Raw genomic sequence first — 54,098 nt, forward strand, 5'->3', positions numbered from 1 at the left:
TGGGTGATCCAGCTCCCCGGGGTGCTGCCCCCCACCGCCGATCCGCGCCTGTCCCCCAACCCGAGCGACTGGCGGGTGCAGCTGATCGCCGGCCGGGAGGTGGAGGCCGACTGCAACCAGCGGGCCTTCCGGGGCCGCTTCCGCGCCAGCAAGGTGAAGGGCCTGGGCGTCAGCGTCTACACGGTGAGCGATGTGGGGCCGATGGTGTCGACCCTGATGGCCTGCCCCCCCGGCCAGGCCAAACGCAAGGTGTTCGTGCCGATGGGCAGCAAGCCCTTCGTGGTGCCCTACGACGCCAGCCGACCGATCGTCGTCTACACCCCGAAGGATCTGCAGCTGCGCTGGCGTCTCTGGAAGGCGGAGAAGGTGCAGCAGCCGGCCCAGGCCCTCTGAGGCCCCGGCGCTGGGGCCTCAGCGCACCCCCAGCCACTTGTGGCTCTGCAGGCTGAGCCGCCAGGCGGGGTGGGCGCGCACGTAGGCCACCGCCAGCTCCTTGGCGGCCGGCTCGTCCCAGGCGGGCTGGAGCAGGAGCCCGGGGCCGGGGGCGGCGGGCGGACGCAGGCGAACGGCCTCGGCGGCCATGGCTTCGGCGAAGGACAGGTCGGCCGGGGAGGTCACCACCACCTTGAGCTCGTCGCAGCGGGCCAGGAGGGTGGCGGCCGGGGGGCGGTGGGGCTTGGGCGAGAGGGTGATCCAGTCGAAGCGGCCGCTGGGCTGCCCCACGCCGCTGGTTTCCAGGTGCAGCGGCAGGCCCGCCGCCGCCAGGGCCGCGCACAGGGCGTCGAGGGGCTGCTGCAGGGGCTCGCCGCCGGTGATCACCACGAAGGCGGCACCGGCCGCAGCGGCGGCGCTGGCCTCGGCCGTCAGTTCGCCCAGGGGGCGCTGGGGATGGGCCGCCTGCGGCCAGGAGTGCTTGGTGTCGCACCAGGGGCAGCCCACGTCGCAGCCCGCCAGGCGGATGAAGAAGGCGCTGCGGCCGGCATGGAGCCCCTCCCCCTGCAGGGAGTGGAAGGTTTCCACCACCGCCGGGCCGTCAGCCGTAGATGGGGCTGGCGACACGGTCCACGGCCTCGCTGGGGGAGCCGGGCAGCCGCTGCTGGGCCGCCTCGATCAGCCCCCGGAACAGGGGATGGGGCTTGCCGGGGCGGGAGAGAAACTCCGGGTGGTACTGGCAGGCGGTGAAGAAGGGGTGGTCCTTCAGCTCGATCAGCTCCACCAGGCGGCCGTCGGGGGAGGTGCCGCTGATCTCGTAGCCCGATTCCAGGAACAGGGAGCGGTAGGCGTTGTTGAACTCGTAGCGGTGGCGGTGGCGCTCGTAGACCACCTCCTCGCCGTAGAGGCGCTGGGCCATGGTGCCCGCCGTGAGCCGACAGGGGTAGACGCCCAGGCGCATGGTGCCGCCCAGATCCACCACGTCTTGCTGTTCGGGCAGCAGGTGGATGACGGGATGCGGCGAGGCCGGATCCAGCTCGGCACTGGTAGCCCCCTCGAGGCCGGCCTGGTGGCGGGCCCACTCGATCACGGCGCACTGCATGCCCAGGCAGAGCCCCAGGAACGGCACCCGCTGCTCGCGGGCCCAGCGGATCGCCGCCACCTTCCCGTCGACGCCGCGGTTGCCGAAGCCCCCCGGCACCACCACCGCATCCATGCCCCGCAGCAGGGCATCGGCCCCCTGGCTCTCGATCTGCTCGGCGCAGATCCAGTGGAGGTCGAGGGAGGCGTCCTGCTCCAGGCAGGCATGGCGCAGCGCCTCCACCACCGAGAGGTAGGCATCGTTGAGCTGCACGTACTTGCCCACCAGGGCCACCTTCACGGCGGGTCCGGGGTGGCGCAGCTTCTCCACCAGGTCCGCCCAGCGGGCCATGTCGCTGTCGTGGTCGACCAGGGAGAGAACGTCGAGCACCTGGCGGCAGAGGCCCTCGCTCTCCATCGCCAGGGGCACCGCGTAGATGCTGTCGGCATCGAGGGCCTGGATCACGGCGCTCGCCGGCACGCCGCAGAAGCCGCCGATCTTGGCCTTGAGGTCAGTGCTGATCGGCCGGTCGCTGCGGCAGACGAGCACGTCGGGCTGGATGCCGATCGAGCGCAGCTCCTTGACCGAGTGCTGGGTGGGCTTGGTCTTGAGTTCGCCGGAGGTGCCGATGTAGGGCAGCAGGGTGACGTGGACGTAGGCCAGGTCCTGGCGGCCGACATCGCCACGGAACTCGCGGATCGCCTCCAGGAACGGCAGCGACTCGATGTCGCCCACCGTGCCGCCGATCTCGGTGATCACCACGTCGGCGCCGCTGTTGGCCGCCACCCGGTGGATGCGCTCGCGGATCTCGCCGGTGATGTGGGGAATCACCTGGACGGTGCCGCCGTTGTAGTCGCCGCGGCGCTCCTTGTTGATCACCGCCTGGTAGATCGAGCCGGTGGTCACGCTGTTGAGGCGCGACATGGCGGTGTCGGTGAAGCGCTCGTAGTGGCCCAGGTCCAGGTCGGTCTCGGCGCCGTCCTCGGTGACGAACACCTCACCGTGCTGGTAGGGGCTCATCGTGCCCGGATCCACGTTGAGGTAGGGATCCAGCTTCAGGATCGAGACGCTGTAGCCGCGGGATTTCAGCAGCCGCCCGAGGCTCGCCGCCACGATCCCCTTGCCGATGCTGGACACCACCCCGCCGGTGACGAAGACGAACTTCGCGGCATGGCCCCGCGTGGCGGACGGTGCGGACATCGGGCGCTGCGCTGATCCCCCAATCTACCGACCCCTTCCAGTCCGCCCGCGCCCAGAGGCCTCCCCACCCAGCACCCCCCCTTCCCCCACACCCGGCCTCCTGGGGTGTGCGTCAGCGGCGCAGCCGAAGCCGGCCCGTTGCCCGCAAAGCGGGCTCGGACCGGCGCAGGCCGCGCCCGCTGACACTCACCCCTCCAGGAGACTCCGGAGCATCCAGGCGGTCTTCTCGTGGATCTGCAACCTCTGGGTCAGCAGGTCGGCGGTGGGCTGGTCGCTGGCCTCATCGGCGGTGGTGAACACCGAGCGGATCGTGCGGGCCACGGCCTCATGGCCCTCCACCAGCTCCCGCACCATGGCCAGGGCAGCGGGGACGCCTTCGGCCTCGGGGATCGAGGAGAGGCCGGCATAGAGGGTGCCGCCGTAGGGGGCGGGGAAACCGAGGGCCCGGATGCGCTCGGCGATCAGGTCGAGGGCGGTCCAGAGCTCGGTGTACTGGTCCATGAACATCAGGTGGAGCGTGTTGAACATCGGTCCGGTCACGTTCCAGTGGAAGCCGTGGGTCTTGGCGTAGAGCACGGTGCTGTCGGCCAGCACGCGGCCGAGACCCTCGGCGATCTGCTGGCGCTGGTCCGCCGGGATGCCGATGTCGATGGGGGGAGCGGTGATGGCCATGGCGGAGGAGCGGGAGGCACCAGTCTAAGGCGAAGTGACTCCGCTTTATGGCGGCGCCATGGCGGCAATGGCGCGGCAGCGGCGGCCCCTCAGCCCTCCTCCTCCATCCAGGTACTGGCCACGTGCAGCTCCTCCAGCTGCTTGGGCGCCACATCGGCCGGGGCCTGGGTCATCAGGCAGCGGGCCTGCTGGGTCTTGGGGAAGGCGATCGTGTCGCGGATCGACTCCTCGCCGGCCAGCAGCATCACCAGCCGGTCCATGCCGAAGGCGATGCCGCCGTGGGGCGGGGCGCCCATGTCGAGGGCCTCCATCAGGAAGCCGAACTGGCGCTCGGCCTCCTCGAGCGGCAGGCCGATGGTCTGCAGCACCTGGCGCTGCAGGGCGGAATCGTGGATGCGCAGCGAGCCGCCGCCCAGCTCCAGGCCGTTGAGCACCAGGTCGTAGGCCTGGGCGCGGGCCGTGGGGAGGGTGGCCGTCCAGGCGGTGGGGTCGCCGCCCAGATCCTCGGCGTTGGGGGCGCAGAAGGGGTGGTGCAGGGCTTCGAGGCGGTTCTCGCCGGCGTTGAACTCGAACATCGGGAAGTCCACCACCCAGAGGAAGTTCCACTGGTCGTTGTCCCGCTCGGCCGGCACCAGGCCGAGTTCGCGGGCCAGGTACTGGCGCACCCGGTCGAGGGCCTTGTTGACGGTGGCGGTGTCGCCGGCACCGAACAGCAGCAGGGTGCCTTCCGTAGCGCCGGTGCGCTCCAGCAGTTCCGCCTTCATCTCGGCCGTGAGGTTGTCCTTGATGGCGCCGATCGTGTCGATCTCGCCGCCGGCCCGCACCCGGATGAAGGCCAGGCCGCCGGCCCCCGCCTTCTGGGCCTCGCTGAACACATCACCGCCGGGCTTGATGCGCACGTTGCTGACGGCCTCGTTGCCGCCGGCCACGGCGATACACTTCACCGAGCCCCCGGCCGCCACGGCGCCGGAGAACACCTTGAAGCCCATGTCCCGGACGATGTCCGAGGCGTCGGTGAGCTCCATGCCGTAGCGGGTGTCGGGCCGGTCGGTGCCGTAGCGCGCCATCGCCTCGTGCCAGGTGAGGCGGGGGAACGGCCGCGGCAGCTCGATGCCCTTCACCTGTTTCCAGATGGCGGCGATCAGGCCCTCGTTGAGCGCCAGGATCTCCTCCTGGTCCATGAAGCTCATCTCCATGTCCAGCTGGGTGAACTCCGGCTGGCGGTCGGCCCGCAGGTCCTCGTCGCGGAAGCAGCGGGCCACCTGGTAGTAGCGCTCGATGCCCCCCACCATCAGCAGCTGCTTGAACAGCTGGGGCGACTGGGGCAGGGCGAACCACTCACCGCCGCAGACCCGCGACGGCACCAGGTAGTCGCGGGCGCCCTCGGGGGTGGAGCGGGTGAGCACCGGGGTCTCCACCTCGATGAAGCCCTCCCCCTCCAGATAGCCGCGGGCGGCCTTCACGGTGGCGTGGCGCAGCCGCAGGTTGCGGCCCATGCGCTCGCGGCGCAGGTCGAGGTAGCGGTGGCGCAGGCGCAGCTCCTCGCGGGTGTTCTCCTCGTCATGCACCGACACCGGGAAGGGGAGGTTGCCGCGCACGTCGTTGAGCACCGTGATGCCGCTCGCCAGCACCTCGATGGCGCCGGTGGCCAGGCGTTCGTTGAGGGACTCGGCCGGCCGGGCCCGCACCTTGCCCTCCACCCGCAGGACGGTCTCGTTGCGCAGCCGCTCGGCCACGGCGAAGGCGGCGGGGGCCAGGTCGGGATCCACCGTGATCTGCACGGTGCCGCTGCGGTCGCGCAGGTCGATGAAGATCACCCCGCCGTGGTCGCGGCGCCGGTCGACCCAGCCGCACAGCTGGGCCTGCTGGCCGATGGCGTCGTTGCGCAGGTCGCCGCACCCGTGGCTGCGCATGGTGGCAAGCAGAACGAATCCGCGAGTTTCCCACAGGGCGCCTGCGGGCAGTTCTGGAGGGGCCGGACCAGCGCAGAAAGGATGCTCAGCCGCGCCGGTAGAACGGCCGTCTGACCACCACGGCCGGCTCGGCCCGCCCGCGGATCTCCACCGCCAGCTCCGTTCCGGGCTTCGCCGCCGCCGCCGGCACGTAGGCCAGGGCCACCGCTTCCCCCAGGGTGGGGGACCAGGTGCCGCTGGTGACCTCGCCCACCGGCTCCCCATCGAGGAGCACCGGGTAGCCATGGCGGGCGATGGCGCGGCCCTGCAGCTTCAGTCCCACCAGCTTGCGGCCCACCCCTTCGGCGGTCTGGCGGTCCAGGGCGGCGCGGCCGATGAAGTCCGCCGGCATTTCCAGGTGCACCAGCCAGCCCAGGCCCGCCTCCAGCGGCGTGGTGGCCGCGTCCATCTCGTTGCCGTAGAGGTGCATCGCCGCCTCCAGCCGCAGGGTGTCGCGGGCGCCGAGACCGCAGGGGGTGACGCCGTCGGCCAGCAGCCGCTGCCACAGCGCCACGCCGGCCTCGCGGGCCAGCAGCAGCTCGAAGCCGTCTTCACCGGTGTAGCCCGTGCGACCCACGAACACCGGCGCGCCGTCGATGGCCAGCTCCCGGTGGCCGAAGCGGGGCAGGCCCGCCAGGCTCGTGCCCACCAGGGCCTCGAGGCGGGCGGGGGCCTCCGGGCCCTGCAGGGCCAGCAGCACCCCGTCGCCCTTGCGGTCGGTGATGGTGATCCCCTCGGGTTCCAGCTGGCTGGCGATCCAGGCGGTGTCGGCCTCGGCACAGGCGGCATTGATCACCAGCACCACTTCATCGCGCTCCCCCTCGGGCCCAGCGACGCGGCCGCGGTCGTAGACGATCAGGTCGTCAAGGATGCCGCCGGCCTCGTTGAGCAGCACCGTGTAGCAGGCCTCGCCGGGGCCGATCCGGAACAGGTCGGTGGGCACCAGCCGCTGCAGGGCGTCCTTGGTGCCCTGGCCCCGCAGGGTGAGCACCCCCATGTGGGAGATGTCGAAGACGCCGCAGTGCTGGCGCACGGCGTTGTGCTCCTGCACCAGGCCGGCGAACTGGATCGCCATCTGCCAGCCGGCGAAGGGCACCATGCGGGCCCCGGCGGCGGTGGCGGCGGCGTCCAGGGGTGTGCGGCGCAGGGAGGTGGAATCCATCGGAGGCGACCGGCCGGCCAGGGGGACGCCGGAGCAGGGTGGCGCGATCCTATGGACTGAGCGCCGCCAGTACTGGAGGTGGGGCCTCCAATACCGAAGAAAGCCTGTGATTCGGCTTCCACCCCTATCACACCGGCAAGGAAATGCGTACCTTGAATGGCCCAATGGGTCAAGAGGATGGGCAACCGTCCCAACTGCCGCAGCTGCCGCCACTGCACCCCTCCCGCCGGGGTGGAGATGGGATGGTGCCAGCTGCGTCAGCTCCCCATCCACCCCGAGCTGGTGGCCGAGCTGTGGTGCCACCACTGGACGGCCCGTCCGCCGCGGCTGCCGGTGGTGTCCCCCGAGGCCCTGCTCAAGCAAGCCCGCCATCCGGTGGCCAGCCAGCAGCTGAGCCTGGCCACCGGCCTCTCCTGACGTCAGGCGGACGAAAACATGTGTCGGTTGATGCCTTTTTGGCATTCTTCCGCCGTTTCACCCCGGCTTCTCCTAGCGGAACGCCCCGTTCCGCCCTAGGAAGGCTCAATACGTCCACCCCGACCACGGAGGTCCCCTGCATTGATCAGAACCGCCACATCCCCATCACCCCTTGAGCTGATGGCCGTTCATGTGGATTGTGAGACCTTCACCCTCCCGACCGGCGCCCACGTCTTCTCCCGTGGCGCCACTGCCAACGCCATCTATGCCGTGCGTCGCGGCATCGTCGAGCTGGTGGGCGAGCAGGGCGAAAAAACCTGCTACCGCCCCGGTGAGCTGTTCAGCTACCAGGACATCACCTGGCGCGAATTGAGCCACCGCAGCGACGCCTTCGCCCGCACCCCCGTGGAGGTGCTGCGCCTCGACCGGCTCCGCTTCCTCAACCTGCTGCACAACCACCCCACCCTGGCCGTGCAGCTGATCGGGCAGCAGCACACCCGCCTGCGGGAGCAGCGCGCCAGCGGCACCTGCTGCTACTGAGCCGGGGCGCCTGAGGGCACCGGCCGCCCGAGCAGCAGCAGCAGGCTGCGGGTCACCTTGGCGGCCAGCACGGCGCTGACGCCGCTGGGGTCGAGCTGGGGGGCCAGCTCCACCACGTCGGCGGCCACGAGCCGGTGCTGGCGCAGCTCCTCCACCAGCTCAGCGAACTGGGGCCAGTGGAAGCCTCCGGGTTCGGGCGTGCCCGTGCCCGGCAGCACCGCCGGATCGAACCAGTCCAGGTCAACGGTGAGATACAGGGGCCGGCCCCGCAGGGGTGCCAGCGCCGCCGCCATGGCGTCGATCGGCACCAGGCGGCCGGTGACGCGCAGCTCCTGGAACTCCTCGCGGGTGCCGCTGCGGATGGCGATCTGGCGCAGCTCGCCGCTGGGCAGCACCTCCAGGCAGCGGCGCATGGCGCAGGCGTGGCTGTGGTGGGCCCCGAGCCACTCCTGGCGCAGGTCGGCGTGGGCATCGAGCTGCACCAGCACCAGATCGGGATGGCGCCGCGCCACCGCCGCCACCGCCCCGCTGCTGATCGAGTGCTCACCGCCCAGCATCAACGGCGCCAGGCCCAGATCCAGCACCGCCTCAGTCGCCCGGCCCACGGCCTCCACCACCGGCTCGGGGGCGCCGAAGGGGATCGCCACGGCCCCGAGGTCGGCGAAGGCCAGGTCCTCGAGGTCGCGGTCGAGCTGGGGGTCGTAGCTCTCCAGGCCGCTGCTCACATCCCGGATCGCCGCCGGGCCGAAGCGGGCGCCGGGACGGAAGGAGGTGGTGCCGTCGTAGGGAACGCCGAACAGGCCCACGGCGCAGCCGAGGGGGTCGCGGCGGGCGCCCATGTAGATCGCCCCTTCGGTGTCGAACAGCTCCTGGCTCATGACTGGCTCGCCGCGTCGACCAGGGCGCGCTCCACGAAGGCCGGCACCGCCTCGAAGGCCCCCCGCTGCCAGCGGGGCGACCAGATGCTGCAGCCCGGCGCCACCGCCGCGGCCCGCTCCGGCAGCGGCTCGCGGTAGCGGGGGCCGTCGGGGCAGGCGAAGGTCCAGCTCCACCAGCCGCTCGGGTACATCGGCACCCAGCCGTACATCGGATCGGCGTGGCCGAACACCTCCCGCAGCAGCCGCACGGTATCGATGTGGACCTGGCGGAAGGCCTCGGGGGATTCGCTCTGGGTGGCGAACACGCCGCCGGGGCGCAGCAGGCGGCGGCAGTTCTCGAAGAACGTGCGGTTGAACAGGCCCTCGGCCGGCCCGGCGGGATCGGAGCCGTCCACCAGCACCACGTCGTAGCTGGCGTCAGGGGCGTTGGCCGCCCAGGCGATGCCGTCGCCGACGGTGAGGTGGAAGCGGGGGTCGCTCCAGGCGGCGCCGCCCAGGCTGGGCAGGTGCTTGCGGGAGAGCTCCACCACCAGCCCGTCGATCTCCACCATGTCGAGGTGGGCGACACCGGGGTGGCGCAGGCACTCGCGGGCGGTGCCGCCGTCACCGCCGCCGATCACCAGCACCCGCTCGATGGAGGCGGCGGCGCAGAGAGCCGGATGGACCAGGGGTTCGTGGTAATGCCGTTCCTGCCGTTCCGCTGTCATCCAGCAGCCGTCGAGCAGCAGCCCCTTGCCGTAGGTGTGGCTGTCGATGATGGTGATGCGCTGGTAGGGGCTGGTGTGCTCCTCCACCACGGTGGCGGCCAGGCCGTAGCGCACCCCGCCCAGTTCCTCGTCCACCCAGGCGCCCGGGGGGCAGGCGTCGGCCGGTGGCTGTTGCGGTCCCATGCGGTTGGCTCGTGGCTTTCCAGCTAAACCTTCGGCAGGACCCCTTGTCACGGCGCCATGGCACATTCCAGACGCCACCTGCTGAGGCTCCTCGCCCTGGCGGGCGCCAGCGTGGCCCTGGAGACCCTGGCGCCCCGGCCGGCGGCGGCCGCGGCGGCGGACGGCACCCTGACGGAACGGCTCTCGGTGTGCCGCCCCGGCGGCGATCCGCTCCAGGAGCTGCTGCGCCGCAACCGTGACTTCTGCAAGGCCTGGCAGGGCGCCGAGCGCAGCGCCGATCCCCTGTCGCGGGCCACCCTGCTGCACGAGACCTGGCCCATGCACTGCCAGGTGCGCCCCGATGCCCTGGCCGCCGGCCAGCGGCCCTGGGCCTCGGTGCTCTGCTGCGCCGATTCGCGGGTGGCGCCGGAGTGGATCTTCGCCTGCGGGGCCGGGGAACTGTTCGAGGTGCGCAGCGCCGGCAACACGGCCTTCGATGCGGGGGTGGCCTCGCTGGAGTACGCCGTGGCGGAGCTGGCGGTGCCCCTGATCCTGGTGATGGGCCACAGCGGCTGCGGCGCGGTGACCGCCGCGATGGCCAGCAACCCGCTCACGCCCCTGCTGGAGGAGCTGGTGGCGCCGATCCGGGCCAGCCTCAAGCCGGGCGCCGACCTGGCCCAGGCGGTGCGCCACAACGCCGCCGCCGCCGCCAGCGCCCTGCCCCGGCGCAGTGCCCTGCTCCGCCAGGCGGTGACGGAGGGGCGCCTGACCATCCAGGCCGCCTACTTCGACATTGGCAGCGGCGAAGTGAGCCTGGTGTGAGCGGCGATCTGCCCCTGGGGAACGGCCGGGTGATCCCGGCTGCCGAGCTGGGCTGGCGCTTCTCGCGCGCCTCCGGTCCCGGCGGCCAGGGGGTGAACACCACCGACTCCCGGGTGGAGCTGGTGTACGACCTGGCCACCAGCGATGCCCTGCCCCCCGCCCTGCGGGAGCGGGCCCTGCGGCGGCTGGCCGGCCGGCTCACCCCGGCGGGCCTGGTGGTCGTGGCGGCGGAGCACCGCTCCCAGTGGCAGAACCGTCAGGCGGCCCAGAAGCGCCTGGTGGAGCTGATCCAGGCGGCGATCGCGCCGCCGCCGCCGCCCCGCCGGCCGACCAAGCCCAGCCGGGGCTCGGTGGAGCGGCGGCTGAAGGCCAAACGCCAGCGGGGATCGATCAAGAACCACCGCCGGCAGGGTCCGCCTGAGGAGGGGTAGGGCCAGGACCCTGCTCGGCGCGGATCTGGGCCTTGGCGGCCCGCCAGTGGCCCTCCAGCTCCGCGAGGCCGCGGCCGCCGAGATCCCCGCCCAGGGCGGCCTCCACCCGGGAGAAGCGGTCGAGGAAGCGGCGGTTGGTGCCCGCCAGGCCCTCCTCCGGGTCGAGGCCGCACCAGCGGGCCACGTTCACCAGGGTGAAGAGCACATCGCCCAGTTCCTCCTGGGCATGGGCCCGGTCGCCGCTGGCCACGGCCTCCCGCAGCTCGTCCAGCTCCTCCTGCACCTTGGCCCACACCCCCTCGATGGCGTCCCACTCGAAGCCGGCGGCGGCGGCCTTGCGGGAGATGGTCATGGCGCCGGCCAGGGCGGGCTGGCCGCGCACCTTCTCCGCCAGGCGGTCGCTGAGGGGGCTGGCGCTGGCTGGCTGCTGGCGCTCGGCGGCCTTGATCGCCTCCCAGCTGCGGCGCACGGCCTCCGGATCGTCGGCCCGCTCCGCCGCCGGATCGAACACGTGCGGGTGGCGGCGCACCAGCTTGGCGGCGATGGCGCGGGCGACGGCGGCCAGGTCGAAGCGCCCCGCCTCGCTGGCGATGCGGGCGTGCAGGACCACCTGCAGCAGCAGGTCCCCCAGCTCCTCGGCCAGGTGATCGTCGTCGCCCTGGCGGATCGCATCGGCCACCTCGTGGGCCTCTTCGAGCACGTAGGGAATCAGGGTGCTGTGGGTCTGGGCCAGGTCCCAGGGGCAGCCGCCCTGGGGATCCCGCAAGCGGTCCACGATCGCCACCAACTCGGCCAGGGCCTCCCCGGCCCCATCGGCATCAGAAGCGGGAAGCGGCCGGGAACCGGTCATCGCAGGGAGGCGCGAACCAAGGGAACCATCCTTGGCGATGGCGTCACAGGCGTTGACGGCAGGGCCGGTTGGACCCTTCCGGTGGCTGCGGATACCCATGGCGGTGGCTGCGACTACCTCGGGGATGGGATCGGCGCGGGTCCGATCCTCAGGCCCGCCCCAACCTGAGAGCGACACCGACCCCATCCCACCACCACCCGGCGCCGCCGAGGGGTGTCGCCAGGCGCTGGTGGCCGGCGACACCCGGGCTGGCAGCGGCGACCACAGGACAAGGTTCCGGAGCGATCAATCGCGCTGTGAAGCGATGATCCATCGGCTGGCGGTGGGGCCGCCCACAATCACCCCAACCGGCGGCATGCGATCACCCTGCCATCATCCGGCTACCGCCGGAGGTCCTGCGGTGCAATGGATTGGGGCGGCAGAAGCCCCATGGGACCAGCGAGAGACGATCCATCCGCGAACACAGACAATGCCCCGCTCCAGCCACAGAACAGAACGGATTCTGGAATCACGGAAAGGCTGCCACCTCAAGGCTACTGAATAACAGAAGCGGCGCAGAGTTTACGGAGGCTTGATTGCATCAACGGCCGCCGTCTTCCGATACAGCAGAAGCTCAAAAACAGGCAAGCACCACCCGCGAGGGGCGCGCTTAACACTTTGTTACTTTCGACAGGCCGGCTGTGGCGGCTGCTACCTTTCCCGCCACTCAACCGAAGAGAACACAGACACCACGTGGCATTCATCTCCGACTTCCTCCCGCTCTTCCTGGAGCAGGTCCAGTCCCCGACCCTGGGATTCCTGATCGGCGGCATCATCGTGGCCGCCCTTGGCAGCCAGCTGGCGATCCCCGATTCGATTTACAAGTTCATCAGCTTTTTCCTGCTGATGAAGATCGGCCTGACGGGCGGGATCGCGATTCGCAATTCCAACCCCACCGAGATCTTTCTGCCGGCGCTGGCAGCGGTGCTGGTTGGCATCGTTATTGTCTTCATCGCCCGCTGGACCCTGGGCAAACTGCCCGGCATCAGCGTGCCTGACGCCGTGGCCACCGGCGGTCTGTTCGGCGCGGTGAGTGGCTCCACCCTGGCGGCCGTGCTGCCCCAGTTGGACTCCGCCAAGATCCCCTATGAGGCCTGGACGGCGGCCCTCTACCCCTTCATGGACATTCCGGCGCTGGTGACGGCCATCGTGGTTGCCAGCGTCTACCTCTCCAAGAAGACGGGCAACACCGCCGAGAAGATCGAAATCTGGCCGATCATCAAGGAAAGCATCCAGAGTTCGGCCGTCACCTCGCTGCTGCTGGGCGTGGCCCTCGGCATCCTCACCAAGCCCGAGCCCGTCTACGAGAGCTTCTTCAACCCCCTGTTCCGCGGCTTCCTCGCGATTCTCATGATCATCATGGGAATGGAGGCGGCCCAACGGATGAACGAGCTGCGCAAGGTGGCCCAATGGTTTGCCATCTATGCCTTCATTTCCCCCATCGTCCATGGCTTCCTGGCCTTCGGCGTCGGCCTGATCATCCACAAGATCACCGGCTTCAGCATCGGTGGCGCCGTCGTGCTGGCGGTGATCGCCGCCTCCAGCTCGGATATCTCGGGTCCGCCCACCCTGCGTGCCGGCATCCCCTCGGCCAATCCCTCGGCCTACATCGGCGCATCCACCGCCATCGGCACCCCCGTCGCGATCGCGATCTGCATCCCCCTGTTCATCGGGATTGCAGAGGTGATGCTCGGCCGTTGATCTCCATACCTGATATTCATTTACAATCAACCACTGTCAAGAGGTCAAACCCATGAGTCAACAGGTCTGGAAGCTGGTGATCGTTGGAGAGGAAATCCTCTCCAAAAAACTCATCAAGCTCATCAAGGCTGCCGGTGCCACCGGTTACACCGTCAACGCCGCCGGCGGTGAGGGGAGCCGCAATGTGCGCTCCACGGGCGAGCCGAGTGTGTCCCACACCCTCTCCAATGTGAAGATCGAAGTGCTCACCGGCACCCGCGAACTGGCCGACACCATCACCCGTCAGATCGAAGCCAAGTTCTACGCCGACTACTCGATCATCACCTACATCTACCAGGTGGAAGCCCTGCGCGACCACAAGTTCTGATCCATCGGGTTCCTTAGTCCCCACCCGTTCCTGCCCGGACGGGTGGGGTTCTTCCAGGCCACCCTGGCTTGGATCAACGCCATCGATCACCAGCGCTGATCGGATCCATCACGGGATCCTTTGGTTTCTGGTGTCGTCCAGACAACAGTTCAAGCCTCCTTCCCTCTAAAACTGCACCCACCCGTACCCCACCTGATGGATCTGCTGCCCACCTTGCTGATGGAAGTCGGCAGCCACCAGGTTGAAGTGACGGAGACCCTGATCGGGGTTGGCCGTTTTCTCGTGATTTTCGTGGCGGCCCGCTTCATGGCGGAGCTGATGGTGCGCCTCCAGCTGCCCACCATCCTCGGCGAACTGGTCGCCGGCGTGATCATCGGCGCCTCCGGCCTGCATCTGGTGGTGCCCCCCGAGGCCCAGGCCCAGCTGAGCGGCGCTCTGCTCGGGATGCTGAGCTCCCTGGGCGGCATGACCCCGGAGTCCATCAGTTCTCTCTACAGCGAGACCTTTTCCAGCCTCAAGGTGGTGGCCGAGATCGGCCTCTTCTCCCTGCTGTTCCTGACGGGCCTGGAAAGCGAGCTGGATGAACTGGTGGCCGTGGGCATCCAGGCCGGCACCGTGGCCTTCACCGGCGTGGTGCTGCCCTTCGCCGCCGGCACCGCCGGGCTCTACTACCTCTTCCATGTGCCGTTCATCCCGGCCGTGTTCGCCGGCGCCGCCATGACGGCCACCTCGATCGGCATCACGGCGAGCGTGTTCGGTGAGCTGCAGTGGCTGAAGCGCAAGGAGGGCCAGATCGTCATCGGTGCCGCCGTGCTCGATGACATCCTCGGCATCGTGATCCTGGCGGTGGTGGTCTCCCTGGCCGGTGGCGGTTCCTTCACCCTCGGGCCGGTCGTGCAGCTGTGCGTTGCGGCGGTGGTCTTCGTGGCCGTCGCCCTAGTGCTCAGCCGTTTCGCCGCCCCCGGCTTCGACTGGGTGGTGGATCAGCTCAAGGCCCCCGGCGATGTGGCGGTGGCCAGCTTCGTGGTGCTCACCCTCTGCTGCTTCGCCGCCCAGGCCATCGGCCTGGAGGCCGCCCTGGGGGCCTTCGCCGCCGGCCTGATCCTCAGCGCCTCCAAGCACACCCACGACATCGAAGCCGCCGTCAAACCCCTGGTGGCCCTGTTCGCCACGGTCTTCTTCGTGCTGATCGGCACCGGCATGGACCTCTCGGTGCTCAACCCCTTCGATCCCGCCAACCGCGAGGGGCTGGTGGTGGCCCTGTTCCTGCTGGTGGTGGCCGTGGCCGGCAAGGTGGCCGCCGGCTGGACCTACACCAGCAAGGACCCCACCAACCGCCTGGTGGTGGGTCTGGGGATGATGCCCCGCGGCGAGGTGGGACTGATCTTCCTGGGTCTGGGAACCCAGGCCAACATCCTCACTCCGGCCCTGGAAGCCGCCATCCTGTTGATGGTGATCGGCACCACCTTCCTCGCCCCGATTCTGCTGAGGCTTGTGATCGGAGGTCAGAAGGAGGCGGCACCCCAGCCCAGCTGAGCTGCCGCCAGGCCCATCCGATTCGCCGCCCGGCCGGTACCTCCGGTAGCCATCCCCTCCATCCATGGGCGTTGCCGATCCGAACGGCCCCACCACCACCCTGGCGCCGCCGTTCCCGGCCCTCCGCCGCAGCCGGCTCGACACCCTGCAGGTGAACCTGGGCTACCGCTGCAACCAGAGCTGCAGCCACTGCCATGTGAACGCCGGCCCCAGCCGCACCGAGATGATGGAGGCGGCCACCATCGCCCTGGTGCCGGCGGTGCTGCGGGCCCGGGCGATCGCCAGCCTGGATCTCACCGGCGGCGCCCCGGAGCTGCACCCCGGCTTCCGCGAGCTGGTGCGCCAGGCCCGGGAGCTGGGGGTGGCGGTGATCGACCGCTGCAACCTCACCATCCTCAGTGAGCCCGGCCAGGAGGACCTGGCCGTCTTCCTGGCCCGGCAGGGGGTGAAGGTGGTGGCCTCCCTGCCCTGCTACCTCGCCGACAATGTCGACCGGCAGCGGGGCGATGGCGTGTTCGAGCGCAGCCTCGCGGGCCTGCGCCAGCTCAACGCCCTCGGCTACGGCGATCCGGACGCAGGCCTGGAGCTGGATCTGGTGTACAACCCCCAGGGTCCCAGTCTGCCGCCGCCCCAGGAGGCCCTGGAGGCCGACTACCGGCGGGAGCTGGCCGATCGCTTCGGGCTGCGCTTCAACCGCCTGTTCACGATCACCAACATGCCCATCCAGCGCTTCGCGGCGGTGCTGCGGCAGCAGGGGCAGCTGGAGGGCTACATGGCGCTGCTGCGCCAGCACCACAATCCGGCCAACCTGGCCCAGGTGATGTGCCGCAGCACCCTCAGCGTCGACTGGCAGGGCTTCCTGTACGACTGCGACTTCAACCAGATGCTCGGCCTGCCCATCGGCCAGGGCAGCCCCCGGGCCCACCTGCGCCAGCTGCTGGAGCAGGACCCTGATGGGGAGCCGATCGCCGTGGCCGACCACTGCTTCGGCTGCACCGCCGGCGCCGGCTCCAGCTGCGGCGGGGCTTTGAGCTGAGGCCCCACGGGCCGCTCTGAAGCCCCCGGTCGAGCCAGCGAGTGACAGGAATCCCCCTTTCCCAACCATGACCATTCCAATGCCATCCACCCGCCCCGGCGGGGCCGCCCAACGGCGGGTGCTCGTGGTCTGCACCGGCAACTCGGCGCGCAGCATCATGGCCGAAGCCCTCTTCCAGACCCTGGGAGCGGGGGCGATCGAGGTCGTCAGCGCCGGCAGTGCCCCGACGGGTCAGGTCCATCCCATGGCCCTGGAGCAGATCGGCCGTCTTCCCGTGGACCCGTCCCGGTACGCCAGTAAAAGCCTGGCGTCGGTGCTGGAGGCGGCGACGACACCGTTCGATCTGGTGGTCACGGTCTGCGACCATGCGGCCGAAAGCTGCGGCACGTTCCCGGGGGACCCGGCCAGGGTGCACTGGGGCCTGGCCGATCCAGCCGCCCACCGGGAGCCTCAGCAGGCCCGACGGGCCTTCTCCGCCTGCTTCGATGAGCTGGCCGAACGCATCGGTGCCCTGCTGAACGAGCCGGTGGCCTGAGCGACAGCCAGCACGTCGCCAGGGCCTTGAGAGGGGTCAGGCCTCAGGGGCTCTGGCGATTCAGGTCCCAGTTGTAGGGGAGGTAGGCGAAGCGGTAGTCGCCGCCCAGGATCAGGGCGCGCTCGGCGGCGGGGCGGTAGCGGGCGATGAAGCGCAGAACGGCGCTCTGCTTCTCGTGGCCCGGCACAGGCTCCGCCTGCGGATCGGCCCGCAGCCAGTCCTCGGCGAACCACTGGAAGATCGCGGAGATCCCCACCGTGCCGGCGGCCCGGTCGATCGCCAGGCCCACGGGGCTGGCCAGCCAGCGGGTCGTCTGATCCTCCAGCTGCCGCTCCAGCGCCGCCCCCGTGAAGGCCTCCTGCCGCAGGGGCGGGCAGCTGATGGCGGCGCACACCAGGGCCGCGTGGATGCGGGGTTCGTTGTACTCGCGCCGCAGGATCTCGTGCTCGATCGCATCGAGGGTGAGGCCGCGGCCCATCAACTCGTGGCGGCGGAACTTCCAGACGCCGGGAATGTCCCTGATGCTGGGCCGGATCGGATCGTTGTCGATGATCGCGCGCAGGGTGAAGGCGTTGTAGGCGTTGATCAGCAGGGCGATCTGCTCGGCCTCCGACCAGGAGGCGAAGCGCTCGGGGGCCAGGGCGCCCAGCGCCTTGATGTAGCGATCGAGCTGGGCCGGATCCCGCTGCAGGGCGGCGTAATCCACCAGACCCCGGCCATCCACCACCGACCGCAGCACCGCGTTGTAGGGGCCGGGATCAAGGGGCGGCTGGGGGGCGGTGGCCACCGGGGACGGGCGGCCGGCCTCGGCGGACGTCCACGGGGCCGGCCCGCCGCCGCAGCCCGTGGCGGTGATCAGCACCAGGCCGCAGGCCAGCAGCAGCGGGGTGCGGGAGCGGACACGGACCATGGCGAAGCGGAGGAACACCACGGGTTTACCGGCTAGGGGCCGATTCGGTTCGATCCCGGGCGCTGAGCAGCAGCCCCAGCAGCAGGGGCAGCCACAGCAGCAGCCGCTCAGCGGTGGTGAGCTGCCAGTCCGGCAGGCGTGAGGGGAGCACGAAGTAGACGAACGCCGAAAGGCTCACCAGCCGCGCCCCCCAGTTCTGGCTGGGCACGGCGAAGGGCATCAGCCAGATGAAGTACCAGGCGTGCACCACCGGCGAGAGCAGCAGCAGGGCCAGCAGGTAGCGCCAGGCGAAGACCCCCAGCCGGGCGCTGGTGGCCAGCAGCACCAGGAGCACCAGCAACAGCAGCAACCCATGCACCGCATTGGTCTGCAGGGTCCAGGGCCAGAGCTGGCCGATCCAGTGCGGCAGCCACTCGGCGCTGCGGCCGTGGCGAATGAAGCTGGAGCCGGTGGGCAGCAGCGGACAGCTGCGCAGACCGCAGAAGAGGGACGCCCCCAGCAGCAGTGGCGCCAGCCCCAGCAGCAGGGTGGCGAGCACCGGGGCAGGCCGCCGGAACCGGCGCCAGCGGCTCCAGGCCCTCTGCAGCAGCAGCGGCAGGGTGATCCACTTGATGGCCACGCTCAGGCCCAGCAGCAGGTCGATGCAGGCCTGGGGGCGTTGGCCCTGGGGCGGGGGATTGCGCTCGGCCAGCAGCCAGCCGGCCACCAGCGGCAGCAGGAACCAGCTGTCGTAGTGCCCGCCGCCGCTGAGGCCATAGATCACCAGCGGGTTCCAGGCGTAGAGCGCCGCCCGCGCCGCGCCGAAGCGGGCGGCAAGCAGGCCGGCGATCGCCAGGTCGGCGGCCGTGAACGACAGCTTGAACAGCAGCACCTGCTGGGCCACGGCGGCATGGAGCCGGAACAGCAGCTGCGCCAGGGGCGGGTATATGGCGGTGGTATCGGGGTGGTTGATCGACGACCACCAGGGGGTGCGCAACCCCTCCAGCGCCGCGGCGTCCGGGGGCAGCGCATAGGGGCTGAACCCATGCAGCTGGATCCCCCCCTCCCAGAGGTACCGCCAGATGTCGTCGCCGGGCTCCATGGCCAGCAGGGCCAGCCGCGTCAGCACCGCCACGGCCCAGAACAGGGCGCGGGGGATGGTGGGCAACGACCAGGAGAGGGCGAAACCCAGGCCCATCACCGCGGCCGCCCGCCAGAACGGCAGCAGCTGGGCGGCATCGAACAGGTCGCCGTGGGGGCGCATCAGCAACGCCCCGCCGATCAGCAGCAGGGCACTGGCCGGCAGTTGCAGGCGCCGCAGCCGGGCCGTCAGCGCCATCACCGCTGGCCTCGCTGCAGGGGTCGCCGCAGCCAGAGGCCGCCCAGGGTGGTGAGGATCACCCATCCGGCCCGGAGGCTGGCGCCCCAGCGCCCGGAAATCTTCGAGGCGCCGGCCAGGCGCGGGCGATGGGAGATCGGCACCTCGCGGATGCGCAGGCCCAGCTCGATGGCCCGCACCTGCATCTCCAGGGTCCAGCCATAGCCCCGGTCGCGCAGGGCCATCGCCGCGAAGGCCTCGCGCCGCACCAGCCGCAGCGGCCCCATGTCGCGGTAGCGGAACCCCCAGCCCAGGCCGATCAGCGTCGTGGCCAGCCGGTTGCCGCCCCGCTGCAGGGGGGTGAGCGAGGCGCGGCCCACGGCGGTGGCGGTGCGGTCGCCGAGCAGCAGGTCGTGGTCGTCGATGAGCTCCAGGAAGCGGGGCAGTTCCTCGAGCGGGTCGCCGCCATCGCCATCGCAGAACAGCAGCCAGTCCACGTCGGGGGCGAGATCGAGGCACCCCCGCCAGCAGGCCCGGCCGTAGCCGGGACGGGGTTCGCTGAGCACCTCAGCCCCCAGCTGGCGGGCGATGGCGGCGGTGCCATCGCTGCTGCCGTTGTCGACCACCCGGATGCGGTCGAGTCCCTGGCGGCGCAGCTGGCCGATGACGTGGCCGATCGTCTGGCGTTCGTCACGCGCCGGAATCACCACCTGGATGGCCCCCATCGCCATGGCCGATCCCGGATTGGGCATGGAATTCCCCTGCTGATGAACGTACCGGCGAAGGGAGCGAATGGATGGCCGCCCGCCCGGGGCCGGGGCCATCCGAAACGGCGGCTCGCCGGTAGGAAGGGGGAACGGCTTTCCCCATGGCCCCACCGCTCTCGCCTTCCCGCTGGCGCCAGCTGCTGCTGATCGCCGCCATCGCCCTGGTGGTGATCCTGTTCTTCACGCTGGGCCTGCACCGCCAGCTCACCCTGGAGGCCCTGCAGGAGGCCCATGGCGCCCTGCTGGAGCAGCGCCTCCAGACCCCCCTGCCGGTGGCGGGCGCCTACCTGCTGCTCTACGTGCTGGTGGCGGCCCTGTCGCTGCCGGGGGCCGCGGTGCTCACCCTGGCCGGCGGGGCGCTGTTCGGCGTCGGGCTCGGCACCCTGCTGGTGTCATTCGCCTCCAGCATCGGCGCCCTGCTGGCCTTCCTGGTGGCCCGCACTCTGCTGCGGGATCCGGTTCGGCGACGCTTCGCCCGCCAGCTGGCGCCGATCGAGGCCGGGGTGGCCCGCGACGGGGTGCTCTACCTGCTCAGCCTGCGGCTGGCGCCGGTGTTCCCCTTCTTCCTGGTGAACCTGCTGATGGCGCTGACGCCGATCCGGGCCGCCAGCTTCTACCTCACCAGCCAGATCGGCATGCTTCCAGGCACCTTCGTCTACGTGAACGCCGGCACCCAGCTGGCCCAGCTGCGCGGGATCGGCGGCATCCTCAGCCCGCCGCTGCTGGGGTCGCTGCTGCTGCTGGCCCTGTTCCCCTGGCTGGCCAAGGCGGCCCTGGGCCGCTGGCAGACCTGGCGGCTCTACCGCCGCTGGCCGCGGCCGCGCCGTTTCGACCGCAACCTGATCGTGATCGGCGCCGGAGCGGCGGGGCTGGTGACCGCCTACATCGCCGCCACCGTCAAGGCGCGGGTGACCCTGGTGGAGCGCGGCGCCATGGGCGGCGACTGCCTCAACACCGGCTGCGTGCCCAGCAAGGCGCTGATCAGCTCGGCGCGGCTGGCGGCGCGCCTGCGCCGGGCCGACCGCTACGGGCTCGAGCCGCAGGAGCCGCGGTTCAACCTGCGCCGGGTGCTGGAGCGGGTGGCCGCCAAGGTGGCGGCCGTGGCCCCCCACGACAGCGTCGAGCGCTACGAGGGCCTGGGGGTGGAGGTGCTGCGCGGCCAGGCCCGCCTGCTCGATCCCTGGACGGTGGCGATCCGCACCGGCGCGGGCACCGAGCAGCGGCTTACGGCCCGGGCGACCGTGCTGGCCACCGGCGCTGAACCGGTGCGGCCCGACTGGCCGGGCAGCGAGGCGGTGCCCCTGCTGACCAGCGAGACCGTCTGGGGCTGGCTGGCCCAGTGCCCGCTGGAGCGGCCGCGGCTGGTGGTGCTGGGGGGCGGGCCGATCGCCTGTGAACTGGCCCAGGCCCTGGCCCAGCTGGGCCTGCCGATCACCCAGATCCAGCGCAGCGACCGCCTGCTGCGCAAGGAGGACGCCGATGTGGCCGCCGAGGTGCGCCAGGCCCTGGAGGAGGACGGCGTGACCCTGCACATGGACACCGAGGTGCTCGGCTTCGAGCGGGGTCCCGCCCCCGCCAGGGCGGTGACGGTGCTGGTGCGGCAGGGGGAGCGGCGGGAGCGGATCGCCTGCGACGCCGTGCTCTGCGCCCTGGGCCGCCGCGCCCGGCTGCAGGGCTACGGGCTCGAGGAGCTGGGGATTCCCACCGGCGCCACGATCACCACCAACGCCTTCCTGCAGACGCTCTACCCGAACATCTACGCCGCCGGCGATGTGGCCGGGCCGTTCCAGTTCACCCACACCGCCGCCCACCAGGCCTGGTATGCGGCGGTCAACGCCCTGTTCGGCCAGGTGCGCTCCTTCCAGGTGGACAACCGCGTCATCCCGCGCACCACGTTCACCGACCCAGAGGTGGCCACGGTGGGGCTCACCGAAGCCGAGGCGGCGGCCCGAGGGATGGCGGTGGAGGTGACCCGATTCCCCCTGCACGAGCTCGACCGTGCCATCGTCGAGAGCGCCGAGCGGGGGTTCGTGAAAGTGCTCACCCCACCGGGCAGCGACCGGATCCTGGGCGCCACGATCGTGGCCGAGCACGCCGGCGAACTGCTGGCCGAGTTCGTGCTGGCCATGAAATGGGGCCTGGGACTGGGCAGGATCTTCGGGACGATCCACGCCTACCCCACCCTGGCCGAGGCCAGCAAGTACACCGCAGCCGCCTGGAAGAAGCAACGGGTGCCCCAGCACCTGCTGCCCTGGCTGCGCCGCTACCACGCCTGGCGGCGCCGCGGCTGAGCCCGACACCGCCCCCATCCACCCCCACGCCCCCTCCCCGATGACCAGCGCCGCCGATCTGCACCGCAGCGTTCAGGAGTACTACGGCTCCACCCTCAGCAGCAGCGACGATCTGCGCACCAGCGCCTGCTGCGACGCCAGCAGCGTGCCGCCGGCGCTGCGGCCCCTTCTGGCCCGGCTCCACCCCGAGGTGCTGAGCCGCTACTACGGCTGCGGCCTGGTGGCGCCGCCGCTGCTGGAGGGCCTGCGGGTGCTCGACCTGGGCTGCGGCAGCGGCCGGGATGTGTACCTGCTGGCCCAGCTGGTGGGTGCCGGCGGCGAGGTGGTGGGCGTTGACATGACGCCGGAGCAGCTGGCGGTGGCCCGGCGCCATGCCGACCACCACGCCGAGGTGTTCGGCTACGCCAACGTGCGTTTCCTGGAGGGCCGCATCGAGCAGCTGGAGGCGCTGCCCCTGGAGCCCGGCAGCTTCGATCTGGTGATCTCCAACTGCGTGGTCAACCTCTCGGCGGACAAGCTGGCGGTGCTCAACGGGGTGCGGCGGCTGCTCAAGCCCGGCGGCGAGTTCTTCTTCGCCGACGTCTACGCCGACCGGCGCGTGCCCGAGGCCCTGCGCCACGACCCGGTGCTGCACGGCGAATGCCTCAGCGGCGCCCTCTATTGGAACGACTTCCTGCGGCTGGCGCGCCAGGCCGGCTTCGCCGATCCGCGCCTGGTGGACGACCGGCCCCTGGAGATCACCGACCAGGAGCTGGCCGCCCGCACCGGCGCGATCCGCTTCTTCTCCGCCACCTACCGGCTGTTCCAGATCGAGACCCTTGAGGACGCCTGCGAGGACCACGGGCAGGCGGTGATCTACCGGGGCAGCATCGCCGGCCACCCCGACGCCCTGCCCTTCGACAAGCACCACCCCATCGAAACGGGCCGGGTGTTTCCGGTCTGCGGCAACACCTTCCGCATGCTGGCGGAGAGCCGGCTGGCGCCCCACTTCGACTTCATCGGCGATTTCAGCCGTCATTACGGCCTGTTCGAGGGCTGCGGCAGCGCCATTCCCTTCGATGCCACCGGCGCGGCTACCGCCGACGCCCCCGCCGCCGCGCCGGCCCCCGCCAGCGGCGGCTCCTGCTGCTGAGGCGGCTGAGCCGACGCCCCAGGGCGCGCAGGGGCCGCGGCAGCCGCGGGATCGGATCGCCGTCCTGGAGCAGGTGCAGCCAGCTGCTGGCCTCCAGGCCCACGAACGCCGCGATCAGCAGGGGCCTCTGGGAGCCCCAGAGCTCCCGGCCCCGCTGCAGCAGCTCACCGGGCGCCGGGGCGCCCAGGGGCCCGAGGGCGGCGCAGGCGGCCAGCACCAGCGCCGCCAGCCAGAGGAGTCGCAGGCTGGTGCCCAGCAGGGGGCTGTGGGAGAGCAGGGAGCGGTGGCTGAGCAGGCGCCGGTAGGGCCACCAGAGCAGCCGCAGGGGACCCCAGCGGCGGGTGGCGTTGGAGCGGGTGTCGAGGTCGGGGGAGAGCCAGAGGCCGCCCAGCAGGAAGGCGCCGGTGGCGACGGCCACCCCCGCCGGCCCCAGGGCCGGCCCCCAGAGCAGCCCGAAGGGCAGGGCCAGCCAGCGGGTGGCGCGATCGTGGCGGCGGCCGCTGGCCATGGCCGGGCTCCGGACGCTGCCGGCAAGGTACCGGCCGCCGGCCGCCGGCGCCCCCTCCGCCAGAATGGTGCCACCGCCCGATTAGCTCAGCGGTAGAGCGCCTGCCTTACAAGCAGGATGTCGCTGGTTCGAAACCGGCATCGGGCATTCCCAGAAAAGCCCTGTCCTGACTGGAGAAAACGACTCAGGACAGGGCCTCTCAGCGGGGCCCGTGGCCTGGGCCATGGGACCAGAAAGGCCCCAAAAGCCCAGGTTGATGCCAAGCTTTCACGCGGATTTCACGCGACGGATGAAACGATGGCCTCTTCTCCCTGGCTGCGGACCCTGAGCCAGGGCTTCAAGGCCCACCGACTGGGGCGGCCCGGCTGGTACGTCGAGGTGAACAGGGACCGGCTGCGGGTGGTCTCCGCAGAGCTACCGCTGCGACCGGGGGAGCCCCCCGGATCAGCCACCACCCGCCGGGCACTCACCCTCACCAGCCCACCCGGCCCAGCTACGGGCGCCGCGGCCCTGGCGGAGGCTTGCGCCGTGTTCGATGCCGTCATGGCCGGCACCTGGGCATGGCCTGATCCGACCGCCACCCCGGCGGGAGACGACCCAAGGCACTTGGCGCCCGAGCACCTGGGGCGCCTGATCGAGAACCTGCAGGGCCGGCTGGTGGGGGAGCAGATGGCGGCCACCACCTGGGAGCGCACCTGGGCCCCCTACCTGAGCCGGCTGGCGGCCGCGGCAGGGGAGCGCCGCTGGCCTAACGACGGCGCCTTCCTGTCGGCCTACCTGCGGGGCTGGGAGCCGAACAGCAGGGCCCGGCAAATGGGTTACGACCGGGCCCGCCGGCTGTGGAAGGAAGCGGGCTGGAGCTGGCCTGAGGAGCTGGCGCCGCTGAGGGGCAACGGCAAGGCGGCCGCCGATCCCGAGGGGGTGCGGGCCTTCACCGATGAGGAGACCCAGCAGCTCCGCGAGGCGATCGAAGGAAGCAAGCTCACCGCCGCCGACCTGGTGGCCTGGGACTGCCTGATCTGTTTCGGGCTGCGGCCGAAGGAACTGCAGGCCCTGGAGCTGCAGCGCCGTGATGGGGTGCTGGTGGCGGTGGTGAGCCGCAGCAAGCGGAGCAGCCATGGGAGCAGCGGCGCCCGCACCGTCCCGGCTGTACCACCCGCCGGGTGGCCTGCGGACTGCCGCAGGCTGCTGGAGCGATGGAAGCACCACGGCCTACCGCCGGGGCTGCTGGTGGCCCGCTCCCCGGGTCAGCTGCTGACCCAGCAGCTCCGTCGACTCCACTTGCCGGAGGGGCTGACTGCCTACGGGCTGCGCCATGCCTTCGCCCTGCGGCTGGGCCTCGACCTGGGGCTGCACGTCAGGGAGGCAGCCGAGCTGATGGGGCATTCGCCAGCCGTGCACCTGGCCACCTATGGGCGGCGGCTGGATGGCCCCGCCCTGCAGTCCAAGGTTTCCGAGCTGGTGAAGTTACGCGCCGGAAAGTGAAAAATACGAGCCGGGAAAGCGAGGTTACGCGCCGAAAAGCGAACGCTACGCACTGAAAAGAGAACAGTACGAGCCAATTCTCAAAGTTTTTTTTCGTGCGCATTCCTGATCCAACCGCGTAGAACCATTGCCCTGATTACGTTCAGCCGTTGGATGCTAGATCGGGCAGAAATGAGTTTCCCGGAAGTGCGTTGCAGGAGCGCGATTGCCCCTTAGGGTGATTGCAGGTCACGGGGCTATGGCCCCTTCGGGCCTCACTATCCCTCCCCTTCAATCATGATTTTCACCGCCACCACTGGTGACGTGCGGGACTCCCTGCGCGTGAGCAAAAACACCCTCGCCCGAATGCGTGCCGACGGGATCTTCCGGCCCGGCGTGCATTTCGTCGCGCTGGGAACCGGCAGCCTAAGGGCGAGTCTTCGCTGGGACCTCGCAGCTGTCGAGGCCACTTTGCAGAAGCGCTCCAGGCAGATAGGGGCGCCCAAGCACGACAACCACAACCCGGCGCGGAAGAAAGCGCAGCCGGCCGCGTGAGCAGACAGAGAAAGACCCCGTGCAGTTGGCGCTGCCGGGGCCCTGGTTCCTCTGAAAGGCCGAGAAGGCCACCCGATCACCCCACTACAGGAAACCGAGTTCACCCATCATGAACTATCAAATCGAGACCACGCTTGGTCTCCTCTCGAAGGATTCTATCGAGCGCCAGCCCGGCACAGCCGCGGCCCTGATCGTCACCCCCACCGGGCGGGTGTTCACCCCTGACGGATCACACAGTCTCGGCACCTGCGGCACAGCGGAGCACGCGATCGAGTTCTGCCGGCGCATCGGCTGGAGCTGGATCGTCCGCGACGTTCACCCCACCCAGGACCTGGCCGGAGCCGGCGAGGTCCTGCCATGACGGCCACGACCTCCAGCCACACCAGCCCCGGGGCTGCGGCGCCCCCTACAGCGCTCTTCCACTGGCCCGCGGTGGCCACCCATGTGGCGCTGCTGCGCAGCCGCCAGCGGCCTGAGGCCCTGGTGTTGCTCACCCTGTTCCCGCCCCAGCCCGCACCGGGTGAGCCCCGCGGCTGGAGCACCTATTACCTGGCCACCACGGCGCAGTTGCTGGCCGGGGATCCCGGGCTGGCCGCGGCCATCCAGGCGGACCTGCACCGGCACCCGGGGCACAGCCTGGGGCTGATCGTCAGCGAACCGCACCCGCAGCCTGCGGACTGGGGGAGCAGGCCGGAGCATTTCAACGCCCCGAAGATCCGCGACGGGGTGCCCCAGACGGCAGAGCAGCAGCAGGCCGAACGTGAGCGGCGCTGCGCGGCCTGGGTCAGTGGGTCGGCGGCGCCCTGGTGCCGGCCGATCTACTGGGGCTCCCGCTACGACCACATCGCCCCCTGCCTGTGGCTGTTCGCGGAATGCGACCGCGAGGGAATGAGCGGCGCCGATCAACTGGCCCTGGCCGCTGCCGTGTTCGGCGCACCGCCCACGTTCAGCGTGAGCACCGGCGGGAAGTCGATCCACTGCTACTGGCGCCTGGTGGAGCCCATCACCCTGGAGCGGTTCACCGTGCTGCAGAAGCTGGCAGTCACCGCCTACCGGCACCTTGAGCCGGACTGTGCGGTGGATGGTTCGCTGTCCAATCCGAACCGGGTCCTTCGGCTGGCTGGTGGCTTCCACCCGCGAACGGGGGTGCTCGCCTCGATCCACACCGCCACCGGCACCGCTATCGATGCCGACGCCCTGGCGGCCCGGCTGCAGGGCCTCCAGCCGCCCCAACCATCGGCACCACCCCTGAAGCAGCACCGGCCACGGCCAGCGGCTGGTGGGCGCCGGGGAGGCCTGGTGACGATGGAGAAGATCCGCGCCGGGTTGGATCGAATCCCGCCCTATGCCTCCAAGCAAGGCGAGCGCCGCGAGTTTCGGCGGTTCGTTGGTGGGTTGCGGGCCGTGGTTCGCGAGGCCGGCGGAAGCGATGCCGACGCCCTGGCCCTGGCTCTGGAGCACAGCCCCGGTGTCATCGATGCCGCCGATTACTGGAACTACGACTGGACCGGCATCACCGCCGGCAGTTTCTGGCATCAGGTGGGGGCGGGCCGATGACGGACTATCAGGCCAAGGCCGACACGATGCTGGAGGATCACGACGAAGAATGCGAAGAACTGGCCGCCGACCTGAGCCGGTTCCGTGGGGTGGACAGCATTGCCGACCAGGCCTCGATTGAGCGGCTCTTCTCGCCTGGCCTGGCAAAGGAAATCAGCCTCTACGCGGAGCAGCAGCAGTTGGACCCGCGAGGTTTCCTGCTGCCGATCCTCACCACGATCAGCAGCGTGGTCGGAAACCGCGCCGTTGTTGCTGCAGAGCCCGGTAACGATTGGACCGAGCCGGCGATCCTATGGGGCATCAACCTTGCCCCCGCCAGTGGCGGCAAGTCACCCACCGCCAAACCAGCGACGGAAGATGCGCTAGTGCCGTGGCAGATACGCGAAAGGGAAAAACATGCCGCCGCCCTGGCAAGATGGAAAAATGACAAGGCCGAAGCCGAGGAAGGGGGCGCCGAAGCGATTAGCGTGTTCCTGTCCACCAACCCGCAGCCCGAGCAGCGGCATCTACTGACCAACGACGCCACCTTCGAGAAACTGGAAACCATGCTGGCGGGAGGCTCTACCCCCGGTCTGCTGGCCCTCCATGACGAGATGGGGCGATGGTTCTCCCAGTTGTGCCGCAGCCAGCAACAGAACGACCGCGCAAAGTGGCTGGGGCTCTACCCCGGTAGCGCGATCATCACCGACCGCATCGGCCGCGAAGGGGTGCTGGTGCATCGGCCGGCCGTGTCGATCTTCGGCAACCTGCAGCCGCAGCGACTGGAGGCCCTGTGGAAGGCCGACGCTGCCGCGAACGATGGGCAAGCTGATGGTGATGGCCTGTGGTCACGCTTCCTGCTGGTCAACCTGCCCGACTGGAGCTACCGCTACCGGCGGTCAAGCCGCAAGTTGGCGCCTGTGCTGCGGACCTTGTACGAGCAGATCGACGCCGCCGCCGCCGCGCTGCCCCCGGGGCATGACGACCGGCCGCCTGTAGTCACCCTGGCCCCCGATGCGCTGCCTTTATTCGTGGAGTGGGTCGACGAACTGGAGGCGATGAAACGCGCCGCACGGGAGCCCGCTGCTCAGCAGTACCTAGGCAAGCAGCGGGGCAACACGCTCCGGCTGGCCCTGGCGCTCCATGCCGCCCGCCAGGCCGGCAATGGGTTCGGCCTGGATACCCTCATCTCCCGCCAAGACCTGGAAGGTGGAATCCTGCTCACTTTGCTGTTTTTCGCGGAGCGTCAGAAGGCCCTAGCCCTGGTGGCTGGGGGAAGGAGCGGAGCAATTAAGCGGCTGCTCGACAAGGGCAAGGAGTGGCGCAAGGAGCACGGCTCGGCACCGGTGCCGGCCCGCACGGTCAGGAATTGGGGGATGCCCGAGCGGAACGCGAGCATCAAGGCGGTAAGGGATTGGCTGCGGCAGGTGGTTACCACACCGGGCTGCGGCGCCGTGGAGGGGCAGGGCAGCGCCCTGGTCTGGCTGCCGCCTGGTGACGCCCAATGAATCAAGCCGGTGGCCCCCGCAGAAATGGAGCATATCGCTGCTCCAAGGCAATCCCATTGCGCCGCAGTGCGAGTAGGGCCGTTTCGGAACTGGTGGAGCAGCGGCTGCTCCAAGGCACTTCGACTGCGCCGCAGGGCGAGTGGGGCTGTATTGGAGCACGGAGCGCCATATAAGAGGCAATTTTTGCTCTCTCTTTCTCTCACTTCACTTCTCGGTGCCCTGCCTTGCGGGCGGACTCTCTCACCCAGGAATGTGCTCCATCGCTCCAAAAAGCCTCCAGACCGACTGCCACCTCTGGCGAGTGGTTTGGAGCGGCTCTTGCTCCACCTGCTCCATCACAGCCCCAGACCCCACGCCATCACTGGCAAGTGGTCTGGAGCAGATGAAACAGCCCCCCGGCACCGTATGCCCGATCGCCAAGCCATCTCCACGACCTCGACTCACCACACCATGCCCACCGTCTCATGTTCACCGACTCTCATGGCGATCCGCTCTGGCTGCCTGACCTGCTGGCCCTACGAAATGCATGGCCGAACGCCCACCCGGCCACGTTGGCGCTCCGCTTGCCCAGCAGTGGGGCACAGTTTCCGGCCTGGCCACATCGGCCGCCCTGGCCGCCTGGGTCGCGAGGCAATGAGTGCTGCACCTACAAACGCAGAAAGCAAGAATGAAGTTGAGTTGCCATTTAATACTCTACAGGTGGCTTGGCATCACCTGGGAAAGACACTTCAACCGCAATGAGTTTCTATACGTTTCCAGCGATGCGCTAATGTTCATACAGAGTGGACAACTCAATAACTCCTTTGGCCCAACGCCACATTCAGCGGCGAACAGAAGCCCACGTGGATCATCCGGAATCCCTGAGTCCGTCTGCTGAACGCTCAAGATCACCCGCACGCACGAATCTGAGCTGAACCTTTAGGGTTTTCCAAGAACCGTGGCAGGTGGATCTTGAGGTTAGACAGTTTCTTCGCCGCTGCTAGAGTGTGGAGCTTGTCGCAAGAAGTCATGCAGTTTAGCGCGCAACGAATCATCCACTGCATCATAAAGATCGACAAGCGCAACTATTCTGTCGATTTGTTCGTCTGATTTCAAGTCATACGAATAGATGACCTCTATTGCTCTCGGGGTAAGATAGTCTTGCAGTAGTTCATAGGGCTCTTTGGTCATTCCACGAAATGCCACAGCTGCATTCCATTCGCATGAATCAAGGAAGCGCTCATGCCACCTCTTGTACTCAAAGAATTGCCTTAGATGTGGATAATGCGAAAATGTCGCTGCCGATTGAAGCCACGACTGAAATTCACGGGCACGAGATTGATATTCAACGAAGAGTTCGCGAACATCAAATTTTTCAGGCCTAGATTTCAGGAATTCAATGGCATCAGACTTCCAGCCATTCCATTCCAGCAATGTAGACTTCGATAGCAAGAACTGAACCGTGCGAGATACACCAGCTTCACCAGCCGCCACGGAGATATTCCAGTTGGCTTGTGCAGGCCTCCAGTGAACCGAATAGTTGCGAAGATCGAAGAGAAAGCGATGTAAGTTGTCCTCCCCGAAAATCTTGCGTCTCATTTCGGCTATATAAGGCACAGGATAAGCCCTAGAAAAGTTCCGCGTATGATCAACAAGCGCAGTCAAAGCCGATGATGCGTTAAACAGATTTCTCTTCATATTCCTAGTGTATTCATCACGCTCATCCTCATTAATGCGGAGCCAGAAGTCTTGATATTGGCTTCGGTGGGAAAATCGATTTATTCCCTCCAGCAAGTCATCAATCGCATGATCCAGAATCCAGTGACTGTCCTTGACCTCTCCCAATGCCGCCCATATACGAGCTCCAACAGTTCCATCAATATCGCGCCTTGCCTTTTGGAAGTCAAAAGCAACAGCCTTGATTACTTGTTCTTCCGTCCAAGGCTCTTCGTGCTCAGAGAGAAGAAATCTTTGCACTAACATCTGGCCTCAGAGACGCTTGTGTAAGGTTGAACAATAGCGCGGAATAACAGAGGCATTCTGGGCTCACGCTTGAAGCGCAAGACTGTTTAAAGCGGAGGTCGACTGAGCTGTGCAGCTTTATCGCCCAGTGCCGGTGAAGCAAAGGGCTAGATGACCAAGACATTCTTAAACTCATTTCTCAAAGTGCGGTACTCGACAATAAGCTGATCTGAAATGCGCTGAAGTTCCGAGGTAAGATGATCATATTCCTCATTCTGCTCGGTGCTGCCATCTCCCTCACGATCCATGTTGAGTCGAGGATCCATGCACAACCGAAGAGGGGGTTCAGTTTGGTTATTTGGATGTACAAAGAAGTTGTCGACGAGAAAGCTTCTAGCTTCTCTCCAAGCAACAAGGTATTTTTCAGAGGCTGTGGCAATTGAAGGAGTCAAGAGCCGGTTGCTCGTTTGTGCCAAAAAGCGTGCGAAATCGTTGACTTGACTATACATATCCATGCAGTAAGCATGGTCGCACTGAAGAACGGTGACGAAATCTTCGATTTGCTGGTCATTCAGGATTCGGCGCGCCTCACGAAATATCTCAAGGTCGTGGACTCGCTCTTGTTCGTTGCGTGCACGCTGAGTATTGTCCTTCAATAATTCATAGAACCCACTATTCGCCATGTGGTAAGCAAGGCCAAGGACACACAATGCGAAACCCCAAGCAGCATCGTTGCTACCTGAAACTGAAATATCAAACTCGCGCTTCAATAACTCAATGGCAACCAATTCCCAGAGCTGGGTGGACATCATTGCCAAGCCACCTACGACAACCAGCCATGTAATTTGGTTATAGAAGCGGGGCCGCAATAATTCGATCAGACGCAGTGCGAACTCCTGCCAGGCCATGGGGAATTTTGTTGTCATCTAAATACTGATTGGTTGATTCCGAGAATTGCCTAGATTCTCGTCTGCATTTCAGTGAATTCTAGAGAGAGTAGCAGTGGAGGAGACCCCGCAAACCATGCCGCAGAGGGTTTTGGTCTGCAGGCTCCCGCATCTTGCCGTGGGTCAACGAACCGAACTGCTAGGGAGCTAAGCCCCTGCCCCCCTCACCTGCGGCCGGGGACCCACATCAACAGCCCGGGGTGGCCTCGAAGTTGGGGGGCTGCCTCAAGGCGGGGGCGGGGCCAAGGTGGCGGGGGTTGGGGAAGACCCTGCCGCACCGGAAGCCCTCGACTGTCCCCGCGCGCCCCACCGTCGGCTCCAGTCCTGACAGGAGGTCAGCCAATCCAGCCCCATAACCCACCCTCCTCAGCCGCCCCGCTGCCGGCCGCCGCAGGCCACGCTCAGCAGTCTCAAGCGCAGGGGCTCCGGAGGCACCCCGCCAGCCCTGGCTCCGCCGAGCCCACCACGGCCAGCGCCACCACCCCCGGGCCACCCCTTCCACCTCCCGCGGTCCTGCGCTGGTTAGCTCGAGTAGTCACCGCCCTGCCCCTGCCCATCGCCCCCAGCCCTGCCCCCACCCATGCCCATGGCCACCACTTGGAACACGATCTATCGCCGCGCTGTGCATTCGCTTACAGCAGTTGTCGCAATGGGCGGAGAAACATCCATTCATCGATGCATCATTCGCGCCGCGGTGGAAGTGCACGCGGCTGGCGGGGGGCCCCTCCGGGGGAAGTAAAAGGTACTTCCCAGAAGAAAACGTTTCCGCGGCCACCGTGTCGCAGATTTTCGCTAGCGCCAGCCCAAAAAACGTGTCCCACAAGGCCAGGGATACCAAGAGATTTCGCGCACACGAACCCCCAGGCCCCCGACGACGCGCGGGCATTGCACAAAAAATCCGGGCGACGCCGCCTATATTCAGCAGGTGCATTATCGCGTGGCCGTGGCCCTGCTCACCCGTCAACAGGCCGCCGAAGTGCTGGGGGTTTCTGAGCGCAGCCTGGGGCGCCACGTCGATGCGCTGACCGAAATGGGCCAGACGACGACGATCGGTCGGCGGGTCAAGTACCGACGCGACGGGCTCGAAGCGGCTTGGCTGCGCGTTGCGCATCCTCAGCCCGCCAATGTTGCGAAGCTCGAAGCAATCGCGCGTCAAGCGGCCGACAACGCGCCCCAGGCCGACGACGACGCGGGCGAGGACGTGCCGTCGTGGCACGTAAGCAAGGCGCGCCGTGAGGCGGCACTGGCAATCAAGGCTGAGCTAGAGGTGCAACGGATGCAGGGGTTGCTGTTGAGTCGCGACGCGGTCGAAAGGGATTGGTTCGAGTCATGCCGTCAGGCGCGCGATTCGTTGCTGCGGCTGGCGATCATCCTCCCGCCCGAACTGAAACGCTGCAATGGCGACCTAGGACAGATGAACATTCTGTTGCACCAGAAGGTAACCGACGTGTTGACGCAACTTTCGGAGGAAGGTGTGAGACGACTGAACGAAACAACGCGACGCGAAATACGGGAGGCGGCGAAGTGAGCACACTCGATCCTGCGAACACGCCCGATCCCACCTGCCAGCAGATCCGCGCGCTAGTCGCTTCCTGCGAAGAAATGTTGGCAGCCAGTGGCCCATGGGGTCGTCGCGAACTGGCACGGATACGGGTGCAGGAAGCGCAGGCACGCGCCGAAGAGGCCGCATGGTTGGACGACCTAAGCCGCAGACTGCGGAAGGTGTGGACGGAAAGACCGGGGGAAGATTCGCTCCCTGCGGGCTGTGGTCCCTCTGAGGCGCCTGGCCACCCGTAGGACCCCACCTGCCAGGGCACCCGTAGGCGCCGGCCGGTGGTTGCCGCGGCGATGATGGTGCCCTGGTTCTTTCGCCCCGGATGCGGCTCCTATCTGCTGCCAGTCTTCTAGCCCTCCAGTTGCTCACGCCGTTGGCCGCTGGAGCCGCCACGGTGATTTCAGTGGGCGATGGGGACACCCTGCGGGTCGCAGATCGTGGGAAGAACATCACCGTCCGCGTGGCCTGCATCGACGCGCCCGAGATGGCGCAGGCTCCTTACGGGCAGCAGGCCCGGCAGGCGCTCCAGGAGCTGGTGCCGGTCGGCTCCACGGTGACTCTGAAGGCACAGACCAGGGACCGCTACGGCCGAACCGTGGCGGAGGTGTTCACCCAGAACGGGACCAATGCGGGCCTCGCCCTGGTGCAGCAGGGCCATGCCTTCGCTTACCGCCAGTACCTGAAGCAATGCGACGAGTGGGCCTACCTGGATCGGGAGGGGCTGGCCAGGCGATACCGAGTAGGGGTTTGGAGGTTCGACGAAGCGATCCAGCCCCCATGGGACTGGAGAGCCGCCAACCGAGGCGCACCGCGGCAGCCGACGCAGCGGCCGGTAACGCTGACGATCATCAACGACCCGAAGCCGGTCGCTCAGCCACCCCCGTCCGCAATCGCTGACCGTCGCTGGCGGTGCCGGGAAGTTGGCTCCTGGGAGCGTGCCCAACAGCTTCTGCGTGAGGGGCACACCTATCTCGATGGTGACAGCGATGGCGAAGCCTGCGAGCGGCTGCGCTGACCGCCGCCAGGAATGCTGGTGCCCCTTAATGCCTGACCCCCTCGCCCTGGACCTGCTGCTGCTGGCCCTTCCCAACCCAAGCACCAGCCGCCGGGTGATCACCCGGCGCCCCCCCTCCAGCAGGTGAGCGGCTAGCAACACCTAGATGAAGGGGTTCGGCCAAGACCAGATCCCGGCAGATACCTAACGTCCCCAGAGTGCCATTGCCTCGTCGCTACCTCCTGGGAAGTCAATCAGAGAAAGCTGTCTTAGGTTGAGACGTAGTGGAACTTCGCATTATCGGCCTACGACCAAGCCTGTGGACTAATGAGAGCCACCATTGACCCAGGCCCTCAGCTACGCTTTAAATCCCCAAACCAAGCCCCAGCAACGCTCGAGTCTCTGGTTCTGCCTCTCTTAAGTCCCCTGCTGCAGATCACTCATGGCACTGCTCGAAAGAACACCCGAACGAATCCCTGCCGACTGGAAACCAAAAGCTCAAACCAACGAACAAGTATCCGAAGGACTTCGTTCGGCATTCCGCAAGGCAATCGACGAAGGGAAGGTCGAGCGCCTACCTAACTTAAATGCTGATTCCATTTAAACCTTAGGGCATGATTGGCAATGACCCGCCCAAGGAGCAGAAGATATAGCTATGCGTTTAGCAAGTTTGTAAATTGCGAAGACGACTTACCAGGCCTAATAGCATATGCACTATACAAAGCTGCCAAGGTTGAGCACCTAAAGAAGTTCAATCAAGAGAAGGGTAGAGATGCATGGGATGATGAAGCGTACCAATGGTCCGACATTCACTCTACTACTACACAAATAGATCTGTATCGGCAAAAGGCGTGCAACATTATCGAGACATACCGTGAACAAGAAATTATAAGAGAGATACCACTGCTTGAGAAGAAGATTTTAGCAAGCGTTGAGAATAATACTCTTCAGCAAATTCACTCCAAAGTTTGTGGGCTCACTGGATGGCAAGGATTGCGAGCAAGTCTTGCGACCAATGTTTTCGCATCCATTGTTTGGGTCCTCGTTATCGCAGCAGTTATTTATGTCGAGCGCCACAAGAATACACAAGATCTATCTCCTCCCACGTCCAGGACTGAGCAGCCACAGCCTTGATGAATTTGGCTAAACGCTTGGTGACTCCTGGAGTTACCACTCAGATAGAAGTCAGAGCGAACAAGGTTCTGCGCTGACTAAAGCCTGGAATGCTGAAGCGAAGCTGCTGCACCTCAATGCTTGACCCCATCGCCCTCGTGCTGCTGCAGGCCCCACTGATGACCAGTAGAGGCGCCGCCTGATCATTCAGCTTCGGCCCCGATGGTGGGGCGGCCTCATCCTCAGCGGGGCCTCCAGCGGCTGCCGGGCCGGCGGTTCGCGCGGGCCCTGTCACGGGCTGGGGATCGCCCCGCCTCCGCCACCCGCGCCGCAGAAAAGCCCAATAGGGCCCAGAAAGGCCCGCCAGAAGCCGCAACCTCACGCAGATTTCACGCGTCGCCCGCCATCTCCATCCTCCAGGCCAGACACTGCAGTGCATTTCACGCCCGAGCACCCGCCTTACAAGCAGGATGTCGCTGGTTCGAAACCGGCATCGGGCATCACACCGGCTGCGCCAGACCTCAGGGGACCTGCTCCGAGACCTTGTTCGAGACCTGTTGTGGGACCTAAGGTGGATCCACGAGCTGGTCTGAGAGGTTGATGGCCCATCGCATGCTGGCCGAGACTGCCGTGAGCATCTCGGAACTCAAGAAGAATCCGATGGCCACGGTGGCGGCTGGCGAAGGGCTGCCGGTGGCCGTTCTCAACCGCAACGAACCGGCGTTCTACTGCGTGCCGGCCAAGGCCTATGAGGACCTGATGGACCTGGTCGAAGACCTGCAGCTCAACCGCATCGCCGACACGCGTCTGGCGGATGGGCAGGATCCGGTGCTCGTGACCATGGATGAGCTTTGAGCTGGCCTTCCACCCCGAGGCCCTGCGCGAGTGGCACAAGCTGGCCGGCGACATCCGGGAAACGTTCAAGAAGAAGCTGGCTGAACGGCTGATCCAGCCGCGCATCCCCGCCAGCAAGCTGCGGGGCTCCAGCGATCGCTACAAGATCAAGCTCCGCGCCGCTGGCTTCCGCCTGGTCTATGAGGTGCGGGACCAGCAACTGCTCGTGCTGGTGATCGCCATCGGCAAGCGGGACCGCCAGGCCGTCTATCGGCAGGCCGATCGGAGCTGAGACCGTTCCCTGGCACTGCCAGCGGCTGGGAAGATCGGGCCATGACACCAAAACCCGCCCTAAAGTTGGTCATCTCGATGACCAACACCATGCGACAGGTCACGGTGGCGGAGGCGAAAGCCCAGCTGTCGAGCCTTCTCGACGCGGTAGAGCAAGGCCAGCCGGTGGTGATCACCCGCCGCGGCAAAGCCATCGCCGAGCTGGTTCCGCGGCAGGCCGTGCGCGATCTCCTGCCCCAGCTCCAGGCTCTGCGGGACTCCCTGCCCCATCAGGCCACCGGCGGCGTGGAGACGATGCGCGCCCTGCGGGATGACGTCGGCTCCTGATGCTGTACCTGGACACCTGCGTGCTGCTGGCGGCCCTCACACCGGAGGCCCACTCCGGCGCCGCCGCGGCCTTTCTCGAACAGGCCCCTGCGCCACTGGCGATCAGCCCCTGGAGTGCCACCGAGCTCCATTCCGCTCTCGGGCTGAAGGTGCGCACCGGGGCCCTGAGTCCCTTGCAGGCCGAGGCGGTGCTCGAAGGCTTCGAACGCAGCCTGGCCCCAGGGTTCCTGATGCTGGAGGTGGAACCCCAGGACTTCAGGAATGCCAGCGCCTGTCTGCGCGGCTGGATCACGGCCCTGCGGGCGGCCGATGCGCTGCACCTGGCCATCGCCGCCGGACGGGGCGCCACCCTCTGCAGCCTGGATGCACCGTTCGTGAGGGCCGCCCGGCAGCTGGGGCTCGAAGCCCAGCTGGTCGGGGCTGACTGACGCGCGTCTGGCGGCAAGCCCCGCCGCAAAGACCCTGGAGCCCCAGACGCACCCAGGCCAGGCGATCATGAACGCCGCTTGTTCCTCCCGCTGTGGACCTCACGGATCTGATCCCGGGGATCCCCGCCCTGCTGGAGGAGCTGGAGGGGATCCTGGCCGGACGCACCACGGTCGCCTGCCTGGAGCACATGAAATGGCTGGGGGCCTTCATGTGCATCACCCCGGTCCAGAAAAGCCTGGTGGGGGCCGCCACGACGGAGGAGGAAGGCTTCCGACAGGTGGAGCGCCACCGGCCATCCCTGCTGGTGGTCAGCCAGAGGCTGCAGGAGGGCACCGGGCTGGCGCTGGTGGAGCGCACGAAGGCGCTGGATCCCGCCATCCGGACCCTGCTGGTCGCCGACGACGCCAACGAGGCCCTGGTGCGGGAGGCCCTGGCCCGCGGCTGCAACGGCATCTGCTTCGAGTCGGGCCTGTTCATGCCGGCGCTGCGGGTGGTGGCCGGCGGCGGCATCTACTACCCCGAACCGGTGGCGGCGGTGCTGCGGCAGCAGCCGCCCGCGGCCCCGATCGAACCACTGACCGAACGCGAGCGGGTGGTGCTGAACCATCTGATGCTGGGCCTGACCGACCAGCGGATCAGCCAGGAGCTGGTGGTGAGCCCCGAGACCGTCAGGACCCATGTGAAGCACATCTTTCAGAAGCTCCAGGTCGACAACCGCACCAAGGCGGTCGTCAAGTCGATCGCCGCCGGGCTGATCAACCTGGAATCAGCGATGGAGGGTCGCACCCCGGTCACGGGCTGAGCCGAATCCCCCGTTCTGGGGATGCGGGCCGAGGGTGCTGCAGGGGAAAGTGGTCAGGTCAGGGCGTAGCCCGAGCGGCCTCCCGATGCCAAGCCGGGACGCCGGGACACAGCAAGACCCCAGCAGCCCAGCGCACCATGGCCGTCCACCTCAGCTTCGCCGCGGCCGGGCACTCCAGGGTGTCCGAGGTCATCCTGGCCGGCCGCACCGGCTACTGGCTGTGCGACCCGGAGCGGGTCCTGGCCCATGGCGTCGTCAAGCTGTACGAGCGCCACCCCGAGGGTGGCGACTTCGATCTCAACGACAACGTCGTGGGCCCCTGGGTGGCCACCCTGAAGGTCACCGGCGCCGACCGGGTGCAGTGGCTCGACCGGACCCGGACGATCATCGCTTTCGACCCCGCCACCCTGACGACGGAGTACGTCACCAGCGTGCCCCCGTTCAACGCCTCCGGCGTCTACTACGACCCGGAGCCGGTCGCCTGAGGGCGGGGCTCTGCGTTCAGTACCGCCACGAACTCCCCACAGCTGATCTGCTCGCCGTAGCCGGCGAAGCAGGCCAGGGCGGCGGCATGGCGCTCCGGGGTCACCGCCTGGCAGGCGTCGTGGACGCACACCACCCGGTAGCCGCGGTCGGCGGCGTCTTTCACGGTGTGGTCGATGCACTGGTCGGTGAGCAGGCCGATCACCACCAAGGTGCGGATGCCGAGGTTGCGCAGCAGGTAGTCGAGGACGGTGGAGCTGAAGGGCGAGGAGGAGCTCTTGGGGAGCACCAGCTCGTCGGCCACCGGCGCCAGCTCGGCGATCACCTCGGCGGCGCGGCTGCCGGGAGGGAAGCCCATGCCGCAGCGCTTGTAGTCGAGGCTGCGGTCGCGCCCGTCGGCGGTGAGGTTGGCGATCACGGTGTGGATCACCTCCAGCCCGCCGCGGCGGGCCGCCGCCAGCACCCGCTGGGCGTTCGGCAGGGTGGTGGCGCGGAAGCGGTGATCGAAGTCCGCATCCGGGCGGGGCTGGGCGTCGCCGCAGGTGCCCTGCTGCAGATCCACGAGCAGCAGAGCGGTGCCGCCTGGGTGGAGCCACTCCGCGGGTGGGCACGACGGCATGCAGGCGGCGGCGATCCGTCCAATCATGGCGGCAGACGCTTGCTGGGCCCGTGTCCACTCCCCCCGCCCCCATGGCCGCGGCCCTGGCCGCCCAGGGGATCCGCTGGGTGGCGATCACCTGGGTGAACCACGCCGGGGCGCCGCTGGTGAAGGTGGTGCCCCTGGCCGGCTTCGAGGCGGCGGTGGCGGTGGGGGTGGGCTTCTCACCGGTGTCCGATGCCTTCGGCGCCGACGGCGCCATCGCTGCCGGCCATCGCCTGGCCCGGCCCGACGGCGACCTGCGCCTGCGGGCGGATGCGGCGGCCCTGGCGCCACTGGAGCCGGCCAGCGGCTGGGCCTGGGCGCCGGGGGAGCGCTACGAGCGCAGCGGCGCGCCCTACGCCGGCGACCAGCGCCACCTGTGCCGCCGCCAGATGGAGCAGCTGCAGCAGGCCGGGGTGGAACTGCGGGCCGGCTTCGAGCTGGAGTGGCTGGTGGCCAGCCCCGCGGCAGACGGCACGCCGGCGCCGGCGATTCCCGGGGGGCCCTACGGAGCCGATCGGCTGGTGGAGGGCCTCGACTACGCCACGGCCCTGCTCGAGGCCCTGGAGGCGGCCGACCTGCCCTGGCTGCAGTTCCACCCGGAGTACGGCGCCAGCCAGTTCGAGCTGTCGCTGGCGCCGGGCACGCCCCTGGAGGCCGCCGACCGGCAGGTGCACGCCAAGTTGCTGATCCAGCGGGTGACCCGCCGCTTCGGCTGGCGCTGCAGCTTCAGCCCCAAGCCCAGCCTGGAGCGGGTGGGCAACGGCGGCCACCTGCACCTCAGCCTGCGGCGCGACGGGGCGGCGCTGCTGGAGGGCGGCGACGGCAAGGCCGGCCTCAGCGACGCTGGCGCCGGGGTGCTGGCGGCGCTGCTGGCGGAGCTGCCGGCCCTGCTGGCCCTGGCCTGCCCCCTGGCGGTGTCCTACCGGCGGCTGGCCCCGGGCTCCTGGTCGGCCCCGTTTCAGGTGTGGGGCGTGGAGAACCGGGAGGCGGCCCTGCGGCTGGTGCCCGCCGCGGCCGATGGCGCCCCGGCCCACCTGGAGCTGAAGGTGGCGGATCTGGCCGCCAACCCCTACCTGCTGCTGGGGGCGGTGGCGGCCGTGGTGGTCGACGGCCTGGCGCGTCCCCGGCCCCTGCCGCCGCCGGTGGTTGGTGATCCGGCCCGGTTGCCCGCCGGGACGGTGCCGCCCCTGCCCGCCAGCCTGGCGGAGGCCTCGGCCGCCTTCGCCGCCAGCGGCCTGCTGCGCCAGGCCCTGGGGGAGGCCCTGCACGGCTCCCTGTGCGACAGCCAGGCGGCGGAGGTGCGGCGCGCGGCGGGCTGCAGTGAGGCGGATCTCGTGGCCGCGGACGCCTGGTGGCCGATGGTGGGGGGGATCGGCTGAGGGGGCATCAATCCCGTCGTGGTCACGACGCTCAGGGGCTGATCAGCTCCAGCCCCGGAAACGCCTGCCGGTAGCGGCGCTGATCGCGGGTGAGCAGCGGTATGCGCTCCACCAGCGCATGGGCGCCGATCAGGAATTCCGGCAGGATCGAGCGCCGCTCTCCGCCGCGGCTGCGGTAGTCCGCATGGGCCCGGGCGGCCAGGAAAGCCGCCTCCCGTGGCAGAGCCCGGTAGTCGAACAGATGGGGAGGCAGGAGCTCATCCACCGACTCGATCGTCTCGCAGGCAAAGGCGATCTCGCCGTAGACGATGGCGTTGATCGCCACCGGTCCGCGGTCCAGGCAGTGGCTGAGTTGATGGGTGCTCCAGCGGCTCCAATGGGGGTCGTCGGTGGCGATATCGAGGATCACGTTGGAGTCGACCAGCACCATCAGCCCCCATCTCCCCGGGTGAGTGCGAGCAGTTCATCGGTGCTGAGGCGGGTGCGCAGCCGCGCCCGGCGCAGCCGCTGGATCGCCTCGGCCCCTGGCTCCTGCTGCTCTGGGGCCTTCTCCAGCAGCACCCGCCCCTCCTCGACCCGAAAGACCACCTCGGTGTGGGGCAGAAGCCCGCACTGACGCCGGATGTCCAGAGGGATGGTCACCTGGCCCTTGGAGGTGATCCGCATGGACGTGCCCGCCTGCCGGAACTGGTAAGAATCTTACCGGCGCCCCTCAGCCCGCCACCATCACCCGGTTCCGCCCAGCGGCCTTGGCGGCGTAGAGGGCGCCGTCGGCGCTGCGCAGGCCGCTCTCCAAGGCTGCCAGGCCCGTGCCCTGCACCACGGCCAGGCCGGCCGAGAGGGTGACGCGCTGCCCCGGCGCCCCAGGGTGCGGCACCGTCGCCGCCGCCGCCCGGAGGCGCTCCAGCAGGGGCTCCGCCCCCTTCACATCCACACCCGGCAACACCAGCGCGAATTCCTCACCGCCGACGCGGGCCAGCACATCGCCGGGGCGCAACATGGCCCGCATGGCGGCGGCCACGTCGCGGAGCACCACATCGCCGGCACCATGGCCCCAGCCGTCGTTGATGGCCTTGAAGAAGTCGATATCGAGCATGGCCCCCACCACCGGCCGGCCGTCGCGGGCGGCGGTGGCAAGGGCCACCGTGGCCTCCTCCGCGAAGCCGGTCCGGTTGGGCAGAAGGGTCAGCGGATCGCGCCGCACCGCGGCTGCCAGCTCGGCCTCCAGTCGGTCGCGCTGGCGCAGGGTGGCCAGCACCGCCAGCACCTGGGCGGGGATGGAGAGATCGAGGATCACCCACACCCAGCGGCGCCAGCCCAGCGGCTCGCCTGGCCGGCCCAGGGCCTCACCCACCCCATCCTCGAGGGCGAACACCCCGAGGGCCAGCAGCACGGCCGCGCCGAACCGGGACCGCCAGCGCCGCTGCCGCGGCTGACCCGGCAGGCGGGAGCGCCCCCATGACTCCTTCGCCGCCAACCCGCACAGCACCGCCGTGGCGGCCCGCAGCAGCAGGAAAGTGAGATCGGCGGAGTTCACGGGCTGGGCAATCCCCCGGAAAGCTAGGGAGACAAAGGCGGCGGCCGCTGTCTGCCACGCCACCGGGCGCCGGCCGGAATCCCACTCCAGAATCCCCCCATCGACCGCAGGCCTGCACCCCATGGACCGCCCCCACCGATGACCTTCGCGGTGGCGCTGGCGATGCTGGAGCGGGAGGGCCGCTGGCTGCTGCAGCTCCGGGACGACATCGAGGGGATCGTCCATCCGGGCTGCTGGGGCCTGTTCGGCGGCCACCTCGATCCGGGCGAGCGGCCGGAGCAGGCGATCCTGCGGGAGCTGGGCGAGGAGATCGGCTGGGGGGCGCCAGAACTGCCCCTCTGGTTCGAGCACCATGACGACCAGCTCAGCGCCTCCTACTTCCGCGGCCCCCTCACCGTGCCCCTCTCGGAGCTGCAGCTGAACGAGGGACAGGACATGGTGCTGGCCGGGCTGGAGGAGCTGCGCAGCGGCCTGATCTGGAGCCCCAGGCTGCAGCAGCGGCGCGGCCTGGCCCCGTCCCTGGAGCGGGCCGTGCGCCGCCTCAACCCAGAGAACTGAAAATAAGGTGAGCGATGCCTTAAGATCCGAGGTATCAGACCGTTCTCCTGTGTCTCAGGGTTGATGAGGATGCGCTTCCCGGCAAGATTCGCGACAATCTCAGGGATCTTCACTGCGGAAGCTTTAGGCGCCCTCGCTCCCGCCATGGCGTCCGCTGGCCTGCCCTCCCGACCCGCTTTCCTCCGATGAGCCGAGAACTGGCGGGCCCGCCCGGGGCGCAGCGATGACCAACGTCTGGTGCGTTCGGGCAGGCGGCGGCATCTACGCGGACAACTTCCTCAGCGGCGGTTTCGTCGGCATCGGCTGGCGGGAAATCACCGAGGATCTCGGCCCGATCAGGAACCGGGAGCAGCTGTTTTCGGTGGTGCGGCGCTACTTCCCGGACATCCAGAGCGCGATCCTGCTGTCCAACTACGTCAACGAAATCCACCGCTTCCTGTTCGAGATCCGCCCCGGCGACCACGTGATCATCCCGGCGGCGGAAGCCGACCTGCTGCGCTTCGGCGTCGTTGATGAGGGCTGCGCCTACTACGACCCCACCGGCGACGACGGCTGTCCCCTGCGCCACCGGCGTCCCGTCACCTGGTCGCCCGAACCGCTCCGGCTCGACCACTTCTCAGCGCCGTTCCGCAATTCCATCCGCACCCTGCTCACCGTTCCGGCCCACACCCGGATGCGTTCCCTGCTGACGGTGTTCCTGGTGGAGCACCAGGCCGAATTCATCCGCGCCATCGGCCGCCAGGAAACGGCCACCCCGGCCCGGGCGACCACCCGGAAGGAGGAGGCCCACCGCAGCGTGCTCGAACAGCTCCTGCAGCTGGATCCCGCCGAATTCGAGCGGCTGGTGGTCCACCTGCTCGATGCCCTCGGCTTCCAGGACTGGGAGCGGACCGAGCACCGCGGGGCACTTCGTGACGTGTTCGATGCCTGCGGCGACATCAGCCTCGCGCTGCCGGCCCGCATCCGCATCCATGCCCGCTTCCACCGCGGCAACCTCGGCGCCCGGATCGGCGCCGACGCGGTGCGGGAGCTGCGCCAGTTCATTCCCTTCGGCGGCCATGGGGTCTTCATCACCACCGCCGATTTCCAGCCGGCGGCGACCACGGCGGCCGGCGAGGAGGGCTTTGCCAGGATCAGCCTCGTCAACGGCCACCAGCTGGCCGAGCTGATCTCCCGCCACTGGACCCACCTCCCCGGTGACATCCGGGATCGTCTTTCGCTCGAGCAGGTGCTGGTGAAGAATTAGGGCCCACCGCCCGAGTCCATGGCTTCGCGATCGCGCCGACGCACGCCCACCCATGGCAAGGGCACGCCCCCCCGGCAGAACGTCGCCGGGGCCGCACCGGAAGCCACCGGCCTGCGGCCGCGGCTGCAGATCCTGGCGGGGTTCCTGCTGCCGCTGCTGGTGCTCGGGCTGTGGCTCAACTCCCGCGGCTTCTGGAGCCCCTGACAGGGCGCGCCAGTTCAGGGGGCCCCCAAGGGAAACGTGGGACCGCTGCCGAGCAGCTCCACCTCCGGATCGTCGCGGAAGATCGCCAGCAGTTCCCCGTGCAGTGCCTCGGCCCAGGGGGCCGTGTCGATGATGCGGAAGCGGCGCCACTGCCAGATCCGCTCGGCGACGGCCCCGTCGGTGCAGCAGAACTCCATGGCCTCCCCCTCTGCCGGCTGGCTGTAGATGCAGACCCCGAAACGGAAGGGGGCGTCGGCCAGCTCCACCCACCAGCCCCAGTCCTCGCAGCAGAGGAAAGGAACCTGCCGGCCGTTCGCCCGCAGCCGCTCCTGCAGATGCAGCGCCAGGGCCTTGCCCACCGTGCCCGGGTTCACCATCTCCCCGGCCTCGCCGGGGAGCTCGGGGAAGCGGGCGGATCGCAGGTGGATGAAGTCCTTCATGGCCCAGGAGAGCGGATCCCGGCGTGCGCCCTGCGGACGGTAGGTGCTGCTACCGGCGTTGGCGCGCCTCCGCCCCCAGAGTGCGCCGGCAACGACAGGCGACGGGCGTGCAGGATCTGGTGGGAACGGTGCAGGCGCTCTGGCGCTACCCGGTGAAGTCGATGCTCGGGGACACCCCCAGCCAGCTCGACGTCGACCCCCGCGGCATCCGGGGCGACCGGGCCTATGCCCTCTGGGACCACGCCAGCGGCCGGGTGGCCAGCGCCAAGAACCCGCGGCTCTGGCAGGGCCTGCTGGGCTACCGGGCCCGCTTCCGGGAGGAACCGACGCCGGCGGCGCCCCTGCCGCCGGTGCTGATCGCCCCCCGCGAGGACGACGGCAGCGCCGGGCTCTGCAGCGGCGAGGACGATGTGGACGCCTTCTTCAGCGAGCTGTTCGGGCGCAGGGTGAGCCTGCTGGACACCCCGCCGGAGGGGGCCAGCCTCGACCAGTACTGGCCGCCGGTGAAGGAGCGCGCCTTCCAGGACGTGACCAACGCCCTGGAGCTGCCCGAAGGCACCTTCTTCGATGCCTGCCCCATCCACGCCATCACCACCGCCACCCTGGAGCGGCTGCGCCAGCTCGAACCCCAGCTGGATTTCGCCGTCGAGCGCTTCCGCCCCAACCTGCTGATCGCCACGCCGCCGGAGTCCTCCGGCTTCGTGGAGGAGGGCTGGAGCGGCGCCTGCCTGCAGATCGGCGAGCAGCTGGTGCTGCGTGTGGACGGCGGCTGCCCCCGCTGCGTCGTCACCACCCTGGCCCAGGGCGCCCTGGAGGAAAACCTGGAGATCCTGCGGGCCACCGCCCGTCACAACGGCGTGGTGGCCGGCATCCGCCTGAGTGTGGTCAGCCCCGGTCCGGTGGCGGTTGGGGATCCGGTGCGGCTTTTGCCCTGAGCGGCCCGCCGCTGGCTAGGGCGCCGGGGCCAGCCCGGCCGCCAGGCGCTCGAGGGCCTCGCCCAGCAGGGCCTCGGAGGTGGCGAAACTCAGCCGCAGATGGCCCGCCGCCCCGGGGCCGAACCAGCGGGGGCTCCCCGGCACCACCGCCACCCCGTGCTCCCGCCGCAGCCGCTCCACCAGTTCCTCGACGCTCTCCTGCAGCGGCGGCAGGCCAACGAACAGCACGAAGGTGGCCGCGGGGGGCTGCACCCGCAGGCCGGGGATCGCCGCCAGCCGGGTGACGGCCTGGTCGCGGCGGGCCTGGAGGTGGCGCAGGAAGGCCTCCAGCCAGGCCAGGCCGTCGGGGCTGTAGGCCGCCGTGGCCGCCACCTGGCTGAGGGTGGCCACGCCATCGACGGTGGAGGGCAGCTCGCTGTCGGCCAGCAGCCGGGCGGCCGCCTCCGGATCCGCCATCGCCACGTAGCCCACCCGCAGACCGGCCAGGCCGAAGGACTTGGAGAAGCCATGCACCACCGCCCCGAGGCCGGCCAGCTCCGGCTCCAGGGCCAGCCAGCTGGTGAAGGTGGCCGGCGGGTAGACCACATCGCTCCACACCTCATCGCTCAGCACCCGCAACCCCCGCTCCAGACAGAAGCGGCCGAGGGCCTCGAGTTCGTCGCGGCGAAAGCAGCGGCCCAGGGGGTTGTGGGGGTTGCAGAGGCACAGCACCCGGGTGCGGCTGGTCACCAGGGCCTCCAGCGCCGCCAGATCCAGGGGGGCCTCGGGATCGATGCGCCACAGCACCGGCACCCCGCCGGCGCTGCGGACGGTGTGGGCGAAGAGGAAGTCGACCGGATCCCAGACGATCGCCTCGTCGCCGGGCGAGAGCCAGTGGCGGGTCACCAGGGCCAGACCGGCGGCCGCACTGTTGACCGCCAGCACCCCTTCAGGCGGAACCGACGCCCCCCGCTGCCGCAGGTAGCCGGCCACCGCCTGCCGGAAGGAGGCCAGCCCGCCGGCGGGGCCGTAGCTGAACACCCCGGAGCGGGCGTAGTCGGCGATGGCGTCGCGGATGACCGGCGCCGCCGGGAAATCGGGATCGGCGGCGGTGAGCGGGATCACCCCGGGGGCCTGCTCGGCCCAGCGCAGGTTGTGGGCCCGCTGGCGCAGCAGCTCCATCGGCACCGCGCCGTCGCGGAAGCTGTCGGCGAAGCGATCGCTCATGCCATCAGCGGCAGCTGGAGCCGGGTGGCCGACGGCTGGACGAACGACCTCGCCATCTCGCGACCGGCCTCCACACAGCCCAGCAGCGCCGGCCGCCGCTGGCGTTCGTAGGCACTGAACAGCTCCGGCACATCGGCGGGATCCCGGCAGCCAAGCAGCAGGTCGCTGAGGACCACCGCATCCTCCAGGGCGGTGTTGACCCCCTGGCTGGTGAACGGCAGCAGCGGGTGGGCCGCGTCCCCCGCCAGGGCCACGTTGCCCTTGCTCCAGCGGGTGGCCGGATCCTCGTCCACCGTGTGCCACACATGGGCGCGGGCCGGATCGGTGGCCGCCAGCACGTGGCGCACCACGGCGGGGAACCCCCCGAAGTGCGCCTCGAGAAAGGCCCCCACCTCGGAGGGCTGGGGGACGGTGAAGCGTTGGCTGTCGAACTGCACGAACCAGACCAGCCGGTCATCGCCCAGGGGCACCAGGCCGACCGCCAGTCCCCCGGAGGGATCGAGCACCTTGAGGAAGCGGTGGCCCAGCTCGGCCGCCACCAGGGGCTGGCGCACGTGGGCCACGATCTCCTTGACCCGGCCCGGGTTGGTCATCGCCCCGCATCCCAGGGACAGCCTGCAGCTGGAGCGCACCCCGTCGGCGGCGACGAAGGCATCGGCGGGGTGGGAGCGACCGTTCTGGAAACACACTGCCCGGGCCCGCTCCCGGTCCCAGTCGAAGCGCTCGAACGGGTGGTTGTAGTGGACCAGATCGTCGGGGGCGCCGCGTAGCAGCACATTGAGCAGCTGGTGGCGCAGCATCGCCACCGCCCCCTCGAGCGGGTGCTCCACCAGCACCTGGCCTGAACAGCAGAGGATCCTCACCGACGTGATCGGATGGCCCAGGGTGCCGTCCGGGTCGCAGCCGAGCCGGCGCAGGGCGGCGCGACCATTGGCCAGCAGGAGGAAGCCATGGCCATGGAGATGGGAGGCCAGGGCCCGTTCATAGACGCGCACGGGACGGCCCTGCTGCCAGAGCCCCCTGGCCACGGCCAGCCCGCAGGCGCCGCCTCCCACCACAGCTGTATGGATCACGGCTGAAGATCCATCGGCAAGATGAAAACATGCCCGGTGATCAAGCAGGGATGTGCTGACACACCCGGCCACCCAACTGCCGACCCAACCGCTGAACTCGTAATCCGTGCGGCGCCCACGGCCAGAAAGGATGCATGCCCGCGAATGTTAGGGGCCACGGCAAACCTGTGGACGTCGCCGTAGTCACCTTCCAGCGCTCAGCGAGCAAGCCTGAGTTTTCCCTGAGCAATGGTGAGGAAACCCAGGGAAAAGAACGGCCGGGAAGAAGATCGAACGGTTCCACCGGGCAGGGAACCTGCGAGGACTGGAAGCTCGCCACGCCTACGGTGGCTAAGGTGAGGCTGGTGAGGAAGGAACATGCGCCGACGCACCACATTGATAATCATCAGTGGAGCGCTTCTTTCGGGCACCTCGCTTCTGATCTTCACCCACCTGCTGGATCAGCGCAGTTCCAACGACTTACGCCGCCAGGATGATCGGATCGCCGGGCGGCTGTGCACCGCCCTGCAGGGCGTCGAGCGCAGCCTCAGCACCCCGGGGCCGCCCCTGGCCTCCCTGGGGCTGCAGTCCGTCGCCGAGGCGGAGCTGGCGAACTCCCCCGTTCCGGCGGTGATGGCAACGGGGTCCGCGACCCTGAAGGGCAGGCCCCTGGTCTGCCCCCGACGCTTCACCCGGCTGGTGCTGGTGGTGGCGGACGAACCGAGCCAGGGGAATGCCCTGCTTTTCACCACGGGCCCCGCCCGCCGGCGGGCCCCCGAATGGATCCGGCTCTCCGGGGCCAGCCTGGTCAACCGCGATCAAGAAGGCGACAGGCAGATCCGGCTGGCCCCATGGACCGCCCTGGAGGCGAAGGGGATCGTGAAGGGAGCGCCGGCCGGTTCGCTCTACCGGGTGGATTTCGGGGATCTGGCGGTGGGGCTGACCCTGGCGCCGGCCCTGCCCACCCAGGCGGATCGCGTCCGCAACCTCGCCCTGACCCTGGGGCTGCTGGGGATCGGAACGAGCGTGGCGATCGCCTGGCGTTCCAGCCACAACCGGAGGAAGGAGCAACCGGTGACCGGAAGCTTCCGCAAGCACGGCCAGACGTCCTTCCTGACGCACTACGCCCTGGTGAAGGATCTTGAGGCATCGGCCCTCAGGAAGCACGCGGAACGCGGCGAAGACGGCTTCCTGGTGACCATCGACTTCCGCTATCTCGAACGGCAACGCGGCTATCTCAGTGAGGTGGAGATCAACGACATCCTCACGAAAGCCTGTCGGGCGATTGACAAGGGATGGGCTGTGCATCCCGGCTTCAACTTCTACCACGTCTCGAAAAACAAGATCGCCCTGATCGTGCGGGCCTCCGGCAGCATTCCCATCGATGACAACGCTGCCTGTGAGGCGCTCCTGGCCCGTCTGCTCGGCATTGTCTCCGGATCGATCCAGATCTCCAGCGATACCGTGCTCGCCTGGGACGATGTGACCATCACCGGGCAGCGATTTCAGCTGGATGCCCCACCCGAAACCCTGCTGACGATGCAGGCCTTCGGGGAGATACTGGCGGCCGAAGACAGACGTTCCTACCGCCTCGTGAAGAGCGGTGATGATCTGCTCGTCAAGGATAAGGGCGAGATCAGAAGCCAACTCACGTCCCTGAAGGCCAGTGACCTGGAACTGCGCTTCCAGCCGATTCTTCAGCTCAGCAATCCAGGCCATTTCGGGCTTGAACTGCTGATCCGCTTCCTGCCGCCGGCCCTGAGCAAGCTCGGCACGGGGCACGTGATTCAGCTGGCCCATGACATCGGCATCGCCCACAAGATCGATGCCCTTGTGGTGAGCAGGCTCAACGACGTGCAACAGCAGATCAATGCCTCGGAGTTTCTGCGTCATCGCATCGAGTATGTCTCCGTCAACATCAGCTCTGATTCCGTCTCCACCGATCAGCGCCTCAACCAGCTGATCGGTTTGGTCAAGCACCATGGCATCGACAGCTCGATTTTCTGCATTGAGATCACGGAGATGGCCGCCACGGACATTCTGGCGGGATCGGAGGGGGTGACAACGGCTTCGGAGCGGCTGATGCGGGAGCTGAACTTCAGAATCTTCATCGACGACTTCGGCTCCGGACTCTCCAACTACCGACGCATCAGCGAAGCCTGGTACGACGCCATCAAGCTCGACATTGATCTGATCAAGGGGGTCGATCGTTCCTTCCGGCTGCAGCGCTATGTCGGCTCCTTCATCGACACCGTCCACGCCCTCGGCAAGACCGTGGTCTGTGAGGGCGTCGAAACCCACAACGAACTCACCGCCGTCATCCGGCTGGGAGCTGATGCCCTGCAGGGGTTCCTCGTCTCGCCACCCCTTCCCCTGGAGGAGGTGGAGTCGTTCATCCGATCCTCCGAATGGGCGGACCGCGATTCCCTGCAGCAGACGCTGGAGCAGATCCGTGCCACATCAAGACTGCGCGATTCCGGGCATGGCGACGAATTCAACACCTCCGACAGGAAAATTCCGCTGGAGCGCTACATCATCGACAACTGGTCGAGGCTGCGCAGCCTCGAGGAGTTCGTGCTCCTGTTCGTCAATGAACTGAAGTCCTGGGGCCTGGAGATCCACCGTTTCTCCCTGGCCTTCCTACCCGACCAGGATGACATCGACTGCAGCCAGTATGTCTGGGTGAGCTCCAGGCCGGGCCTTGTCAGCACCCTGCGCATGGAGCGGGACTTCCTGGAGCAGGATGAACACCTGCGCAGCCCCCTGCATTTCATCGCCACCAGGAGCAAGGTGTTTCGGCAGCAGCTGGTCGCCACGAAGGACAACGGCTTCCCCTTTCTGGACTCCCTCAGGGAGGTGGGCTGCAGCGATTACCTCGGCATCCGACTGGACTCACGCGGGGTTTCCATCCCGGTGCTCACGATCGCCCTGCATGAAGGCAGCGTCTTCAGCGACCAGGAGGTGCAACGCATCGAAGCGATGAGCAGCCTGCTGAGCCTGCTGTTCTATGCCTTCGAGAGCGAGCGCTCGAAGCGGCTGGCGATGCTGGATCCCCTCACCCAGCTCGCCAATCGCCGCAGCTTCGATTCCTTCCTGAAGGGGAATGTCTCCGCCTCCAGAGCCGCCCAGGTCAACCTGTCCCTGGCACTCATCGACATCGATCAGTTCAAGGTGGTGAATGATGTTCTGGGCCACGCCTACGGCGACCGATGCCTCAAGGAGATCGCCGATGCCCTGCGGACGTCCCTGCGCCGAAAAAGCGACTTCGTGGCCCGGCTGGGGGGCGAGGAATTCGCCATCATCCTGCCCAAGACCGATGCCGATGCCTCCCTGCTCCTGTGCGAGAAGCTGCGCGAGTCGATCCAGGACAAGGGCATCTACCACCCGGGAGTCGCCACCGGCAACGTCCTCACCGTCAGCATCGGCATCGCGGCCTGGGATCCGAACTCGATGGCCGAGTGCGACGCCGACAGGCTGCTGCAGCTGGCCGACGACTGCCTCTACGAAGCCAAACGCCATGGCCGCAACCGGGTGGTCTGCCGGTCCCTGCACAGCCAGGTCGGCCTCTCCGCCTGACCCCATGACCCACCCGAGCGTCCCCCCCGTGCATGTGCGCCTGTTCGCCGGCCTGCGCGAACAGGCGGGCTGGGGCGAACGGCTCATCCAGCTCGACGCCCGCCCAGGTGCCCAGCGCACCACCGCCGCGGATCTCTGGCGGCAGCTGGCCCTGGACGGCGGCCCCGGCGAGGAGGGCGCCGAGCTGCCGGCCACGGTCCGGGTGGCCATCAACCAGGCCTTCGCCGCCCCCGACAGCCCCCTGTCCCCCGGCGACGAGGTGGCCTTCCTGCCCCCGATCACCGGAGGCTGACCGATGTCCACCACCAGCCCCGTCCGCCCGGCAGCCCCGATCGTGGTGCAGCTCCTGGAGGCCCCCTTCCAGCCGCTGGAACGGCTGGCGGCCTGGCAGCGGAGCCTGGCTGCCGAGGGGCCCGACGCCACGAGCTCAGCCGCCGAAAGCCACTTCATCGGCCGCGTCCGCCCCACCACCGCCGCCGGCGAGCCCCTCGAGGCCCTGGAACTGGAGCACTATCCCGGCATGACCGAGGCCCAGCTGCGGAGCCTCGCCGAGGCCTGCGCGGCGCGCCACGGGGCGGGCGCGGTGCTGGTGGCGCACCGGGTGGGGCGGGTGCGGCCGGGGGAGGCCATCGTGCTGGTGGCCGTCCAGGCCGACCGCCGCGGTCCCGCCCTGCGCTGCGTCCAGGAGCTGCTGGAGGATCTCAAGCACCACGCCCCCTTCTGGAAACGGGAGTGGAGCGGCGGCCGCGGCACCTGGGTGGCCGGCAACACACCGCTGTGAACCCTTCCACTCCCCTCCCTTCGCACCCCGTTCCATGGGCCAGTCCAGCGACGCCCTCTCGGCCGACCAGATCACCTTCATCGCCGCCCAGAAGCTCTTCTTCGTCGGCACCGCCACCGCGGACAGCACGGTGAACGTGTCCCCCAAGGGGCGGGATGCGTTGCGGGTGCTCGACGAGCGCCGGGTGATCTGGCTCAACCTCACCGGCAGCGGCAACGAGACCGCCGCCCACGTGCAGGCATGCCCGCGCATGACGCTGATGTTCTGTGCCTTCGAGGGCCCGCCCCAGATCCTGCGGCTCTACGGCACCGCCCGCACCATCCAGCGGGGCGAGGCCGGCTGGGACGGCCTGTACGCCCACTTCGAGCCCCTGGCCGGCGCCCGCCAGATCTTCGACCTGGCCATCGAACGGGTCCAGACCTCCTGCGGCATGGCGGTGCCCCGCTACAGCTACGGCGGCGACCGCACCGAGCTCGACAGCTGGGCGCGCCGGAAGGGGAACGACGGCCTGGAGCGCTACTGGAAGCGCAAGAACCGCCGCAGCATCGACGGCCTCCCCGCCCCGATTCCGGCGCCGATCACCGCCCCCGGAGCGCCTGAGGCCAGCAGCGACTGACTCAGAGCAGCGGCAGCCGCAGCAGCTGGGCCCACAGCTCCGTGCCGGCCTCCAGGGCACCCACCTCGGCGGGGATCTCCAGCAGCAGGTCGGCCCCCTGCAGCGAGCCGATGCGGGAGGAGGCCTGGCTGCCCTCCACCAGCGCCAGCAGGGCGCCGTCGCCAGCCACCGCCAACCGGGCCCGGGCCAGTTCGGGCCGGCCGGCGCCCCGTTTCAGGGGCGAGGCCAGCCGCACCTTCAGCCGCGGCAGCAGCACCACCTCGCCCCCCTCCAGCTGCTGCAGGGCCGGCCACAGCAGCTGCAGGGCCGTGATCGCCGCGGCCACCGGGTTGCCGGGCAGGCCGAAGAAGGGGCGAGTCCCCAGCCGGCCGAAGGCGAAGGGCCGGCCGGGCTTGAGGAACAGCTTCCAGAAGCCCACCTCCCCCAGCTCGCTCAGCAGGGGCCGGATCCAGTCGCTGTCGCCGGCGGACACGCCGCCGGTGCTGACCACCACGTCGCAGCCGGCGGCCAGCTCCCGCAGCGCCCGGCGGAGGGCGGCGGGATCGTCGGCCACCACCCGCTGCTCGCTGACGGGGTAGCCCAGCCGCTCCAGCAGGGCCCGCAGCAGGGTGCCGTTGCTCTCCCAGATCTGCCCCGGCCCCCGGGCCGCGCCGGCCGCCACCAGCTCATCGCCGCTGATCAGCAGCCCCACCCGCGGCTGGACACGCACCTCCAGCGCCGCCACGCCGCAGCTGGCCAGCCGCCCCAGGGCGGCGGCCCCCAGCCGCACCCCGGCCGGCAGCAGTGCGTCGCCGGCGGCGGCCTCCTCCTCCGGGGCCCGGATCCAGGGGTTGGGACCCGCCTCTCCGGTGAGCACAAGGCTGTCGGCAGCGGGATCGGGCGTCACCAGCTCCTGGGGCAGCACCCGCTGGGCCCCCTCGGGCAGGGGCGCGCCGGTGAGGATCCGGATCGCCTCCCCCGCCGCCAGCACCGCTCCGTAGGGCGCGCCGGGGGCGGAGCGGCCCACCAGGGACCAGCGGCGGCCAGGGCTGGGGGCCTCGGCTTCGGCGATGGCGTAGCCATCCATGATCGAGGCCCGGAAACCCGGCACGGCCTCGGCGGCCCGCACCGGCTCGGCGCTCACCCGGCCCAGGCAGCGCGCCAGCGGCAGCCGCTCACGGCCCGTCAGCGGGGTGATCGCCGCCAGCACCCGGCGCCGTGCCTCCTCCAGGGGGAGGCCTTCGCGGGGGAACGGCTCAGCCATCGCTCTCCCCGGCCAGGCCCCGGACGTCGGGGTGCTGCCAGGGGCCGCGGCGCCCCCCTTCCTTGCGCAGCAGCCGCACCGGGCCGATGGTCATGGCCGGATCAGCCGACTTGACCATGTCGTAGAGGGTGAGCAGGCCCACCTGCACCGCCGTCAGCGCCTCCATCTCCACGCCGGTGGCGCCGGTGGTGCGGGCGCTGGCCTCCAGCCGCAGCCCGCTGCCGTCGGCCATCGGCTCGATCAACACCTCCAGGCCGGTGAGGGCGATCGGATGGCACAGGGGAATCAGCTCCCAGGTGCGCTTGGCGCCCTGGATCGCCGCCACCCGGGCCACCGCCAGCACATCCCCCTTGGCCGCCCGGCCCTCCAGCACCAGGGCCAGCACCTCCGGCGCCATGGAGATGCAGCCCTCGGCCACGGCGCGGCGGTCACTGGCGGGCCGGTCGCCCACCTCCACCATGTGCACCTGGCCGGCGGC

58 protein-coding genes and 1 tRNA gene (2 of these 59 only partly in view) are annotated in these 54,098 nt (G+C 68.9%); 36 read left to right on the forward strand and 23 right to left on the reverse strand.

What is annotated here, in order from left to right; genetic code table 11:
- Nucleotides 1-393, forward strand: the 3' portion of a protein-coding gene (locus CJZ86_RS07460) for an ecotin family protein (protein ID WP_094585318.1). The gene continues 156 nt to the left of window position 1, outside the view; the window shows 393 of its 549 coding nt (coding positions 157-549); its start codon lies off the left edge, out of view; it ends in the stop codon at nt 391-393.
- Between the two features lie 18 nt (nt 394-411).
- On the opposite strand, the gene CJZ86_RS07465 is transcribed toward CJZ86_RS07460, so the two are convergent.
- From CJZ86_RS07465 to gcvT, 5 genes are all read right to left on the reverse strand, one after another.
- Complete coding sequence (locus CJZ86_RS07465; protein WP_233133901.1) at nt 412-1,059, reverse strand: 7-carboxy-7-deazaguanine synthase QueE; 648 nt, start codon at nt 1,057-1,059, stop codon at nt 412-414.
- Nucleotides 1,034-2,713 carry a CTP synthase gene (gene pyrG, locus CJZ86_RS07470; RefSeq protein WP_094585320.1) on the reverse strand — a complete coding sequence of 560 codons (1,680 nt, stop codon included), beginning with the start codon at nt 2,711-2,713 and terminating at the stop codon, nt 1,034-1,036. The genes CJZ86_RS07465 and pyrG overlap by 26 nt, the downstream gene beginning before the upstream one ends.
- 186 nt (nt 2,714-2,899) lie before the next feature.
- On the reverse strand, nt 2,900-3,385 hold the full coding sequence (locus tag CJZ86_RS07475; protein ID WP_094585321.1) for a Dps family protein: 486 nt from the start codon (nt 3,383-3,385) through the stop codon (nt 2,900-2,902).
- Between the two features lie 89 nt (nt 3,386-3,474).
- Entirely contained in the window at nt 3,475-5,298 is a 1,824-nt protein-coding gene (gene aspS, locus CJZ86_RS07480; protein ID WP_094585322.1) for an aspartate--tRNA ligase, read from the reverse strand.
- Between the two features lie 85 nt (nt 5,299-5,383).
- The gene (gene gcvT / locus CJZ86_RS07485; protein WP_094585323.1) at nt 5,384-6,499 is read right to left on the reverse strand and encodes a glycine cleavage system aminomethyltransferase GcvT; all 1,116 of its coding nucleotides are present in this window, start codon (nt 6,497-6,499) and stop codon (nt 5,384-5,386) included.
- A 177-nt stretch (nt 6,500-6,676) separates the two neighbouring features.
- Between gcvT and CJZ86_RS07490 the strand changes: the two genes are divergently transcribed.
- Nucleotides 6,677-6,916 (forward strand): hypothetical protein, encoded by a 240-nt coding sequence (locus tag CJZ86_RS07490; RefSeq protein ID WP_094585324.1) that lies wholly within the window; start codon nt 6,677-6,679, stop codon nt 6,914-6,916.
- A gap of 180 nt (nt 6,917-7,096) precedes the next feature.
- Complete coding sequence (locus CJZ86_RS07495; RefSeq protein ID WP_233133902.1) at nt 7,097-7,456, forward strand: cyclic nucleotide-binding domain-containing protein; 360 nt, start codon at nt 7,097-7,099, stop codon at nt 7,454-7,456.
- Here CJZ86_RS07495 and speB read toward each other — a convergent pair.
- Complete coding sequence (gene speB, locus CJZ86_RS07500; RefSeq protein ID WP_094585326.1) at nt 7,450-8,334, reverse strand: agmatinase; 885 nt, start codon at nt 8,332-8,334, stop codon at nt 7,450-7,452. The genes CJZ86_RS07495 and speB overlap by 7 nt on opposite strands.
- Nucleotides 8,331-9,224: a polyamine aminopropyltransferase gene (gene speE, locus CJZ86_RS07505; RefSeq protein WP_094585327.1), complete on the reverse strand. Its 894-nt coding sequence runs from the start codon at nt 9,222-9,224 to the stop codon at nt 8,331-8,333. Before speE ends, speB begins: the two co-directional genes overlap by 4 nt.
- Before the next feature lie 57 nt (nt 9,225-9,281).
- Between speE and CJZ86_RS07510 the strand changes: the two genes are divergently transcribed.
- On the forward strand, nt 9,282-10,025 hold the full coding sequence (locus tag CJZ86_RS07510) for a carbonic anhydrase (RefSeq protein WP_094585328.1): 744 nt from the start codon (nt 9,282-9,284) through the stop codon (nt 10,023-10,025).
- A complete protein-coding gene (gene arfB / locus CJZ86_RS07515; protein ID WP_094585329.1) occupies nt 10,022-10,456 on the forward strand; it encodes an alternative ribosome rescue aminoacyl-tRNA hydrolase ArfB in 435 nt (144 codons plus the stop codon). The genes CJZ86_RS07510 and arfB overlap by 4 nt, the downstream gene beginning before the upstream one ends.
- Here arfB and mazG read toward each other — a convergent pair.
- Nucleotides 10,416-11,306 carry a nucleoside triphosphate pyrophosphohydrolase gene (mazG, locus tag CJZ86_RS07520; RefSeq protein WP_094585330.1) on the reverse strand — a complete coding sequence of 297 codons (891 nt, stop codon included), beginning with the start codon at nt 11,304-11,306 and terminating at the stop codon, nt 10,416-10,418. The two genes, arfB and mazG, sit on opposite strands and share 41 nt — an antisense overlap.
- Nucleotides 11,307-12,038: 732 nt before the next feature.
- Between mazG and CJZ86_RS07525 the strand changes: the two genes are divergently transcribed.
- The 5 genes from CJZ86_RS07525 to CJZ86_RS07545 all read left to right on the forward strand — a co-directional run bounded on the left by CJZ86_RS07525 (nt 12,039) and on the right by CJZ86_RS07545 (nt 16,520).
- Nucleotides 12,039-13,046 (forward strand): sodium-dependent bicarbonate transport family permease, encoded by a 1,008-nt coding sequence (locus tag CJZ86_RS07525; RefSeq protein WP_094585331.1) that lies wholly within the window; start codon nt 12,039-12,041, stop codon nt 13,044-13,046.
- Nucleotides 13,047-13,098: 52 nt separating this feature from the next.
- The gene (locus tag CJZ86_RS07530) at nt 13,099-13,413 is read left to right on the forward strand and encodes a P-II family nitrogen regulator (protein WP_094585332.1); all 315 of its coding nucleotides are present in this window, start codon (nt 13,099-13,101) and stop codon (nt 13,411-13,413) included.
- Nucleotides 13,414-13,608: 195 nt separating this feature from the next.
- Nucleotides 13,609-14,949, forward strand: a complete 1,341-nt coding sequence (locus CJZ86_RS07535) for a cation:proton antiporter (RefSeq protein ID WP_094585333.1) — start codon at nt 13,609-13,611, stop codon at nt 14,947-14,949.
- 64 nt (nt 14,950-15,013) lie between these two features.
- Nucleotides 15,014-15,985, forward strand: coding sequence for an arsenosugar biosynthesis radical SAM (seleno)protein ArsS (gene arsS / locus CJZ86_RS07540; RefSeq protein ID WP_094585334.1), 972 nt, complete (start codon nt 15,014-15,016; stop codon nt 15,983-15,985).
- Nucleotides 15,986-16,052: 67 nt separating this feature from the next.
- Nucleotides 16,053-16,520, forward strand: a complete 468-nt coding sequence (locus CJZ86_RS07545) for an arsenate reductase ArsC (protein ID WP_233133903.1) — start codon at nt 16,053-16,055, stop codon at nt 16,518-16,520.
- Nucleotides 16,521-16,563: 43 nt separating this feature from the next.
- Here CJZ86_RS07545 and CJZ86_RS07550 read toward each other — a convergent pair whose 3' ends face one another.
- The 3 genes from CJZ86_RS07550 to CJZ86_RS07560 are packed head-to-tail and all read right to left on the reverse strand — an operon-like array spanning nt 16,564 to nt 19,479.
- On the reverse strand, nt 16,564-17,451 hold the full coding sequence (locus CJZ86_RS07550; protein ID WP_233133904.1) for a DUF547 domain-containing protein: 888 nt from the start codon (nt 17,449-17,451) through the stop codon (nt 16,564-16,566).
- 4 nt (nt 17,452-17,455) lie between these two features.
- A complete protein-coding gene (locus tag CJZ86_RS07555; RefSeq protein ID WP_094585336.1) occupies nt 17,456-18,748 on the reverse strand; it encodes a hypothetical protein in 1,293 nt (430 codons plus the stop codon).
- A complete protein-coding gene (locus tag CJZ86_RS07560; RefSeq protein WP_094585337.1) occupies nt 18,748-19,479 on the reverse strand; it encodes a glycosyltransferase family 2 protein in 732 nt (243 codons plus the stop codon). Before CJZ86_RS07560 ends, CJZ86_RS07555 begins: the two co-directional genes overlap by 1 nt.
- A gap of 116 nt (nt 19,480-19,595) precedes the next feature.
- Here CJZ86_RS07560 and CJZ86_RS07565 point away from each other — a divergent pair, with 116 nt between their 5' ends.
- Nucleotides 19,596-21,785 carry a dihydrolipoyl dehydrogenase family protein gene (locus CJZ86_RS07565; RefSeq protein WP_094585338.1) on the forward strand — a complete coding sequence of 730 codons (2,190 nt, stop codon included), beginning with the start codon at nt 19,596-19,598 and terminating at the stop codon, nt 21,783-21,785.
- Nucleotides 21,786-21,825: 40 nt separating this feature from the next.
- Entirely contained in the window at nt 21,826-22,917 is a 1,092-nt protein-coding gene (locus CJZ86_RS07570) for a methyltransferase domain-containing protein (RefSeq protein ID WP_094585339.1), read from the forward strand.
- Here the strand turns inward: CJZ86_RS07570 and CJZ86_RS07575 are convergent.
- Complete coding sequence (locus CJZ86_RS07575; protein ID WP_094585340.1) at nt 22,859-23,425, reverse strand: metal-binding protein; 567 nt, start codon at nt 23,423-23,425, stop codon at nt 22,859-22,861. The genes CJZ86_RS07570 and CJZ86_RS07575 overlap by 59 nt on opposite strands.
- A gap of 75 nt (nt 23,426-23,500) precedes the next feature.
- Here CJZ86_RS07575 and CJZ86_RS07580 point away from each other — a divergent pair.
- The 6 genes from CJZ86_RS07580 to CJZ86_RS07605 all read left to right on the forward strand — a co-directional run bounded on the left by CJZ86_RS07580 (nt 23,501) and on the right by CJZ86_RS07605 (nt 28,488).
- A tRNA-Val gene (locus tag CJZ86_RS07580) sits at nt 23,501-23,572 on the forward strand.
- 150 nt (nt 23,573-23,722) lie between these two features.
- A complete protein-coding gene (locus CJZ86_RS07585) occupies nt 23,723-24,910 on the forward strand; it encodes a site-specific integrase (RefSeq protein ID WP_094585341.1) in 1,188 nt (395 codons plus the stop codon).
- A gap of 276 nt (nt 24,911-25,186) precedes the next feature.
- Nucleotides 25,187-25,444: a hypothetical protein gene (locus CJZ86_RS07590; RefSeq protein ID WP_094585342.1), complete on the forward strand. Its 258-nt coding sequence runs from the start codon at nt 25,187-25,189 to the stop codon at nt 25,442-25,444.
- A 109-nt stretch (nt 25,445-25,553) separates the two neighbouring features.
- A complete protein-coding gene (locus tag CJZ86_RS07595; protein ID WP_094585343.1) occupies nt 25,554-25,805 on the forward strand; it encodes a hypothetical protein in 252 nt (83 codons plus the stop codon).
- Nucleotides 25,802-27,001 carry a hypothetical protein gene (locus CJZ86_RS07600; RefSeq protein WP_143594089.1) on the forward strand — a complete coding sequence of 400 codons (1,200 nt, stop codon included), beginning with the start codon at nt 25,802-25,804 and terminating at the stop codon, nt 26,999-27,001. The genes CJZ86_RS07595 and CJZ86_RS07600 overlap by 4 nt, the downstream gene beginning before the upstream one ends.
- Nucleotides 26,998-28,488 (forward strand): DUF3987 domain-containing protein, encoded by a 1,491-nt coding sequence (locus CJZ86_RS07605; RefSeq protein WP_094585345.1) that lies wholly within the window; start codon nt 26,998-27,000, stop codon nt 28,486-28,488. Before CJZ86_RS07600 ends, CJZ86_RS07605 begins: the two co-directional genes overlap by 4 nt.
- Before the next feature lie 957 nt (nt 28,489-29,445).
- Here CJZ86_RS07605 and CJZ86_RS16685 read toward each other — a convergent pair.
- Both CJZ86_RS16685 and CJZ86_RS16690 read right to left on the reverse strand, forming a co-directional pair.
- A complete protein-coding gene (locus CJZ86_RS16685) occupies nt 29,446-30,450 on the reverse strand; it encodes a hypothetical protein (RefSeq protein ID WP_143594090.1) in 1,005 nt (334 codons plus the stop codon).
- Nucleotides 30,451-30,596: 146 nt separating this feature from the next.
- Nucleotides 30,597-31,337 carry a hypothetical protein gene (locus CJZ86_RS16690; protein WP_143594091.1) on the reverse strand — a complete coding sequence of 247 codons (741 nt, stop codon included), beginning with the start codon at nt 31,335-31,337 and terminating at the stop codon, nt 30,597-30,599.
- A 976-nt stretch (nt 31,338-32,313) separates the two neighbouring features.
- Between CJZ86_RS16690 and CJZ86_RS07610 the strand changes: the two genes are divergently transcribed.
- The 9 genes from CJZ86_RS07610 to CJZ86_RS07645 all read left to right on the forward strand — a co-directional run bounded on the left by CJZ86_RS07610 (nt 32,314) and on the right by CJZ86_RS07645 (nt 38,206).
- A complete protein-coding gene (locus CJZ86_RS07610) occupies nt 32,314-32,904 on the forward strand; it encodes a hypothetical protein (RefSeq protein WP_094585346.1) in 591 nt (196 codons plus the stop codon).
- A 400-nt stretch (nt 32,905-33,304) separates the two neighbouring features.
- Entirely contained in the window at nt 33,305-33,946 is a 642-nt protein-coding gene (locus CJZ86_RS07615; RefSeq protein WP_233133905.1) for a thermonuclease family protein, read from the forward strand.
- Between the two features lie 421 nt (nt 33,947-34,367).
- The gene (locus CJZ86_RS16965; protein ID WP_158219530.1) at nt 34,368-34,529 is read left to right on the forward strand and encodes a hypothetical protein; all 162 of its coding nucleotides are present in this window, start codon (nt 34,368-34,370) and stop codon (nt 34,527-34,529) included.
- Nucleotides 34,530-35,638: 1,109 nt separating this feature from the next.
- On the forward strand, nt 35,639-35,893 hold the full coding sequence (locus CJZ86_RS07620; protein ID WP_094585348.1) for a type II toxin-antitoxin system Phd/YefM family antitoxin: 255 nt from the start codon (nt 35,639-35,641) through the stop codon (nt 35,891-35,893).
- Nucleotides 35,883-36,164 carry a type II toxin-antitoxin system RelE family toxin gene (locus tag CJZ86_RS07625; protein WP_094585349.1) on the forward strand — a complete coding sequence of 94 codons (282 nt, stop codon included), beginning with the start codon at nt 35,883-35,885 and terminating at the stop codon, nt 36,162-36,164. The genes CJZ86_RS07620 and CJZ86_RS07625 overlap by 11 nt, the downstream gene beginning before the upstream one ends.
- Nucleotides 36,165-36,253: 89 nt before the next feature.
- Nucleotides 36,254-36,490 (forward strand): type II toxin-antitoxin system Phd/YefM family antitoxin, encoded by a 237-nt coding sequence (locus CJZ86_RS07630; RefSeq protein ID WP_094585383.1) that lies wholly within the window; start codon nt 36,254-36,256, stop codon nt 36,488-36,490.
- Nucleotides 36,490-36,918 carry a type II toxin-antitoxin system VapC family toxin gene (locus tag CJZ86_RS07635; RefSeq protein ID WP_094585350.1) on the forward strand — a complete coding sequence of 143 codons (429 nt, stop codon included), beginning with the start codon at nt 36,490-36,492 and terminating at the stop codon, nt 36,916-36,918. Before CJZ86_RS07630 ends, CJZ86_RS07635 begins: the two co-directional genes overlap by 1 nt.
- A gap of 92 nt (nt 36,919-37,010) precedes the next feature.
- Nucleotides 37,011-37,721 (forward strand): response regulator transcription factor, encoded by a 711-nt coding sequence (locus CJZ86_RS07640; protein ID WP_094585351.1) that lies wholly within the window; start codon nt 37,011-37,013, stop codon nt 37,719-37,721.
- Nucleotides 37,722-37,858: 137 nt separating this feature from the next.
- Nucleotides 37,859-38,206 carry a hypothetical protein gene (locus tag CJZ86_RS07645; RefSeq protein WP_094585352.1) on the forward strand — a complete coding sequence of 116 codons (348 nt, stop codon included), beginning with the start codon at nt 37,859-37,861 and terminating at the stop codon, nt 38,204-38,206.
- Here the strand turns inward: CJZ86_RS07645 and CJZ86_RS07650 are convergent.
- A complete protein-coding gene (locus CJZ86_RS07650; protein WP_094585353.1) occupies nt 38,182-38,823 on the reverse strand; it encodes a cysteine hydrolase family protein in 642 nt (213 codons plus the stop codon). The genes CJZ86_RS07645 and CJZ86_RS07650 overlap by 25 nt on opposite strands.
- A 50-nt stretch (nt 38,824-38,873) precedes the next feature.
- On the opposite strand from CJZ86_RS07650, the gene CJZ86_RS07655 reads away from it, so the two are divergent.
- Nucleotides 38,874-40,226, forward strand: a complete 1,353-nt coding sequence (locus tag CJZ86_RS07655) for a type I glutamate--ammonia ligase (protein ID WP_233133906.1) — start codon at nt 38,874-38,876, stop codon at nt 40,224-40,226.
- A gap of 31 nt (nt 40,227-40,257) precedes the next feature.
- Here CJZ86_RS07655 and CJZ86_RS07660 read toward each other — a convergent pair whose 3' ends face one another.
- Genes CJZ86_RS07660 through CJZ86_RS07670 form a run of 3 tightly spaced genes read right to left on the reverse strand, consistent with a single transcriptional unit; the run spans nt 40,258 to nt 41,763 of the window.
- Nucleotides 40,258-40,656 (reverse strand): type II toxin-antitoxin system VapC family toxin, encoded by a 399-nt coding sequence (locus tag CJZ86_RS07660; RefSeq protein WP_094585355.1) that lies wholly within the window; start codon nt 40,654-40,656, stop codon nt 40,258-40,260.
- On the reverse strand, nt 40,656-40,892 hold the full coding sequence (locus CJZ86_RS07665) for an AbrB/MazE/SpoVT family DNA-binding domain-containing protein (protein ID WP_094585356.1): 237 nt from the start codon (nt 40,890-40,892) through the stop codon (nt 40,656-40,658). The genes CJZ86_RS07660 and CJZ86_RS07665 overlap by 1 nt, the downstream gene beginning before the upstream one ends.
- Before the next feature lie 46 nt (nt 40,893-40,938).
- Nucleotides 40,939-41,763 (reverse strand): GGDEF domain-containing protein, encoded by an 825-nt coding sequence (locus tag CJZ86_RS07670; protein WP_158219531.1) that lies wholly within the window; start codon nt 41,761-41,763, stop codon nt 40,939-40,941.
- Nucleotides 41,764-41,901: 138 nt separating this feature from the next.
- Between CJZ86_RS07670 and CJZ86_RS07675 the strand changes: the two genes are divergently transcribed.
- From CJZ86_RS07675 to CJZ86_RS07685, 3 genes are all read left to right on the forward strand, one after another.
- The gene (locus CJZ86_RS07675) at nt 41,902-42,321 is read left to right on the forward strand and encodes an NUDIX hydrolase (RefSeq protein ID WP_094585384.1); all 420 of its coding nucleotides are present in this window, start codon (nt 41,902-41,904) and stop codon (nt 42,319-42,321) included.
- 223 nt (nt 42,322-42,544) lie between these two features.
- Nucleotides 42,545-43,567: a restriction endonuclease gene (locus tag CJZ86_RS07680; protein ID WP_094585358.1), complete on the forward strand. Its 1,023-nt coding sequence runs from the start codon at nt 42,545-42,547 to the stop codon at nt 43,565-43,567.
- An 18-nt stretch (nt 43,568-43,585) separates the two neighbouring features.
- Complete coding sequence (locus CJZ86_RS07685) at nt 43,586-43,771, forward strand: hypothetical protein (RefSeq protein ID WP_094585359.1); 186 nt, start codon at nt 43,586-43,588, stop codon at nt 43,769-43,771.
- A gap of 14 nt (nt 43,772-43,785) precedes the next feature.
- On the opposite strand, the gene CJZ86_RS07690 is transcribed toward CJZ86_RS07685, so the two are convergent.
- Nucleotides 43,786-44,211, reverse strand: a complete 426-nt coding sequence (locus tag CJZ86_RS07690; RefSeq protein WP_094585360.1) for a hypothetical protein — start codon at nt 44,209-44,211, stop codon at nt 43,786-43,788.
- An 80-nt stretch (nt 44,212-44,291) separates the two neighbouring features.
- Between CJZ86_RS07690 and CJZ86_RS07695 the strand changes: the two genes are divergently transcribed.
- The gene (locus CJZ86_RS07695) at nt 44,292-45,146 is read left to right on the forward strand and encodes an MOSC domain-containing protein (protein ID WP_094585361.1); all 855 of its coding nucleotides are present in this window, start codon (nt 44,292-44,294) and stop codon (nt 45,144-45,146) included.
- A 15-nt stretch (nt 45,147-45,161) separates the two neighbouring features.
- Here the strand turns inward: CJZ86_RS07695 and CJZ86_RS07700 are convergent, their stop codons facing one another.
- On the reverse strand, nt 45,162-46,352 hold the full coding sequence (locus tag CJZ86_RS07700; protein ID WP_094585362.1) for a pyridoxal phosphate-dependent aminotransferase: 1,191 nt from the start codon (nt 46,350-46,352) through the stop codon (nt 45,162-45,164).
- Nucleotides 46,349-47,425 carry an FAD-dependent oxidoreductase gene (locus tag CJZ86_RS07705; RefSeq protein ID WP_143594095.1) on the reverse strand — a complete coding sequence of 359 codons (1,077 nt, stop codon included), beginning with the start codon at nt 47,423-47,425 and terminating at the stop codon, nt 46,349-46,351. Before CJZ86_RS07705 ends, CJZ86_RS07700 begins: the two co-directional genes overlap by 4 nt.
- A 357-nt stretch (nt 47,426-47,782) precedes the next feature.
- Between CJZ86_RS07705 and CJZ86_RS07710 the strand changes: the two genes are divergently transcribed.
- From CJZ86_RS07710 to CJZ86_RS07725, 4 genes are read left to right on the forward strand one after another with little or no spacing between them, the layout of a single operon-like run.
- On the forward strand, nt 47,783-50,980 hold the full coding sequence (locus CJZ86_RS07710) for a bifunctional diguanylate cyclase/phosphodiesterase (protein WP_094585364.1): 3,198 nt from the start codon (nt 47,783-47,785) through the stop codon (nt 50,978-50,980).
- Nucleotides 50,981-50,984: 4 nt separating this feature from the next.
- A complete protein-coding gene (locus CJZ86_RS07715) occupies nt 50,985-51,272 on the forward strand; it encodes a MoaD/ThiS family protein (RefSeq protein ID WP_094585365.1) in 288 nt (95 codons plus the stop codon).
- Nucleotides 51,273-51,275: 3 nt separating this feature from the next.
- On the forward strand, nt 51,276-51,761 hold the full coding sequence (locus CJZ86_RS07720) for a molybdopterin synthase catalytic subunit (RefSeq protein ID WP_094585366.1): 486 nt from the start codon (nt 51,276-51,278) through the stop codon (nt 51,759-51,761).
- A 34-nt stretch (nt 51,762-51,795) separates the two neighbouring features.
- A complete protein-coding gene (locus CJZ86_RS07725; protein ID WP_094585367.1) occupies nt 51,796-52,377 on the forward strand; it encodes a pyridoxamine 5'-phosphate oxidase family protein in 582 nt (193 codons plus the stop codon).
- 1 nt (nt 52,378) lies between these two features.
- Here the strand turns inward: CJZ86_RS07725 and CJZ86_RS07730 are convergent, their stop codons facing one another.
- Nucleotides 52,379-53,620 (reverse strand): molybdopterin molybdotransferase MoeA, encoded by a 1,242-nt coding sequence (locus CJZ86_RS07730; protein ID WP_094585368.1) that lies wholly within the window; start codon nt 53,618-53,620, stop codon nt 52,379-52,381.
- On the reverse strand, nt 53,613-54,098 hold the 3' portion of the coding sequence (gene moaC / locus CJZ86_RS07735) for a cyclic pyranopterin monophosphate synthase MoaC (RefSeq protein ID WP_094585369.1). It continues 30 nt past the right edge of the window; only the last 486 of its 516 coding nucleotides appear in the window; its start codon lies off the right edge, out of view; it ends in the stop codon at nt 53,613-53,615. Before moaC ends, CJZ86_RS07730 begins: the two co-directional genes overlap by 8 nt.

This window comes from Synechococcus sp. BO 8801 (assembly GCF_002252675.1).
Taxonomy (GTDB): Bacteria; Cyanobacteriota; Cyanobacteriia; order PCC-6307; family Cyanobiaceae; genus Cyanobium.

Excerpts from the sequence above, each read along its gene's own strand:
- pyrG (WP_094585320.1), bottom strand. The coding sequence starts at position 2,713 with ATGTCCGCACCGTCCGCCACGCGGGGCCATGCCGCGAAGTTCGTCTTC.
- CJZ86_RS07475 (WP_094585321.1), bottom strand. The coding sequence starts at position 3,385 with ATGGCCATCACCGCTCCCCCCATCGACATCGGCATCCCGGCGGACCAG.
- aspS (WP_094585322.1), bottom strand. The coding sequence starts at position 5,298 with ATGCGCAGCCACGGGTGCGGCGACCTGCGCAACGACGCCATCGGCCAG.
- gcvT (WP_094585323.1), bottom strand. The coding sequence starts at position 6,499 with ATGGATTCCACCTCCCTGCGCCGCACACCCCTGGACGCCGCCGCCACC.
- CJZ86_RS07490 (WP_094585324.1), top strand. The coding sequence starts at position 6,677 with ATGGGCAACCGTCCCAACTGCCGCAGCTGCCGCCACTGCACCCCTCCC.
- CJZ86_RS07495 (WP_233133902.1), top strand. The coding sequence starts at position 7,097 with ATGGCCGTTCATGTGGATTGTGAGACCTTCACCCTCCCGACCGGCGCC.
- speB (WP_094585326.1), bottom strand. The coding sequence starts at position 8,334 with ATGAGCCAGGAGCTGTTCGACACCGAAGGGGCGATCTACATGGGCGCC.
- speE (WP_094585327.1), bottom strand. The coding sequence starts at position 9,224 with ATGGGACCGCAACAGCCACCGGCCGACGCCTGCCCCCCGGGCGCCTGG.
- CJZ86_RS07510 (WP_094585328.1), top strand. The coding sequence starts at position 9,282 with ATGGCACATTCCAGACGCCACCTGCTGAGGCTCCTCGCCCTGGCGGGC.
- mazG (WP_094585330.1), bottom strand. The coding sequence starts at position 11,306 with ATGACCGGTTCCCGGCCGCTTCCCGCTTCTGATGCCGATGGGGCCGGG.
- CJZ86_RS07530 (WP_094585332.1), top strand. The coding sequence starts at position 13,099 with ATGAGTCAACAGGTCTGGAAGCTGGTGATCGTTGGAGAGGAAATCCTC.
- CJZ86_RS07535 (WP_094585333.1), top strand. The coding sequence starts at position 13,609 with ATGGATCTGCTGCCCACCTTGCTGATGGAAGTCGGCAGCCACCAGGTT.
- arsS (WP_094585334.1), top strand. The coding sequence starts at position 15,014 with ATGGGCGTTGCCGATCCGAACGGCCCCACCACCACCCTGGCGCCGCCG.
- CJZ86_RS07545 (WP_233133903.1), top strand. The coding sequence starts at position 16,053 with ATGACCATTCCAATGCCATCCACCCGCCCCGGCGGGGCCGCCCAACGG.
- CJZ86_RS07555 (WP_094585336.1), bottom strand. The coding sequence starts at position 18,748 with ATGGCGCTGACGGCCCGGCTGCGGCGCCTGCAACTGCCGGCCAGTGCC.
- CJZ86_RS07560 (WP_094585337.1), bottom strand. The coding sequence starts at position 19,479 with ATGCCCAATCCGGGATCGGCCATGGCGATGGGGGCCATCCAGGTGGTG.
- CJZ86_RS07565 (WP_094585338.1), top strand. The coding sequence starts at position 19,596 with ATGGCCCCACCGCTCTCGCCTTCCCGCTGGCGCCAGCTGCTGCTGATC.
- CJZ86_RS07570 (WP_094585339.1), top strand. The coding sequence starts at position 21,826 with ATGACCAGCGCCGCCGATCTGCACCGCAGCGTTCAGGAGTACTACGGC.
- CJZ86_RS07575 (WP_094585340.1), bottom strand. The coding sequence starts at position 23,425 with ATGGCCAGCGGCCGCCGCCACGATCGCGCCACCCGCTGGCTGGCCCTG.
- CJZ86_RS07585 (WP_094585341.1), top strand. The coding sequence starts at position 23,723 with ATGGCCTCTTCTCCCTGGCTGCGGACCCTGAGCCAGGGCTTCAAGGCC.
- CJZ86_RS07590 (WP_094585342.1), top strand. The coding sequence starts at position 25,187 with ATGATTTTCACCGCCACCACTGGTGACGTGCGGGACTCCCTGCGCGTG.
- CJZ86_RS07595 (WP_094585343.1), top strand. The coding sequence starts at position 25,554 with ATGAACTATCAAATCGAGACCACGCTTGGTCTCCTCTCGAAGGATTCT.
- CJZ86_RS07600 (WP_143594089.1), top strand. The coding sequence starts at position 25,802 with ATGACGGCCACGACCTCCAGCCACACCAGCCCCGGGGCTGCGGCGCCC.
- CJZ86_RS07605 (WP_094585345.1), top strand. The coding sequence starts at position 26,998 with ATGACGGACTATCAGGCCAAGGCCGACACGATGCTGGAGGATCACGAC.
- CJZ86_RS16685 (WP_143594090.1), bottom strand. The coding sequence starts at position 30,450 with ATGTTAGTGCAAAGATTTCTTCTCTCTGAGCACGAAGAGCCTTGGACG.
- CJZ86_RS16690 (WP_143594091.1), bottom strand. The coding sequence starts at position 31,337 with ATGGCCTGGCAGGAGTTCGCACTGCGTCTGATCGAATTATTGCGGCCC.
- CJZ86_RS16965 (WP_158219530.1), top strand. The coding sequence starts at position 34,368 with ATGGCACTGCTCGAAAGAACACCCGAACGAATCCCTGCCGACTGGAAA.
- CJZ86_RS07620 (WP_094585348.1), top strand. The coding sequence starts at position 35,639 with ATGGCCCATCGCATGCTGGCCGAGACTGCCGTGAGCATCTCGGAACTC.
- CJZ86_RS07625 (WP_094585349.1), top strand. The coding sequence starts at position 35,883 with ATGAGCTTTGAGCTGGCCTTCCACCCCGAGGCCCTGCGCGAGTGGCAC.
- CJZ86_RS07630 (WP_094585383.1), top strand. The coding sequence starts at position 36,254 with ATGCGACAGGTCACGGTGGCGGAGGCGAAAGCCCAGCTGTCGAGCCTT.
- CJZ86_RS07635 (WP_094585350.1), top strand. The coding sequence starts at position 36,490 with ATGCTGTACCTGGACACCTGCGTGCTGCTGGCGGCCCTCACACCGGAG.
- CJZ86_RS07645 (WP_094585352.1), top strand. The coding sequence starts at position 37,859 with ATGGCCGTCCACCTCAGCTTCGCCGCGGCCGGGCACTCCAGGGTGTCC.
- CJZ86_RS07650 (WP_094585353.1), bottom strand. The coding sequence starts at position 38,823 with ATGCCGTCGTGCCCACCCGCGGAGTGGCTCCACCCAGGCGGCACCGCT.
- CJZ86_RS07660 (WP_094585355.1), bottom strand. The coding sequence starts at position 40,656 with ATGGTGCTGGTCGACTCCAACGTGATCCTCGATATCGCCACCGACGAC.
- CJZ86_RS07665 (WP_094585356.1), bottom strand. The coding sequence starts at position 40,892 with ATGCGGATCACCTCCAAGGGCCAGGTGACCATCCCTCTGGACATCCGG.
- CJZ86_RS07675 (WP_094585384.1), top strand. The coding sequence starts at position 41,902 with ATGACCTTCGCGGTGGCGCTGGCGATGCTGGAGCGGGAGGGCCGCTGG.
- CJZ86_RS07680 (WP_094585358.1), top strand. The coding sequence starts at position 42,545 with ATGACCAACGTCTGGTGCGTTCGGGCAGGCGGCGGCATCTACGCGGAC.
- CJZ86_RS07685 (WP_094585359.1), top strand. The coding sequence starts at position 43,586 with ATGGCTTCGCGATCGCGCCGACGCACGCCCACCCATGGCAAGGGCACG.
- CJZ86_RS07690 (WP_094585360.1), bottom strand. The coding sequence starts at position 44,211 with ATGAAGGACTTCATCCACCTGCGATCCGCCCGCTTCCCCGAGCTCCCC.
- CJZ86_RS07700 (WP_094585362.1), bottom strand. The coding sequence starts at position 46,352 with ATGAGCGATCGCTTCGCCGACAGCTTCCGCGACGGCGCGGTGCCGATG.
- CJZ86_RS07710 (WP_094585364.1), top strand. The coding sequence starts at position 47,783 with ATGCGCCGACGCACCACATTGATAATCATCAGTGGAGCGCTTCTTTCG.
- CJZ86_RS07715 (WP_094585365.1), top strand. The coding sequence starts at position 50,985 with ATGACCCACCCGAGCGTCCCCCCCGTGCATGTGCGCCTGTTCGCCGGC.
- CJZ86_RS07720 (WP_094585366.1), top strand. The coding sequence starts at position 51,276 with ATGTCCACCACCAGCCCCGTCCGCCCGGCAGCCCCGATCGTGGTGCAG.
- CJZ86_RS07725 (WP_094585367.1), top strand. The coding sequence starts at position 51,796 with ATGGGCCAGTCCAGCGACGCCCTCTCGGCCGACCAGATCACCTTCATC.
- CJZ86_RS07730 (WP_094585368.1), bottom strand. The coding sequence starts at position 53,620 with ATGGCTGAGCCGTTCCCCCGCGAAGGCCTCCCCCTGGAGGAGGCACGG.